The following is a 57671-nucleotide window of genomic DNA, read 5'->3' as shown; positions in this document are numbered from 1 at the left end:
ATTATGGATTAAGTTAAGATCTTTGTAGGAGAATATACTTTTGTAAGATAGTAATAACGCTATCCGATAGAAATAGTGACGCTATATGGTGACGATACCGTTAATATCCTAAGCATATACCGTCACTATTTCTTCTATATTAATCAGGAATCTTAGGCTTATTTATAACTATAACGTACGCTAGCAAAGATTGCTGTTTGAGCGGTTTTATTATGGAATTATTTTATCTGACTTCTCTATAAATATATTATAAAGCAATAGCGCAAGTTACATTGAGTAACCTGCGCTATTGCTTTATAATATTTCAACTATTTCTTATTTTGATTTTGTTCCAAAGTTTGTAGAAACAACTTCAAGCTTGAGCACATACTCTGGATATACAGGGTTACCTTTGGCATCTTGTATAGTTCCTTTCTTGCCTCCTTTTAAACGTGCATAGCCAGGTTTTAAATCATGTTGTATACTAATAACATTGCTGGAACCATAGTAGCTATTACTTGAAGAAGAATCTGTGGTCACAAGTACTGGGATAAGTACGAATTTGTTCCATTCGCTTAAGTCTTCCCAATCTTTAATATTATTGACGGTTTCATCTTTACTATTTCCATCTAAATCGGTTATTTTGATTGTTATAGACCCCTTTTCATGTATTTCTTTCTCTGCTTTTTCCCTATCTGCTAAACAATCATTAATCATTTGAGTGATATTGTTGAATGTGTATTGAGTAAAGCTAGTTGTGGTGGGTCTAAATAGAGATGAAGTTATTTCATCACTAAGCTGGTTTTTTTCAAAGAAACTGTCTTTGTACTTTTTACGTATTAATAAAACATTGCTAGGAGTCGACATACCAAACTTTTTGTCACTGGTTTCATTATAGATAGGTATTCCTAGTTTAACAGCATTTAGTATATCACTTTGACGCTTTTCTGCTGTTTGGTTAAGAAGTGAATCTGCTATTTGGCTAATAGGAAGAGTTATTTGAGTGAAAATCCCTGCTGGACTCTTTAAATAAGTCCACGTATCCTCATTAATGCATTTTTGAATGGCATCCTTATCATTGTCTAACTGATTAGCTTGAATTACTTCACGAGTAGTGGCAAAGGTACGATATCCATAATAAGTAGAGTCTTTAGACTCTCCTTCTTTTACTACTTTCTTTTCCAGTTTAACACCTGTAAGTGTATCAACTGCATAGCATTTATATACTACGTTCATTTGAGCTTGGTCTATGTAAAGCACAGTACCATCGCCGTAATCACTCTTTACATAAATTCCCTTAAAAATCTTTCTAAACTCCTTATTGTCAAAATTGACACCTAACTCGTTGGCTCTTTTAATAATTTCTTTTCCAATTTCTTTAGCAGCTTTATCTCTGAAAGAAACGTGTACGCTGGGAACATATGTACTAAGTTTACGAATGGAGTCTTTTACTGAAAGATCAACAGCTGTATAAGCTTTCGTTCCTAATAGACTGTTATCAGTATTTGCATCGTAATAATCCTCTGGAGTAATATCTGTATAATAGGCGTTCTTTGTATCTAAATTTTCATTTAATGCATAGACACTTAAACGGCAAGCTGTTAATGAGTCTCCAAAGTAACTGCTATACCACAAATAAAGCTCAATAGTATGAATGTTGCCTATGAGTTTTCTTTTTGGATCATTTATATTATCTGTATTGTATATTCCAATAGCGTCGTCTCCAAGCCCAGCTTCGTCTACCATTATATTGGTAGCTTTCTTTTTATCGTTAAGAGCAGTACCATTGTATACTCCAGGGAATGTCATTCCTGACGGACAGTTGAGTTCTGCTAAGAAACCTGCCTGATAAGTTCCGAATGTTTCATCAGTGAACTTACCTACATACCCCACATTAGTCATTGCATATATCTTACCGGCATGAACGGATTCTGTAGTCACATCAAAGGTAGATAGCTTTCCATTGATATTCTGGTCGCTTCCCGGAAACATTCCCAATCCCAGTCCGGCAGTGTTATCATCACAACCCCAAAAAGTGATTGCCAGTAAAGCTATTAAGGCGTATTTTGCTTTCATGATCGTCGTATCTTGATTTTTTTTATTCTTCTTCGTTTGCAGTAGCATCCCATACCTGATCGTAGAACTCGTTGCAGGCATCTGCATAGTTTTCCGGGTTCTGGTAGTCAAGTACCAATTTGCCAGATTGGCGGGCATATTCAATAATAGACTCGTCTACTTTTTCGCTGTTTTGTATGACTCCATCCGAATAATCAACGGCGAGTTTGCATAGAGCAGCATAGTCTACCGGCTCTTTCAAATCACCTAAATCTTTTTTGGAAATACCTTTCAGCATCAATTTGGCTGCGAAATCATCGCTAAGTGTATTTTTGAAGTCATCTTCATAAACAGAGAATACCACTTTGGCATCGCGGAAAGAAGGTTCGTCTTTATAGGCTTTCTTTATATAAAGAGGAGCTAAAGCTGTCATCCAGCCATGACAGTGAATGACATCAGGACACCAGCGAAGTTTTTTCACTGTTTCCAATACGCCGCGTGCGTAGAAAACGGCACGGCTATCGTTATCATCATATTCTACACCATTTTCGTCCGCTGTCTGCATACGATTCTGGAAATAATCATCGTTATCGATGAAATATACCTGCATGCGTGCGGATTGGATAGATGCAACTTTTATAATCAAGGGGTGGTCAGTATCGTCGATGATCAGGTTCATACCGGAGAGGCGGATCACTTCGTGCAGCTGGTTTCTGCGCTCATTGATATTTCCCCATTTAGGCATAAAGGTTCTGATTTCACGGCCTTTTTCTTGTATCGCCTGTGGAAGGTTTCTACCTATATTGGCCATTTCGGATTCTGAAACGTAAGGTGTAATCTCTTGAGTAATAAATAAAACTTTATTCGCCTTTGTCATAATAACAATAGTTCACTATAATATTCTGCAAAGATACGAAAAAAAAGACACATTAAATAAGATATTCTTTCTTTATGTGGCAAATATTAGTTTATTTTGCAGAGTTTTTGCAAACGAGTAAAACATAAACCAATTGACGAAAATGAAAGTAGTGCACACTATCAAGGACTTACAGGCAGAATTGACTGTCTTGAGAGCCCAAGGTAAAAAGGTGGGACTGGTTCCTACAATGGGTGCTTTACATGCGGGACATGCATCTCTGGTAAAGCGCAGCGTAAGTGAGAATGGTGTAACTGTTGTGAGTGTTTTTGTGAATCCCACACAGTTTAACGATAAAAACGACTTAGAGAAGTATCCGCGTACATTAGATGCAGATTGCCGTTTGTTGGAAGAATGCGGAGCAGATTTCGCTTTTGCTCCTTCGGTAAGCGAAATGTATCCGGAACCGGATACCCGTCAATTTAGCTATGCACCATTAGATACGGTGATGGAAGGTGCTTTCCGTCCGGGGCATTTTAACGGTGTTTGCCAGATTGTCAGCAAACTGTTTAATGCCGTACAGCCGGACTGCGCATATTTCGGGGAGAAAGATTTTCAGCAGTTAGCAATTATTCGTGAGATGGTTCGACAATTGAAATATAACCTTGAAATTGTAGGTTGTTCAATTGTGCGTGAGGAAGATGGACTGGCATTGAGTAGCCGGAATAAACGTTTATCGGCAGAAGAACGTGAAAATGCTTTAAATATTTCCCGGACCTTATTTAAAAGTCGTAACTTTGCAGCCACTCACACGGTGAGCGAGACGCAAAAGATGGTAGAAGATGCAATCGAAGCTGCTCCGGGCTTGCGCATGGAGTATTTTGAGATTGTAGATGGAAACACATTGCAGAAAATTAGTAATTGGGAAGATACTTCCTATGCAGTTGGATGTATCACAGTATTCTGTGGAGAAGTCCGGCTGATTGATAATATTAAATATAAAGAATAACTAAAAAGACGAAACCTTATGATGATTGAAGTGTTGAAGTCGAAAATTCATTGTGCACGTGTCACAGAGGCCAATCTGAACTACATGGGTAGTATCACGATTGATGAAGACCTGTTGGATGCTGCAAACATGATTGCGGGAGAGAAAGTGTATATCGCTGATAATAACAATGGTGAACGCTTTGAAACCTACATTATCAAAGGTGAACGCGGTTCGGGTAAAATTTGCCTGAATGGTGCTGCTGCCCGCAAGGTGCAACCGGATGATATTGTTATAATCATGTCCTATGCATTGATGGATTTTGAGGAAGCCAAGTCGTTTAAACCGGCTGTAATCTTCCCCGATCCTGCGACGAACAAAGTGGTAAAGTAGAAAGTATCTTTGATATTTGAAATAAGAAAAGCCCCGTTTACATTTTGTAGACGGGGCTTTTCTTATTTTATTTTTATGCCGGGGGACGAGTGATGTTCCGCCCACGTGTGAGTTGGTTTTAGCCCACCTGTTAATAAGCGGCAATTAGTTACCGGCGTTTGCCTTCAATTGTTCATTCATGGCGGCAGCGGCTTTACGGCCATCGCCCATTGCCAGAATAACAGTAGCTCCACCGCGAACGATATCGCCTCCTGCATAAATCATAGGGATGGAAGATTCCATGTTGTCATCCACAGTGATGGTTCCTTTTCGTCCTAGTTCCAGTCCTTTGATGGAGCTTGGAACAATAGGGTTAGGGGATACTCCGACGCTGACAATTGCCAGGTCGATATCAATTGTTTCTGTTGCTCCCGGGATGGCTACAGGACTACGACGTCCGGAAGCATCCGGCTCGCCTAATTCCATCTTTTGCAAAATAACCTGTTTTACGCAACCTTGTTCATCAGCAATATATTCGATCGGATTATGTAGTGTAAGGAATTCAACTCCTTCTTCTTTAGCATGTTTTACTTCCTCGATACGTGCAGGCATTTCCTCTTTCGAACGGCGATAGATAATGATAGCGCGCTCTGCACCAAGACGTTTGGCAGTACGAACAGAGTCCATCGCTGTATTACCACCACCGATTACTGCTACGTTTTTACCGAAAGCTACCGGAGTGTCCGAATCTTCACTGGCAGCGTCCATCAGATTAACGCGAGTGAGGTATTCGTTGGACGACATGATATTGATGGAATTCTCTCCCGGGATATTCATAAAGTTAGGCAGCCCGGCGCCGGAAGCCACAAATATTCCTTTGAAACCTTCAGCTTTCAAGTCCTCTACGCCGATTGTTTTTCCTACGATACAGTCTTTGATGAAGTTAACACCCATCTTGCTAAGGTTCTCGATTTCTACGTCTACAATCTTGTTTGGCAAACGGAATTCGGGAATACCATATTTCAACACACCACCAATCTCATGCAATGCTTCGAATACAGTTACATCATATCCATATTTAGCCATATCTCCGGCAAATGCCAATCCTGCAGGTCCCGAACCGATCACAGCTATTTTGATGCCGTTCTTCTCTGCAATGACAGGTACGGAGATTTGCCCGCTTTCACGTTCGTAATCAGCTGCGAAACGTTCCAGATAACCGATAGCGACGGGCTTTTCATTCATTTTTAAATGAATACATTTTGATTCGCACTGTTTTTCCTGTGGACACACACGACCGCAAACAGCCGGAAGCGCACTTGTTTCTTTCAATGTTTTAGCAGCTTCAAGAAACTCTCCACGTTCGATATTCTTAATGAAGCGAGGAATATCAATACCTACCGGACAGCCTTCCATACATCCCGGATTAGCACAGTCGAGACAACGTTTAGCTTCTGTAACAGCCTGTTCTGCTGTTAATCCTTGATTTACTTCCTCTTTACGGCTGTGTGAACGATATTCAGCGTCAAGCTCGTTCATTTCTACACGGGGAATGGCTGTACGTTCTTTCGGTTTCATTGATTTGCGTAATTCCTGTCTCCAGGCTGCATTACGGCTTTTCTCGTCGATTTCTTTGGTTGCTTCACATTCCGGTTGCAGTTTATGCATTTCTTCGCGCTCGATATTTTTGAACGCGCCCATACGTTTCAGCATTTCATCAAAATTCACTTGGTGACCGTCGAATTCAGGACCGTCTACACAAACGAATTTAGTCTTTCCTCCTACAGTGATACGGCAAGCACCACACATACCAGTTCCATCCACCATGATGGTGTTCAATGAAACATCAGTCGGAATTTCATATTTCTTAGTCAGCAAGCAAACGAACTTCATCATGATGGCAGGACCGATAGCGAAGCATTTGTCCACTTTCTCGCGTTTGATAACTTCTTCTACGCCTTCTGTCACCAGACCTTTACGACCGTAAGAGCCGTCATCTGTCATGATAATTACTTCGTCAGAGCTTTCACGCATTTCTTTTTCTAAAATAATCAGGTCTTTGTTGCGTCCGGCCAGTACAGTGATAACACGGTTGCCGGCTGCTTTCAAAGCCTGTACGATAGGAAGCATCGGAGCTACGCCTACACCACCACCAGCGCAGACTACTGTTCCGAATTTCTCTATATGGGTAGCTTGTCCGAGCGGGCCTACTACGTCAGTGATGTAATCGCCTTCATTCAGTTCACAGAGACGGGTAGAAGAAAGCCCGACTTCCTGCACTACCAGAGTAATGGTACCTTTTTTGAGGTCAGAACCTGCGATAGTCAATGGCATACGTTCTCCTTTTTCACCTACACGCACGATGACAAAGTGTCCGGCCTTACGGGATTTAGCAATTAAAGGAGCTTCAATTTCAAATTTGAATACTTTTTCAGAAAAGCGTTCCTTGCTAATGATTTTGTTCATTATCTAATTAATTTGTTGTTTTTATTACGTAACTGCTATCAGAATGATATAAATTTTGGCAAAGATACAGCTAATTTACGAAATATAAAAGAAAAGCCACTCTTTTGATGAGTGGCTCTCTGTATATGGGTACTTTTATTAGTCTGTCATGCCAAGTCTTAGTCTATCATGTCAAAGCCGCAATACGGAACCAATGCTTTCGGAATTCTGATACCTTCCGGAGTCTGGTTGTTTTCGAGTAGGGCAGCAACGATACGTGGCAGTGCTAATGCTGAACCGTTCAGTGTGTGGCAGAGTTCGGTTTTCTTTTCTGCATTACGGTAACGGCATTTCAGGCGGTTGGCCTGGTAAGTGTCGAAATTGGATACGGAACTTACTTCCAACCAACGCTTCTGTGCTTCAGAATATACTTCGAAGTCGAAACAAAGAGCAGCAGTGAAACTCATATCTCCACCGCAAAGACGGAGAATGCGATAGGGGAGTTCCAGTTTTTGCAACAGTCCTTCTACATGGTCCAGCATTTCCTGATGAGATTGTTTAGAATGCTCTGGTTTGTCGATACGAACCAATTCTACTTTGGAGAACTCGTGCAGACGATTCAGGCCACGTACATCTTTACCATAAGAACCTGCTTCGCGACGGAAACATTGTGTATACGCACAATTCATTATAGGCAATTGTTTCTCTTCCAGAATCACATCACGGTAGATATTAGTTACGGGAACTTCCGCTGTCGGGATCAGGTATAAATCATCTACTTCACAATGATACATCTGTCCTTCTTTGTCCGGAAGCTGTCCGGTACCATAGCCGGAAGCGGCGTTGACTACTGTCGGCGGCATGATTTCGGTATATCCGGATTTGCGTGCTTCATCCAGGAAGAAGTTGATAAGGGCGCGTTGAAGTTGTGCTCCTTTACCTTTGTATACAGGGAAACCCGCACCTGTGATTTTTACACCCAGGTCGAAGTCTATTAAATCATATTTCTTTGCCAGTTCCCAGTGGGGGAGTGCATCTTTAGGAAGTTCGGTTTCCATACCTCCCATTTTTTCTACGACGTTATCTTCGGCACCTACGCCTTCCGGTACGCTGTCATAAGGAATGTTGGGGATGGTATAAAGTACATTCTGCATATCCGTTGCAGCCTGTGTCATGGCAGCATCCAGCTCTTTGTTGCCTTCTTTTAGTTCGGCAACGCGGGCACGTGCAGTTTCTGCTTCCTCTTTTTTGCCTTCTTTCATCAGTTGACCGATGGTGCGCGAAAGTGAGTTAACCTCTGCCAGGTTTTTATCTAATTCATTTTGTGTGCTACGTCTCTTGTTGTTAAGAGCGATCACCTGATCGATCGTTTCCTTTGCATTCTTGAAATGCTTCTTTTCCAGTCCGCGGAGTACCGCCTCTGTGTTTTCTGTAATTTGTTTAATGGTAAGCATATCTATACTTTTTATGAAAAACCTTTTTTTAAGTCTACAAAGATAGATAAAAAAATAAACGATATTACACTTCTGTTATATTTTGGCAATAATAAGGATGGAAAAAATGAAAAATATCCATGAGGTGAATATTTGAATGTTAAAAAGGCGTATACTTGTCAGGCGATAAAGTATGTTTTGATATAAAAAGAAAGGAGATACAATCTTGTGGATTGCATCTCCTTGTCTTAACTATTTTCAGTCCGGATAATTATGCTTCTGTTGCAGGAACGATAGAAACATATCTTCTATCTTCTTTACCTACTTTGAAATTAACTGTTCCGTCTACTAAAGCGAAAAGAGTGTGGTCTTTACCCATTCCGATGTTTTCACCCGGGTGGAATTCAGTACCTCTTTGACGAACGATGATGTTACCTGCTTTGCAAGCTTCGCCACCAAATATCTTAACGCCTAATCTCTTGCTCTGTGATTCGCGGCCGTTCTTAGAACTACCGACACCTTTCTTATGTGCCATTTCTTCTTACTTTTTAATTGATTAAGCTACTACTTCTGTAATTGTTAATTCAGTGAACTGTTGACGGTGACCGTTCAGTTTTCTGTGTCCTTTTCTTCTTTTCTTGTGGAAAACAAGAACTTTGTCGCCTTTAACCAAGTTTGAAACAACCTGGCAAACAACTTTAGCGCCTTCTACGGTAGGAGCACCTACTGTAACGTTTCCGTCTTTGTCTACCAAAAGAACTTTTTCAAATTCTACTGTTGAACCGTTTTCTGCACCTTCGATGTGGTGAACGAACAACTTTTGACCAGCTTCTGCTTTAAACTGCTGACCGTTAATTTCTACAATTGCGTACATCTTATATATAATGTATAAGTTAGCTCCGGCGGGTGGTCTTTAATCACTTAAAGAGCTCTTTATCGAACCCGTTGCGGAATAATCGGGCACAAAAGTACTATTTTTATTCGTTCCAGACAAATATTTCTTTTATTTTTTGCAGGAGATAAAATGATTACAGCAAATAAATGAGCATTTTAACCCTCATTGCAGCTATTGGACCAACTCTCCCAAATTCTGCATAATGATTTTGTGTGGATAAATGCGAAGTTCCTCGGCTGTTGTCATTCCATTCAATACGCCGGCAAAATCTACTCCTGCATTTCGGGCCGTTTCAGCATCTACCGTGCTATCTCCGATATACAAAGTTTCTTCGGGTGTACTTCCCAAATGTTCCAAAGCAAATAGTACCCCTTCCGGTGAAGGTTTCGGTGCTTTTACATCTTCTCCTCCCACAACTATATCGAGAAAATCTTTTGGCAGATATTCTTCCAGATAACTCAATATTCGGAAGCGATACTTGGTAGAGATAATTCCGACGCGGGCACCCCGTTTCTTCAATTCTTTCAGTGTAGATAATGTATCAGGAAAAAGACGGGTATTTACATTCATGTGTACATCAGCTTCCAGTCTGTATTCCTGCCGGAAAGATTCTAACTGTTCCGGGTCGGTAATTCCGGTAAGGATACTGAATGATTCTTCCAGTGTTTTGCCGATCGTGCGCTTGATAGCTTCATCGGTAACGGTTAAATACTGGTGCCGGGTGAGCACAATTCTGAAACATTTAACGATACCACGCGACGAATCGGCTAATGTATAGTCGAAATCGAATAAATAGGTTTTGTAGTTCATTGGGGAAAACTTTTCCGCAAAAGTACTAAATACTTTTCTTATTTCACAGGTTCTACTGTGTATCCTTGGCTTTTTAGTAACTTTAATAATCCTTTTTCTCCAGGAAGGTGCAGGGCGCCTACCGCAACAAAAGTCGGAGCGGCTTTCATGATAGCCGGTAATTTTTCAGCCCATATTTTATTACGGTTGTAAATAAGGGCATCTTCTTCGCTGGGAAGTGCGTCGCATTGATTGCCTTTGCGCTCTTCGCTGATTTTGAACATAGTGTTCAAATCCTGTTTCATGTAAGCGTTCGTGAGCTTTTTCAGGTTTTCTACTTCTGCTTCTATATTATTAAGAGTGCACATGAGTAGCTGTGCTTGTCGTTGTAGTGAACTACCGTTGAAAAGCAGGTTGAATTGGAATTCGGCAGTTTCCAGACCGTCCACCTTTTTTCCGTTTTGGGCGGCTTGGCTTTGAAAGAACGTGTCGAGTTGCTCTTGCGGGTTGAACTTTCCTACATGTTTTACGTAAGCCATTACCACTACATTATTCAACAGGAAGGCAGGTTTTAGTTTTGGAGCCATATTTAAGTCTACCATCAGGTTTTCTTTGCAGAATTTGTTAGCAGTCTCAAAGTCTTCCGGAGAAAGGAGGGAGGTCAGAGTGGTATCACTTTCAATCATCATTGCTTTTTGCATCTTTCCCATGGTGGCGGGCGACTGCATTTCCGACATTTTCAGTTCTCCATATACCTGTTGCGTTTCATTCATCGCTTTTTGAAGTCCGGCAATGCTGTCCATGATGCTGAATGGTGCCAGGTGATGAGTACCTATGATGTAGGACGGTTGAGTTAGTCCGTTACCGGACACTTTCCATAAAAGTTGTGCATTGGCACTGAATGCCACACAGATAAATATAACTGCTCCGATGAATGATTTCATAATTTTATATCATTAGAAGTTGATAATTAACGTATTCTGCCTCCGCTTATCCAGTGTTTGGTATAATAACTCTCGTTCAAGTTGCTGACGATCACTCCTTTACTGGTACTGGAATGAATGAACTTTCCGTTTTTTAGATAAATACCCACATGAGCTACTTTCTTTTTTGAACGGCTACTGGTAAAGAATACCAAGTCTCCTTCCCGAAGGTTTCGCTTAGCGACCTTATTACTTTCTTTTTTCAAGTCCTCTGTATTGCGTGGCACTTGGGTGCGGTATACCTTTCGATACACTTGATAAACCAGCCCCGAACAATCTGTTCCTCGTTTAGAATCACCCCCACCACGATAAGGAACCCCTATCCAGTCGGCTGCTTCGAGATAGAGCTTATGATTATCTTCCAGATTGACATCTACACCTAATAAAATAGAAGCTCGTGCCAATGCTTGATAGTCCAGCCGGGGAGCGGAAGTGCGACAGGAACTAAATATAGCAGCCAGCCCAACTAATAGATAGATAAATTTTAATTTTGCCTTCATCAACTGTATCTCAATCATAAATCATAAATCATAAATCACAACTCATAACTCATAAATCTCCCTCACTCTTCTGCTACATTAAAATAATCCTCCAGTTCTTTTTCTGCGGAGTTATCTTCGTTGATAATATCCCGGATGATGACCCCGTGTTCCAGTAAAGCGATCCGTGGACATACATCTACGGTATGATTGAGGTTGTGACTGGATATGATAACCGTAGCCTGATGCTCCTCGTTGTATTTCTTAAGCAGATGTTTGATGATTGACTGCGAACTTGGATCAAGGAAATTGAACGGTTCATCCAAGATTAATAATTGCGGATAATGAAGCATGGCGGAGATAATTCCGATCTTTTGCTTGTTACCGGCAGAGTAGTTGCGAATTAATTTTTTGTGTCCGATCACTTCTCCGCTCATAAAGCGTTCGAAAGGGATAAGACGTTCGTCTACTTCTTCTTTCTTGAGCCCATACATTTTCCCGATGAAATAGAAATATTCTTCCGGAGTGAGATAATCGATCAGGAAGCCATCGTCGATGAAAGCACCGGTAATGCTTTTCCAGTCTTCACTCTGGCTGACATCAATATCATTTATAATCACTTTTCCATCGTCTGCTTTCAGCAGATCCAACATCAATCGGAAAAGAGTGGTTTTACCGGCACCGTTGTTACCCACCAATCCGAGCATATCGCCTTGATTGATTTCGTAATGTTCTATGTCTACGGCAACCTTTTCACCGAAATTCTTTTTAAGTTTATCAATGGTAATCATGATCTTCAATGTTTATATAGTTAATGATTCATGAACGTTTATTGGCGGCTGTCTCTGAAGCCTTCCATATTTTCGTACCGCCGTTTCATGAAGCGATGATATACATTTTTTATCCATAAAGGAGAGGTCAGGGTAAATCCGAGACCAATCACTAACAGGATTGTGTAAGTGATTGTTTCTCCCAAAAGTGCATTTAACAGGCTGTATAAGATAAGCGGTACGCCGAAAGCACCGAAATTGACCAACATCTGTATGGCGCTATTGTTTTGTCGGCTTGTCACTTTTTCGTTCAGAGGTACTGTCTGTTTGTTGTAAACAGCCAGTTGGAAGAAGCAGAAATAGATAAAGCCAATGGTATAGAAAAACCAGGCAAAAGCACCCAGTAAGGTAAGTTTGTTCATGATGATAGCGGGGATCATCAGTATGAAAGGTATAATCTCACCAATACTATATGTGTAATATTTAGCTTTCAGCAAACTCATAATCGATTCTTTGCGAGACATCAGACCATCAATGTAGTTGCCCTCGAATGACATTATCTGTGAAAGGATAATCATTCCGAATACGGCAAAGTTGTACACACAAATAAAAGAGGTCATGAAATTACCGTCATAGACACTGGAAAAGCTAAGTGCAACGGAGAAAGCTACAATTACGATAGAGATATTGCGTAGTGCACCTTTGCAGCGGCGGTTGCGTAGGAGCATTTTTAGTTCCAGCCGCATATATTCGCCCACTTCTCCGTAGCGTTCGAAGAATTTATATTCGGAGACGTGTTTTATTTGGGTATCATCCACTTTGGCTAGCTCTGCATAAATAAGCCCGGACATGATTTTGCGGTTAATCAGCCATAAAAGCACAATTACAAGTATGGTGCCGAGAAAATAGAAAATGTTTCCCTGTATATATCCGTCTCCCAGATCCATGAAGAAATAGAAGAGGGGACTATCTTCGGGAATAAAAAGAAGGCAGCCTATTCCACCGTAGAAAGCGATAGGTAATAGAATCCACCAAATACGTTCGTTGATAAGAGTGCGGCAAAGCAAGTACCAGTAATTGTTGGCAATAATTAATAGCAGGATACCAATAAGATAGGTGATAACACCGGAGATACCGAAAAACTTGGTAATAGTGATGAAGGAAAAAGGGACAAACAGAAACAACCAGAACAGGTTGAACAGACTTAGTCCCGAGCGGATCAGTAAAAAGTCGATGACACGAATTCGTTTAACCGGCAACAGGAGGTAAGGTTTTACCTCCTGTGTCGGTGTTTTTTGTAACGGAACACGCAACAGGAAGTCCAGTGCCAGGATAAAGATCAGAACCACTGCGTTCATTACATGATATGGTTCCCGATTGGGAACCATATCTGAAAAACCGAACGCGAATGTCGTACCGAAAAATATCAGGTAACCGGCCCAAAATGCGCCCATGACATAACCGAGTATTTTAGCAACTTTGTTCTTTTCATACATCGGATGCCGTTTGGCGGCGAGCCTTCCATGTTTACGTAATTCGTTGAATATCATCATTCAGTAGATATACTAGAGAAATATTTATTTGTTTTCTTCCGGTACAGTCATAATGACTTGAATTTCGTTGTTCTGTTTCAGCAACTTGGCAAGGAAGTCTTGTACTTCTTTAGCAGTGATGCTGTTGACCAACTTTTCATAGTCTTTTGTATTATCGACACCGGTGTAGAAGTATTCGTCCATGTTATTGAGCCAGTAGCCATTTTCTTTTTGGGCGTCTTTATACTTCTTCAGCATATATTCTTTGATCTTCTGCATGTGTTCGGCAGACGGACCTTCTTTGGCCATTTTGTGGAGTTGTTCCACAACGATAGCAGAAAGGTGGTCTTTCTTGGCAGGATCAGTCTGGAATACGATTTGAAGAACCAATTCTTCTTTCGGATATTTACCCAGGCTGCCGTTACAGCTTACGCCGTATGTACCACCTTCTTTTTCACGGATTTCTGCTGTGTAAACCAAATCCAAAGCCTGATCTAAGAAGCTAAGCAGGACATTGTTGCGCAAGTCGTATTTGCAACTACCGCTATAAAGGAACATGATGGTAGCCATCGGAGTTTCCTGTGCTTTTGCGAATACATTCTTGATCTGTCCTTTGCGGATATCCATGTGGTTGTCCTTGAAAGTCTCTTTACGGTTGATAGATGGCAGGCTACCCAGATATTTGGCGATCAACGGTTTCATCGTTGCCAAGTCTACATTTCCCACCAGGTAGAAAGTAAAGTCGCTTGCGTCTTTGTAGCGGTCTTTGTACATTTCGAGAATACGGTCGTAGTTGATCTGGTCTACCATATATTCTTTCATTCGGATAGCACGTGGATGATGACCATATAATACACTTGTAATAGTGTCACTGAAAGCAGTCATCGGGTTGGCATCCGCATTTTGAAGTTCGGCTTTCAAACGATTCTTGTAAGATTCGAATGCTTCATTGTCCTTGCGTGGAGAAGTGAAAGTCAGATAAGTGAGTTGCATCATTGTCTCAAAATCTTTCGGTGCACAGCTACCGGAAACCGTTTCTGTTGTATTACCGATACCGGCAGCCACGTTTGCACGTTTACCGGCAAGAGCTTTACCCAAGTCAACCTTGCTGAAATTACCGATACCACCCACCAAGGCTACTCCGTTTAATTGAGCAATATTGATGATCTCTTCGTTCGGGAATATGCTCGTACCACCGAAACTTACCCCTTTCATAACAATTTGGTCAGCTTTGAAATCGGTAGGCTTCACATACACAGTTACACCGTTGGAAAGTACTAACTTAGTTGTACCATAAATGTCTCCGGCTTTTTCAGAAACAATTTTGCCACCTTTCAGTTCTTCCGAGATCAGCGGTTCGTTAGAGACTTTGTCTTCATAAGGCTTCAAGTCGAATGACTTCATTTGTTTCAGCAGAGCGGCAATCTCTTCTTTAGTAGGATATTTTACTCCTTCTTTTTCCGGACCGGCCAGCAGAACTACCTGGTTATTATCAGTAATCAGTTGTTGCATGATCTGGTTAACAGCTTCTACCGGAATATTCGGAGCCAATTTGTTCAAAAGCGTATATTCAACTTCGATTCCCGGAATCGGTTCTTTATCAAGGAAGTTGTTAACGTATTCGTTGACATAAGAGCCGCTTTTGGTTTTTTCACGTTCGTTGTAAGCTGATTCTACGGCTTGCAGATAGTTGGCGCGTGCGCGGTCATATTCTGTTGCTGTAAATCCGAAGCGGCGTGCGCGTTCTGCTTCTTCCAGGATAGTCTTCGTAGCTAAATCGATTCCGTCGATTTTGCTGCTTGCGCTGATACTGAATGCTTCTTTAGTTTTGGCAAGGAAATATTCTCCATATTCTGCACCGGCACTTGTGAAAGGAGGATTAGCAGTCTGGCGAAGTTCGTTCAAACGGTTGTTCAGCATATTCATAGCCATGCTGACCATATAGCTCGTTGCGTAATAAGCGATGGTATTTTTCAAAGAATCCGGAGTCGCATCTTGTTTGAAGAAGATGTTGACAGAAGGATTTTTCACTTCTTTGTCAGTACCGATATAGATAAGTGGTTCCTGATTGTCTGCTACCGGATAGTAGATACGTTCGGCCGGATTTACCGGAGCTTTTACGTCTGCGAATACTTTTTTAAGTTTGGCTTCAATTTCATCTACGTTGATGTCACCTACAATAACGATACCTTGCAGGTCCGGACGATACCATTTGGCGTAATAATCGCGGATATCCTGATACGGGAAGTTGTTGATAACGTCAATGCTTCCGATAGGCATACAGTCTGAATATTTAGAATCCGGATACATCGTAGGCTGTGCATTGGTCATGATACGGAGCATACCGCTGTTACGGCTTCTCCATTCTTCGCGGATTACGCCACGTTCTTTGTCTATTTCCTTGTCAGCAAGGTCGATGGCACTCGACCAGTCGTGAAGGATAAGCAAGCAAGAGTCTACTACATTAATGTTTTCAGTCGGTACGTTGCTGATATTATATACCGTCTGATCGACGCTGGTATATGCATTCAGGTTTGTACCGAATTTGATACCTTTCGTTTCGCACCAAGGTATAATGCCAAGACCTGTCTCATCACCCGGGAAGTTTTTGGTTCCATTGAAAGCCATGTGCTCCAGGAAGTGAGCCAAACCACGTTGTTGCGGTTCTTCAAGGATGGAACCTACTTTCTGTGCGATGTAGAATTCTACTCGTTTTTCAGGAAGTGCATTGTGTCGAATGTAATAGGTAAGCCCGTTGTCCAGTTTACCGATGCGGACGTTTTTGTCCACAGGCAGTTCTTGCATGGGTTGTGCAAGTACGAGCTGGAAATTGCAGCATATAAAAAGGACTGCAATAAATAATCCACGTAATAAATGTTTCATGTTCTATTTAGTTTAAATAAATATTTCTTTGTTATTTGTCGTCGTGTTTGGTTGTAAATCACAAATAGACAGGGAAAAGAGTTATTTTATAGCTTCCCGTATCCTGACTAACTTCGTTAACAGCCCTTCCAGGAGGTCTAACTTTAGCATATTGGCACCGTCACTTTTTGCTACCGCAGGATTCTCATGTGTCTCAATGAATATCCCGTCAGCACCCACAGCGATACCTGCTTTAGCTACAGTCTCTATCAGTTGCGGCATTCCACCGGTTACTCCACTGGTCTGGTTGGGCTGCTGTAGGGAATGGGTAACATCCAGAATAACCGGATAACCGAATGATTGCATTTCAGGGATGCCGCGATAGTCTACAACAAGGTCCTGATAACCGAAAGTCGTTCCGCGTTCGGTAAGCATCACATTTTTATTTCCTGCTTCCACCACTTTATCGGCAGCAAACTGCATTGCCAGCGGAGAAAGGAACTGTCCTTTTTTGATGTTAATTGTTTTTCCGGTTTTCGCTGCTGCAACCAACAAATCGGTCTGGCGGCAAAGGAAAGCCGGGATTTGAAGTACATCTACATATTCGGCTGCCATAGCTGCTTCATCTGCACTGTGAATATCTGTCACAGTCGGAACTCCGAAAGTTTCATGTACCTTTCTTAATACTTTGAGTGCTTTTTCGTCACCGATACCTGTAAACGAATCCAGGCGTGAGCGGTTAGCCTTGCGGTAAGAGCCTTTGAATACGTATGGAATTTGTAGAGCTTCGGTGATTTTTACTACTCGTTCGGCAATGCGCATTGCCATCTCTTCACCTTCTATAACGCATGGACCTGCCAACAGAAAGAAGTTACCGGCAGGATTGTTCTTAAGTTCTATCATTTTTAATATAATTATAAGTTTATGTTTCTGGCACGGATTACGCGGACTATACAGCTTTTGCAGATGTAGATTTACTAAAAATCGTGTAATCCGCGTAATCCGCGTAATCCGTGCCTGAATTTATCAATTTGGAATAATAAGTGTTGTTTTTTCCGAAAGCACCCCTACTTCCAGCGGGAAATGTCTGGGCAACAACCGCCCGTCCAAATCCACAGCGGCATTTTGTGCCCGGAGTACTTTCACTTTCTTCGTCCGGTAGCTTTTCACTACCTTATGATTCAGGATTCTTCCCTGAATCAGCATCCATAGGCCGGAGATAATTTGCAGGAATTCCGGTCGGTAGATAACGGAGACATCCAGCCATCCGTTATAAGGAACGGCGCTAGGCGTCTGTCCCCATCCCCAGGCACTGCCTATGCATACGGTCATGATGCGTCCGCGGATATGCTCGTCGTTGATGCGGAGGTGCATCCTATAGAGTTTCCGTTCAAATATAAGAGAAAACAGGGCGGCCACGTAGGACAGGAATTTCACCCCCCAGAAGCGTTTGGTCTGATCGGTGATTTTAACGATTCGTGCCCCCAGTCCGATGTTAACAGCATTGAGGAAGTAGCGGCGTTGGTGTTCTTTTCCATCGTAGAAATTGCAGTACCCCACATCTATTTTCTTCAGCCGGTGATTAATGATACAGTCGACAGCCGGTTTATATTCGGTACTAAGCCCCCAATATTTGGCGAAGTCGTTTCCGATACCATTGGGAATCATGCCGAGAGCGATGTTTTCTTTATCTTCGGCATCGGATAGCATAATGCCGTTGATGGCATCATTTAATGCCCCATCACCGCCCACAATGACAATCGTGCGATAACCATTGTTGGCCAAAATCTTGGCAAGACGTTCCACCGAACCGAAACCCTCGGATTGTACATAGTCATAGTCCACGCCTTTACTGTCCATGTACTCCTTAATTTCTTTCCAGCGCTTTTTTACCTTTCGGGTACCAGCTTTCGGGTTGTAAATCACTCCCCATTTCTTTGGTTCTACACTCATATTCGTATATCTATCCTATTGTGTATTAAAAATCACACTATATAACTGACAAAGATACTAAATCCCTTCCAGTTTCTCTTTTACAAAAGCTATCTTTTCTTTCATCGGCAGTTCCGCATTCATCCAATGGATGGTAAATCCTCTTCTTTCCATGCCGCGAAACCAGGTCATTTGCCGTTTGGCAAACTGATGGATTGCAATTTCCAGACCGTTGAACATCTCTTCATAGGTTAGTTTTCCAATAACATACAATGTCAGGTATTTATATTCCAACCCATAATAGATTAAATCATCCGGCGCAATTCCTTGCTCGATCAATTGTCGCACTTCATCTACCATTCCTTCGTCCAACCGTTGTTTTAATCGGCGGGTGATCTTTTCACGACGCAGTTCCCGGTCAATATCCACTCCGATAATGAGGCTGTTCAATTCAGGAAACTCCCGTTCGGGAACCGGATGGGCAGCATAATATTCTTCAATCTCTATCGCACGGATAGCACGTTTCACGGTATCTACGTCGGTAGAATTGTGTAATGTTTTGTACCGGCCTAATATTTCCGTCAACTCTTCGAGCGAATGATTTGCCAAACGAATACGTAATTCAGGGTTTTCCGGCACGGGCATCAGCTTATATCCTTTCAATACGGATTCCAGATACATGCCTGTCCCTCCACATAAAACGGGGAGACAGCCTTTTTGTTTGATTGATTCGTAAGAAATCAGGAAATCGCGTTGATATTCGAATACATTATATTTATATCCGGGATCTGCAATATCGATTAAGTGGTAGGGGATTGTACGTCCGTTTACTGTATAGTCTGCCAAGTCTTTTCCCGTACCGAGATCCATCCCTCTGTATATCTGACGAGAGTCGGCACTGATAATTTCTGTATTGAGTTCATAGGCCAAGGCCGCGGCAAAGGGAGTTTTACCCGAGGCTGTAGGTCCGAGTATGGCGATTAAATCATAGTCCGGCATAGCTTCATTCTTTTATATCTGCAAAATTACGAAATAATTTTAACCTGTTTGATATTCAATCACTTTTTTATCAAGATAAGGAGAGGGAGAAGGATTCTTTATGTTTTCGTTCTTGTACAAAATGAATTCCCACCTCCACGCCTGAAAAAGAATTTTTCATTTCATTTCTCATATTCTCATTGTTTTTGATAAACGAAAGATAATCAGATAGATATTTTATGAGAAATACTTTTTAAAACGGCATTTCTCATAAGTTTACCCGTATTTTGGCTCAAAATCGACCTTATTCTCATAGTGTTTCAGGGTATTTCTCATAGTCAAAAGCCATTCGTCCTTCCTTTTTTCTTTCGACTTACCTTATTTTTATCAGGAAATGAAGCTACTATTTAGATAAAATAGTGGCTTTTTGCTTGAAGATGCTCATTAGTTCCGATTGTCCCATATATTGTGGGAAAGTATTCCCATATATTGAAGGAAAACTTTCCCACAAAATAAGGGAATCCTTTCCCAAGCTGTTGGGAATCTTTTCCCACAATATATGGGACTAAGGCACTGTATATGGAAACAAGCAAAAGGAATACATCGTTCTATTTATTCAATGCCGGCTTCCGGCACATTACACTATGAGAAATACCTTGAAACACTATGAGAATAAGGTCTATTTAGAGCTAAAATACGGATAAACTTATGAGAAATACCGTTTTAAAAAGTATTTCTCATAAGATATTAATCTGATTATCTTTCGTTTATCTAAAAACAATGAGAATATGAGAAATGAAAATGAAAAATCGTTTGCAGGGAGCACGGAATAGATTGTATTTAGTTCATTTTTTGTACCAATAATGAGTCTATTCATATCTCAAATTCAGTTTCATTTATTTTTTGTTGATCGTTTGTATCGTCCGGCATATCTTTCCGTTTTTATCCACGCCTTCTATGATGATATCTTCCGGTGCAGTGCTGTCCGGAGTATAATATTCTATAGTTGCTTTTCCGTCTGCATTCAGTTGTAAGGATGGATTCCAGTAGATAGTGCTTCGTAAATCCGAACGTTGGTCATTCTTTTTCTCGGGAGTGTCATAAGTCGGTTGATAGAACTCTACTGAATCGCTATATCCCAATGGAGTACATGTAATAATGCCCTGTGCCGGTCTTGCCGGGAGATCCTTGCCGTCTTTCAGGGTAATGACAATAGCGCCTGCCGAACCGCGGGAACCTAAAATTGCTGCATCAGCACCACGAAGAAGGCTCAAACTGGACATGTCGCTGGTTTGAATCATGGTCAGTATGTCGTTGTCGTCTTCATAGACAACATCATCAATGACGATAACGGGCTGTTCAGGATTATTACGGATATGTATTTCGTTTCCGTTTGTCACACTGACCCCCGGAAGCCTGCTGACTGCATCGAAGGCCGTCTGTGCGCCGAATCCTTCAAGTCTGTCTCCTTCGATAGTGTAGGTGTTGATGCCTCCTGTATAAATACTTTCCGAGCTGGCTTTCTTGCGGCTTCCTGTAACGACTACTTCTTTTAGGTTGTATACTCTCATTCCACCCTCCATGTAATACTGGTCGCGGGTATTTAGCAAATAATCTTCCATAAAGGAGGTTGATGTTCCATCATGAAAAGGAGATTTAGGAGAAGCTACCGGATATTGGGGAGCATCGATCACGATGTCTACTCCGGCGAATCCTCTTTTGGTACGTGCCTGAACGAGGAAAGTTGTGCTGTCTCTGAATGATGTATTGACGATGAATTCTCCTTTATCATCTGTGGTAGTAGTGGCAACGATGTTCTGTTTGGGAGCTAAAATACAAATAGGTCCTTTTTTGACGTTGCCGCCGAAGAAACCTTTGATACGTCCGCTGATGGTTTGTCCTTTTTCCATATAGTTGGTGAGGTTCAATGAAGGCGAAGTCAGTACATTCCGGATATGATGCCTGCGCCATCCGTGCGTCATCATCAAGAAGTCTATCGTGCGAAGCGTACGCAGGTCTTGCTGAAGAACATAATACCCCGGATTTTCTACATATCCTTTCAAATCTGAAGTTAGTAGAAGGTTCGATAAGATATTATCTGCAAGTGAGTCCGGCTGGATACTTCTTCTGTCTGTAATGCTGACGGAGAAACTACCTTCTACCGGAGTTCCGTTATCATCCTTTGCTGAAATTTGCAAGGAAACCTTTTCTCTTTTTCTGTATGTAGGCTTATCCGCAAGGATTTGCCATTGATGTGGATTCCGGTCGGGCACGAAAACTAAACGTTCGCTAAGTGCGTTTCCCTGTTGGTCGATTAACATAAAATGGGTGATACCTGCGTTGAATAAACTGTCATTCATTCTTCCAAAAGTCCTGTCGGCACTGACCGGTTGCAAGATTGCCAGCTTTCCACGAGTGTGTGCAATCAAGAATAACTTTTGAGGCCACTGGGTAGCTTCTGTTTTTTGGATTTCGTAGCGTATTTCTTTTTTGTAATGCGTCATGGAAAGAGCGATTCCTTTTTCTTCTGCGGCCGGAAGATCGAATCGCTTGGTAATGCCGTCACTAGACTTGGCAATCACATAATAGGAATTCCCTGCAATCGGGTTCAAGGTGAAAACTCCCATACCATCATGCTCCGAACGAAAAGCAGTTAATGTGTCTCCTTTTGCATCGAACAGAAATCCTTCTATTTCTGTGGAGAAACCATCTGATCCTTGAGCTTTGAAAGCTATGTTTTGATGAGTAACGGTCAAGAGAACTCCACCTTCCGGGAAGAACTTAACGTCAAAGTCTTTTGTAAACGAAGGCAGATAGAACGTTCTCTTATAAATATATTGAGGATCGTCAAATTCTACTTCAATCTGGCGTGTGGCAATAGGCTTCAGATCCGGCAGAGAAATAGAAATCAAACCGCTTTCGTCCGTCTTTCTTTTACCTTTATCTTTTATCTTTCCGTTTTCAATGGTGCGATAGCGGATGGTTGTATTTCCGAAAGCCTCTTGTGTGTTGCTGGTAAATCTGACCCTGGCTGTATAATGTGATTCGTCTTCTTGTTGATACTCAATGTTTGAAACAATCGTGTTATCAATCGAATTACCAATTTTCAGATTACGTGAATAAAAGAATTCCGGTTCCTGATTAAGCATCCAGTTGCTATATCCCCGCAAATAATAGTCACCTGCAGGGAGAGTGGGAGGGAGGGCGAAAGCATTATGGAAACCTAACGAATCTCTGCGAATCTTCTTGCGTTCCACGATAGAGTCGGAACGATTGACAAGCTCCGTAATGATGAAGTTACTTTGCGTATTGTCTTGATGAGTGACAGAATTTACGAGATACCCCTTGAACCAGATTTTTTCTCCTGCTCCATAGAAAGGCTTATCCAAATGCAGATACAGTTTTTCTTGCGGAACTTTCTCCAGCAGATTGAAATACGCAAGAATTGTATCTTGTGTGTTTTGTCCGGATAATGAGGTAAAACAGAATAACATTCCGAAAAAGAAAGCCATTGAACCTCTATTCATTGAAAATGTAGTTTTGCTTTTCATACGATATATCTTTGAATACATTTATGATTTATGCATCCAGATAGAAAGTACTTTCCTCTTTACTGCCAGTATGTTAATCACCGATACGACAATGAATAACACAACGCCCATGCTGATAGCTGCCCATAATGACCCGGTTTCCAGTTGTGGAAACAATAATCGGATGCTGTCTATGTAATAACTGCGTAGCCAGGAGACTAATCCGATGGATAATACAAGTACGATAACATTCAGTCCTACCGTGAGTAACTGATAAGGCAAGGCTACTTTGTTGGGACTGTACCCGATTAATAACAAACTCTCCAGCTTAGTTGTATTTTTTTGCAAGAGCAAGAAAATGCTCAACATCAGGATATAGAATGAAAGAATACTAATAAATAAACCTACCCCCAATACAATGCCTACGATAAGACGGAGGAAATAAGTCGTTTTTCCGGCATCCAGTTTGCCGTCTTCCGTTTCATATCCTTTCTTTTGAAAATAGCTGGCGATAGCGGAATCCGCCGGATTGCTCACTTCGATAATCAACCGCGCCGGTTGTGCTTCTGCATTCGGTGCGAAATTCTCATTCGCCCATTTCATAAAAGACTGGGGAACAAGAATCGTATTCAGACGATTGGAGAAGCCGACAATGTTTCCTTTGTACTGTTCCACCCGTCCGTTTCCACGCATCATAATATCCATTTGAATCAGCCCCATCAATCCTTCCGAGAGCTTGGGAAGACTACGGCTCTGTGCAAAACCGAAGTTATAAAGGTTCAGGTAGTTACGGGGAATGATAATGGGTATGGTATGCGTGCTTTCGTCGAAGTGCCATTTGTCGAGTTTGATGTCGACAAACTCATCAGGAACAGACTCAAAAAACATATCCGTTGAAAGATGAATACCAGCTTCCTGCATGCCCAATCCTGCCGATACTTTGAATTGAGAAGGAGTGAAAGCCCCTATTGTTTTGGTAAACGGTTGTTTCTTCAAATCCGCAATATCTTCGGCAGAGAACGTATTACTCTTTCCTGCAAAAGAACCGAGTGTACTGATTTTCTTTGTAGCTATGATGAAATCCTTTTTCATAAAGCTGTCTCCCTCGGTGAATACCGGAATGACATCTTTATAAAACTGCACACTAAGCAATACAATCATCATGCCGAATAGATTGGCTAAAAAGAAACCGGCCAGTTGACCGATACTGATATGTTGGCGGAGGAGCTTCCAGACAAGGGTTGGCATTTTATTTATAATTTTACGATTTACGATTTGAAATGTTGCAGTGGAGGGAGACGGCTGATTTTCTCACTTACTATTTCCCACTCATTTTTTTGTTATTTATTACTCGTTACAGTTGAAGTATATGGTTGTAAGGCAACTCGATATGCTTACCGATGGAGGTTGCGATTACACCGGCTCCTTGTGTCTTTGCCTCGGCAATGATAAGTTCACCCATGATGCGGCTGTTATCATCATCCAGATGGCTGATCGGTTCATCCAGAAATAAAAAGTCGAACGGCTGGCAGAGTGCCCGGATAAAGGCAACACGTTGCTGCTGTCCGAAAGATAGTTTACCGGCTTTCACATTTATTTTATCTGCGATACCCAGTTGCTCGAAGAATGATAAGATTTCTTTTTTCTTTTTGCATCCGGTAAGGTTATTCTTCAATTGCACATTTTCAAGAGCGGTCAGTTCGGTGAAGATGCGTAAATCTTGAAAAAGCATACTTAGTGAATGCTTTCTTAGGTCGACCCATTGCTTCACGGAGTATGCTTTGATATTGATTTCATCGAAATTAATAATCCCCTGGTAGTCGTTGCGATAACCATAGATATAGCTGCACAACGAAGATTTGCCGGTGCCGGAAGCTGCTTCAATCAGATACATTTCTTCTTTCCGGAAGATCAGATCCTGGTGCCATACATCCGAAGTCACCGAATTACGGTCAGCAAACACTTGGGGAAGTGTTTGCTGCAGGTGAATACTATTCATACCGTTTGTTTACAAATTAATTACATGCCGGCAAATTGCTTGGCAAAGTCTACGATTTGTTTGAGAGCGTTGACGTCTTTGTCTTTCAGGCAAAGGTCGATCTCGCTGATTTCTCCTTCTGAACTCATTGACAGATAAGAAACCTTATTGGCTAACTCAATATATGTTTTAACTTCCTGTCCTCCGAAACCTGCTACCATTTTAACAACAGGCAAGTCCAGTATTGCTTCAGCGTTGATTGCTACAAAGATGTTTTTACCCTTCATATCCGATGCGTAAGGAGCATCTTTTATCGATTTGTCGGCAGCTTTGCCCACGTTCTTGTAGAGTAACTCATCATTGGTAGCATACATTTGTTTATCCTTGATACCGAAGAATATATTCATGCCTTTTGTTTTGTAGACATATTCGTCCTTGCCAAGCTGAATGATATCTTCCCCTCTTTTCAGTCCCAATGATTGCTTGTTCTTATAAATTGTTTCGAGGGCATTACCATTCTTAACATCCGCATACATCATGAAAGTAGGAGCACTGTTCATCGTTACGTTGATTAATCCCGCAGAAATATCACCATTGAACGAGCCGAACAACTCTTTTACTTCGTCTGCTTTAGCAATAGATACTGTATTGCGGAATTCCTTATTCTCGCTCAACAAGTTGTAAAGCCCTTCTCCTTTCACACCTACATTGAAAAACATCAGTGTGGAAGACGGGAAGTATTTAACGAAAGTGTTGTTTGCTTTTCCAAATGACTCCATTTGTTTTTTTATAAGCGCTTTCACGGCTTCGTTTTCAGTGTAGTTTTCTGTTTTGAGGGCAATCTTGCCTTTCTCAAAATTCAGTCCTCCTACAAGAGTGATGTCCTCTGCTTTCACCTCCGTTGGTAACCCCATGCTTATCTGGTTGCGATAGGTTGCAGGGATAGCTTCCATAGAAGCAAGGAAGTTGATATCGCTTTTCTGCTTTTCCATTTTTTGGAAAGCTCCTGATTTTACGATACTGTTATCGGCCGTCTGTTTCAACAGATTAGTGATGGCTTCTTTGGCTTTTTTAGTTTGAGTGGTTCCGCTTACATTGACTATCAATACAGTAGAATTGTTGAAAGCGAGCAGGCCGCCATTCATTGTTGTAAAACTGTAGCCGTCAGCTTCGCTTATCGGCTGGCAGATTTGTTCTTTAGCCATCACGTCGAGTGAAGCATGAAGATTGTCCTCATTGTTCACTTTACCTACAACAGTAGGGTAAGGGAAAGAAGAGGATGAGAATACATAGAATGGAGATTCGACATCGATTCCCGATTCACCCGGATTCTTCATGACCTTTTCCAGTTGTTGGAAGGTAGCGGCATTCATTCCGCTTTTCAGTGCTTCCAGTACTTTTTGTTTCGCAGCTTCATTCTCTTTATCATCCAATCCCGCTTTACTTGCAAGGGATTTGAGGTTGATAGAGGCAACTACCGAGGCGTCAGCCGGTATCACATTGGTATACTCCGATGTTTTGGAACATGCTGCCAGAAAAACAATCAGTACTGCCAGTACCGAGAGTCGTGAAATCGTTTTCTTTGCCATACTTATGTTATTTAAAAGTTGTATAATCATTGATTCAGAATTATTGATTTTGTAGATTCAGCGTATGGCAGGCCACCAGTGCCGCTGTTTCCGTACGGAGTCGTGATTTGCCCAAACTGATCGGAACAAATCCCTGTTCGATGGCTTTCTTCACTTCTTCTTCACTGAAATCCCCTTCAGGACCTATCAGGACAAGGGCGTCTTCTCCGGGTTTCAGGACATTCTTTAATAAAGGTTTTTCACCTTCATAACAGTGGGCGATAAACTTCTGTCCTTTGAACTCTTGTCTGATGAACGGATCGAACTCAATCATCTCATTCAATTTAGGCAACCGTGCCTTGAGAGATTGTTTGATTGCTGATACAAGAATTTTTTCAATCCGTTCGGTCTTGATGACTTTACGTTCCGAGAAACGGCAGTTGAGGAAAGTCAGTTCGTCAAATCCGATTTCGGTAGCTTTCTCTGCAAACCATTCGTTACGGTCCATGTTCTTCGTCGGTGCCATGGCAATGTGTAAATGGCACGGCCATAAAGGTTCCTGAAAAATCGTTTCTTTGATCGTTACAAAACAACGTTTGTTGGTTGCAACAGTAATTTCAGCTTTGTAGAAGTTCCCCTTACCGTCCGTAAGAGTGATTTCATCTCCGATACCTAATCGCAGAACGCGGGTACAATGTTGTGCTTCCTCTTCGGGAAGTTCGTTGCTTTTCTGTATATCGGGAGTATAAAAAACGTGCATAATGTTACTTACTGGTTTTTATTTCTTGAGTTGATTTGGTCACGTATCCGGGCGGCTAATTCATAATTCTCATCTTTGATAGCCTGCTCCAGTGCTTCCTCAAGCGTTCTGGAAGTAGCATCCGGCAAATCATGTTCTTCTTCAGTCTCTTCGTCGTTGTCCGTTTCTTCAGAACGGGTTCTTTTTTCCGACGACATGTGAAGGCATTCCTGTTCAAGAATAGATTCATAAATAAGAATTGGACAGTCGGCACGCACTGCCAAGGCAATTGCGTCTGAAGTCCGTGCGTCAATACGTATAATCTCTTCGTCTTTCTTAAGGTAAATATAGGAGTAAAAAATACCATCCTTTGCTTTGTAAATTAACACACGTATCAGACTGGCTCCCAGTATGGTGAGGCTTGTTGTAAACAGATCGTGTGTCAATGGACGGGGTGTCTTTACTCCCTTCAGATATAAAGCGGTAGCCTGGGCTTCCGCGGGACCGATGATGATAGGCAGTTGCCGTTCACCGTCCACTTCGCCTAATAGCATAGCAAATGCGCCTACTTGCGCCTGGCTGTTCGTGATATTTATAACTTGTAATTCTACCTTTTTGTCCATCGTTCTCTTTTACTTAATTTGTTTTACTCTCCTGCTGGTGTTTGTACTTGAATACCAAGGCAAACAGGATGCCGATCACCAGCGCGTATGCTGCGAATATCAGCCAGATATCCATCCATTCGCGACTCACCAGTCTGCCGTCAGCATACACAGAGAATGCATCTACTACCGCACCGCTGGCATATCCGCCAATGATGGCTCCCAGTCCGTTGGTCATCATAAAGAACAACCCCTGTGCACTGGCACGGATGGAGGAATTGGCTTCTTGTTCAACAAACAATGAACCGGAAATGTTGAAGAAATCAAAGGCCATACCATAAACGGTCATGGAAAGGATCAGCATCCATAGTCCCGATCCCGGATCTCCAAAACCGAACAGCCCAAACCGGAACACCCAGGCAAACATACTGATTAGCATGACTTGCTTGATTCCGAAATGACGCAGGAAGAAAGGTATGGCAAGAATAAACAGTGTTTCCGACATCTGCGAGATGGACAGCAGGATTACCGAATGTTTCACTCCGAATGATTCTGCATATTCGGGGATGCTGGCAAAGCTACTTAAGAAAAGATCACCATAAGTATTTGTAATCTGCAATGCTGCACCTAAAAGCATGGAGAAAAGGAAGAAAATAGCCATCTTCTTTTTCTTGAATAACACCAGCGCATCCAGACCGAAAGCGGAGAGCCATGATTTGTTTTCTGATTTAGCCGGTCGGCAAGCGGGAAGGGTGAAAGAATAAAGCCCGAGCAGTAACGCGGAAGCACCGCCTACATAAAGCTGTGCACTTGAATTCTTAAACCCGGTAAGGTCGACCGCCCACATGGCACAGATAAAACCGATCGTTCCCCATACACGGATGGGAGGGAAGTCTTTAATCAAGTCACATTTATATTGTTCCAGTGCATTGTACGATACAGTGTTAGCGAGGGATAGCGTGGGCATGTATACCAACAAGTTGAGTAACATGGCCCAATACATCTGGTCGTATCCTGTTGCGGTAGAAGCGTAGAAGAGGCATCCGGCTCCTGCGATATGGCAAAGCCCGTATAAACGTTCTGCATTAAACCATTTATCGGCAATAATACCAATAATACCCGGCATTACCAAAGAGGCAATCCCCATAGTGGCGAAAATGGCTCCGATCTGCCCTCCTTCGAAATGGAGTTCTCTTCCCATATAACCACCTAATGATATTAACCAGGACCCCCATACAAAGAATTGCAGGAAGTTCATAATAATCAAACGAACTTTTATACTCATGACTTTTTTAATTTGTGTTTCTCTTCACGTTCATAAACCTTGCAAATATAATATTTTCATTGAATAGGTAGACTAGTAATTTGATAAAAAGGGGATAAAAATGGCATAAATGCGAAGAAAAGAAGAGATTTGGTCGTGAAAAAACAAATGAAGGGGGTATAAAAAAAAGAAGGCTATCTATCCCAGACAGCCAATCTTTGTTAACCTTAAATCTAATACCATGAAAAACACAGTGCAAAGATAGACGGTTTATGTTATACAACATAATGTTTTCTCGAAAATCTTCTGTTTGTTAACTCTAATTAACTTTGAATCTTCCATTTTTCTGTTATTGCCTTTCTGTTTCACCACAGATTACACGGATTAACACAGATTTTTATCAATCAATCATCATATCCGGATTCTCTGTTTTCACCTTAGAAAAGGAAAAGGACTCCGTGAAACCCTGTACCACCCTGTGGAACTCCTGCATGACTTTGTGATAAAAATCTGTGTTAATCCGTGTAATCCGTGGTGAATCCGGTTATTCTACATAAAGTACCAGGCCTTTCAGGTATTCTCCTTCAGGATGGTAGATGTTTACCGGATGGTCGGCAGGTTGAGTCAGTTGATGCAGGATGCGTACACTACGTCCTGACATGGCTGCTGCGGTAAACACGGCAGTACGGAAATTGTCCTTGCTTACTACTTGCGAACAAGAGAAAGTAAACAGGATGCCGCCCGGTTTGATTTTCTCGAATGCTTTGGCATTCAGTTTGCGATAACCTTGTAAAGCATTCCGCAGGGCGTCTTTGTGTTTGGCAAATGCGGGCGGGTCGAGAATGATTAAATCATACTGGTCGCCCATGCGGTCGAGATATTTGAAAGCGTCCTCGGCAAAAGCCTCGTGGCGGGAATCACCGGGGAAGTTCAGTTCTACATTTTTATTAGTCAGATCAATTGCTTTGGCAGAGCTGTCGACAGAGTGGACGAGCTTTGCACCTCCGCGCATGGCATAGAATGAGAATCCGCCGGTATAGCAGAACATATTCAGTACCGAACGGTCTTTGGCATAACGTTCCAGTAAAGAACGATTTTCGCGCTGGTCTACAAAGAATCCGGTCTTTTGACCTTTCAGCCAGTCTACATGGAACTGCAAACCATATTCTTGCGCGATATTATCACTGCTTCCTCCTTTCAGGAAACCGTTTTCGGGGAAAAGATCTGCTTTAAAAGGAAGAGTTGTTTCTGATTTATAATAGATATTCTCGATCTTGTCGCCCATTACTTCGGATAAAGCTTCGGCAATTGTCATGCGGTCTACGTGCATTCCTGCAGAGTGTGCCTGCATGACTGCAGTTTTGGCATAAACGTCAATAACCAGTCCGGGGAGATTGTCTCCTTCACCATGGACGAGCCGGTAAGTGTTGTTGGTCGGATTGGTAGCGATGCCGATACTGCGACGCATATCGTATGCTATTTCCAGTTTGCGTTTCCAAAAATCGTGATCGATAGGTTCCTGATGGAAAGACAGTACGCGCACAGCAATACTTCCGATCTGGAAATGTCCTTCGGCAATAAATTCTTTTTTGGAGGTGTATACTTCTACAACTTCACCTTCATCGGGCTCTCCGTCAAAACGGGCGATAGCACCGGAAAAAATCCAGGGGTGGAATCTCTTAAGAGAATCTTCTTTACCGGGTTTGAGATATACTTTATGCATAATATAGCCTTTCCCTAACCCTCTCCCAGGGAGAGGAGGATTGAGATAGTTTTGTTATTGGTTATTAATTACTTATTTTATTATTTATCACTTATCATTTATCGTCTATGACTGCTGGTTGCTTATAGGGCCGATAGTGACTTCTTCCCTTTCCTTGGGAGCAGGTGGGAGAGCAGCTATTTCCCAATCTCCTGTCTGTTTCAGCTCTTGCAACAGATTATAGATGTTGAGGCAAGCCCATGCATCCGTGGCGGCATATTGTTTCTGCCCGTCGCTCAATACATCAGCTTCCCAGTTGGACAAGCGCTGTGATTTGGATATTTTTTCTTTGAATAAGATGGCATAAATCTTTTGCAGACTTTTGTCCTGTATACCGAATTGGCGCACATAGTCCTGCAACTCGATACAGCTTTGTTGAGTGAAAGGTGCGCGTTTGTGCAGCATCATAAAGTCATCTTTCAGTGAAAGGCCCACTTTGATTACAGCCGGGTTCTCTAATAAGTCAACCAATGGCTGGGTCAATCCCGTCATGTTGAGCCGGAATAGGAAACAACATTCTTCAGAAGAAATCTGGAGGAGTGCTACTTTGTGCGATTGTCCTTTGGTAAAGGAAGGACGCGTTTCACTGTCAATGCCTATCACAGATCTGGATTGGAGGTAAGCTACTGCTCTTTCCGTTTCAGCTTCCGACTGGATAACGTAAATACGTCCCGGAAAAACAGTTTTCGGGAGTTCTTTTAGTTCATCTTTATCTATGGTTCTTCTTACAATCATTTCTATTTTTATTCATCATCGTGGCAATGGCAACCGTCTTCGTGACAGTGGCAATCATCGTCGTGGCAATGACAGCCTTCTTCTTCACAACAATCGTTGTCGTCGCTTGGTTCGTAAAATCCTTCTTCATTACCATTCTCTTCCTCCTCTTCTTCCAGCTGGTTGTATTTCACGTCATGAAGGGCGCGTAGCGTGTTTACCAGTTTCTGTCCCCATAGTGTACCGAAGTTTTCCTGACAGATAGCCAATGAATCATTCATTGTTTCGTTCAGTCCCAGTTGGAAGACAAATATGAAATCTTTAATATCCTGATAAATGTCAGCCAGATCTTCCGATATTGATTTTTTGATAGGTTGGTCGCTATAAACCATATCTTGCACGAATACGTCCAGATAATCATCCTTGTCACCCATCAATCCTGAAAGATTAATACGCAGAATTTCGTAAATCTCTTCTGTGACATACGTTTCGGGTGCCTCGTCCCCAATCGTCTCACATTTGGGTAGCATAGATGCTTTGAGATAGAGCAGGGGAAGTATTTTTAATGATGTATCAACGAAAGTACTACGCTTCATGCGTTCGGCACGTTCGAGAAATGCACAAAATTCGGCGGCTACTGTAACGAACTCAATTACGTTCTTATCAAATATCGTTTGGCTTTCTTTTTCCATGATCTATATTGATTTGAAACGCAAAGGTAAGAAAAAGGATTGAATGAGCGTAGTGCTCGTTATTTTTTTATTATTTTTGCGGCTTAGAATCTCATTCCAGTTTTATAAAAATAGAATAAAAGACTCATGGCAAAGAAGAAATTAGATAAGGAGGCAGAAAGCACTCCCTCTTCCCCCAGTAAAATTGTGGCTGTATGTAAGAATGAAACTGTTCATTTTGTGATTGGATTGATGCTGGTCATCTTTTCCGTTTACCTGTTGTTGGCTTTTTCTTCCTTCTTCTTTACGGGGGCTGCCGATCAAAGTATTATCGATAGCGGTAGTTCGGCGGATTTGGCGGCTGTTAATAATCAGGTGAAGAATTATGCCGGTTCACGTGGAGCGCAGTTGGCAAGCTATCTGATAAACGACTGTTTCGGCATTTCCTCTTTCTTTATACTTGTTTTTCTGGCAGTGGCAGGATTGAAGTTGATGCGTGTACGTGTGGTCCGCTTGTGGAAGTGGTTTATTGGTTGCACGCTTTTATTAGTCTGGTTCTCCATATTCTTCGGATTTGCTTTTATGGATCATTATCAGGATTCTTTCATTTATCTGGGCGGCATGCACGGATATAATGTCAGTCGTTGGTTAATCTCACAAGTAGGAGTACCTGGTGTATGGATGATCCTGTTGATAACTGCTATCTGTTTCTTTATATATATAAGTGCGCGTACTGTTATTTGGTTGCGTAAACTTTTTGCGTTGAGCTTCCTAAAACGCGAAAAGAAAGAGAAGGAAGAAGTCACTCCGGAAGGAGAAGGCGATCAGGAATTCACGACTTCTCAACCGCAGGAAGTGGAGTTCAATTTGAAACGGACGTATAAACAGACACCTCCTCCGGCATCAGTGATGGATATACAGGCTGAAGAACCCGAAGATGAATTCCATGTCAACCAGCCGGAGCCGGAAGAGTCTCCTTTGTCTGATGAAAGTGAAGGAGTGACGATGGTGTTTGAACCGACTGTTCCTAATCCTGTTCCCGCTGTGCAGGACGAACCTTTGGAAGAGGCGGAACCCGGGTTTGAAGTAGAACCTGCGACTTCTGAAGAAGAATATGAGGGACCGGAACTTGAACCTTATAATCCTACTAAGGATTTGGAAAACTACCGCTTCCCGACTATCGACCTGATGAAGCATTTCGAAAATGATGATCCGACGATTGACATGGACGAACAAAATGCAAACAAAGATCGTATCATCAATACATTGCGCAGTTTCGGAATCGAAATCAGTACGATTAAAGCAACGGTAGGACCTACGGTAACTCTATACGAAATCACTCCGGAGCAAGGAGTACGTATTTCTAAAATCCGTGGTTTGGAAGATGATATTGCATTAAGCCTTTCTGCTGACGGTATCCGTATCATCGCTCCGATACCGGGTAAAGGAACAATCGGTATTGAAGTGCCGAATAAGAATCCGAAGATCGTTTCCGGACAAAGTGTGATCGGAAGTAAGAAATTCCAGGAATCCAAATATGATCTGCCTATTGTATTGGGTAAGACCATCACGAATGAAGTTTTTATGTTCGACCTTTGCAAGATGCCGCACGTATTGGTGGCGGGTGCAACCGGTCAGGGTAAGTCAGTAGGTTTGAATGCTATTATTACTTCCTTATTATATAAGAAGCATCCGGCAGAATTGAAATTTGTACTGGTCGACCCGAAGAAAGTAGAATTCAGCATCTATTCGGTGATTGAAAATCATTTCCTGGCCAAACTTCCTGATGGAGGCGAACCGATTATTACAGACGTAACGAAGGTTGTGCAAACCCTGAACTCTGTTTGTGTAGAGATGGATACCCGTTATGACCTGCTGAAAATGGCGCATGTACGTAATGTAAGAGAATATAACGAGAAGTTTATCAACCGTCGTTTGAATCCGGAAAAGGGGCATAAGTTTATGCCGTATATCGTAGTGGTTATTGACGAGTTCGGAGATTTGATTATGACTGCCGGTAAGGAAGTGGAACTTCCGATTGCCCGTATTGCGCAGTTGGCACGTGCTGTCGGTATTCACATGATTATTGCTACACAGCGTCCGACTACCAATATCATTACGGGTACGATTAAAGCCAACTTCCCGGCGCGTATCGCTTTCCGTGTATCTGCCATGATGGACTCTCGTACTATTCTTGACCGTCCGGGTGCTAACCGTCTGATTGGTAAGGGGGATATGCTCTTCTTGCAGGGAGCTGATCCGGTACGTGTACAGTGTGCCTTTATCGATACGCCGGAAGTAGAAGAGATTACAAAATTCATTGCCCGTCAGCAAGGTTATCCTACTCCGTTCTTCTTGCCCGAATATGTGAGTGAAGATAGTAATAGTGAAGTAGGGGATATTGATATGGGACGTCTCGATCCGTTGTTTGAAGATGCAGCCCGGTTGGTTGTTATTCATCAGCAAGGTTCCACTTCATTGATTCAGCGTAAATTTGCGATTGGCTATAATCGTGCCGGCCGTATAATGGATCAATTGGAGAAAGCCGGAATTGTTGGGCCTACGCAAGGTAGTAAGGCGCGTGACGTATTGTGTATTGACGATAATGATCTTGAAATGCGATTGAACAATTTACAGTAACAGTTCGTTTATTAATCAAATGAGAAAGTACATTTTTAGTGTTTTAATAGCTTTACTGTCTTTGCCTGTGATTGCTCAACAACAGCAGTCCCAGGCTAAAGTCATTCTTGACAAAACGGCAGAGGCGTTTCGCAAAGCTGGTGGCGTGAAGGCTGATTTTACTGTAAAGGCTGTGGCAAACGGCTTGGTAGAAGGTGCTGAAAACGGAACAATTCAGTTGAAAGGAGAGAAATTCGTACTGAAAACATCTGATATCATCACTTGGTTTGACGGAAAAACGCAATGGAGTTATGTGACAAAGAATGATGAAGTGAATGTCAGTAATCCGACGCAGGAAGAGTTGCAGCAGATAAATCCGTATACCTTTCTGTATATGTATCAGAAAGGATTCTCTTATAAGTTGGGGGCGACTAAGACGTTTCGTGGAAAAGCCGTTTGGGAAGTCGTTCTGACTGCCAGGGATAAGAAACAGGAGTTGGAACGTATCACTCTTTTTGTGACGAAGGACACTTATGAACCTCTATATATTTTGCTTCAGCAGCGTGGTCAGCAGACACGTAATGAGATAACCGTTACAAGTTATCAGACGGGGCAGAATTATACGGATCGTGTTTTTATTTTTGATAAAAAACAATATCCCAATGCAGAGGTGATAGATTTGAGATAACATGTTTTTATAACAAAACAATAAAGATAAATTAAAATGGCAGAAATAGAAAAAGTGAAATGCCTGATTATAGGTTCAGGACCTGCCGGATATACGGCAGCGATTTACGCTGGACGTGCAAATTTATGTCCGGTACTATATGAAGGATTGCAGCCGGGCGGTCAGTTGACTACTACGACAGATGTAGAAAACTTTCCCGGTTATCCGGAAGGTATCAGTGGTCCGCAGTTGATGGAGGATTTGCGTGCACAGGCAAGTCGTTTCGGAACAGATATTCGTTTTGGTATCGCTACGGCAGCAGATTTAAGCAAAGCTCCTTATAAAATAACAATTGACGGTGATAAAGTGATTGAAACGGAATCATTGATTATTGCTACCGGGGCAACTGCTAAATATCTGGGGCTGGAGGATGAAAAGAAATATGCCGGAATGGGTGTAAGCGCTTGTGCTACTTGTGACGGATTTTTCTATCGTAAGAAAGTGGTTGCTGTAGTTGGTGGAGGTGATACTGCTTGTGAAGAAGCGGTTTATCTTGCCGGTCTTGCATCCAAGGTATATCTGATCGTTCGTAAACCTTTCCTGCGTGCATCGAAGATTATGCAGGAACGTGTCATGAACCATGAGAAGATTGAAGTTCTTTTTGAACACAATGCAGTTGGTTTGTTTGGTGATAATGGCGTAGAGGGTGTAAACCTGGTGAAACGTTGGGGTGAACCGGATGAAGAACGTTATAGTTTACCTATCGACGGTTTCTTCCTGGCTATCGGACATCAACCGAATACTGAAATATTTAAAGAGTATATCGATACGGACGAAGTAGGTTATATTATTACAGACGGTGATAGTCCTCGTACGAAAGTGCCCGGAGTTTTTGCAGCAGGAGATGTGGCCGATCCGCATTATCGTCAGGCTATTACAGCCGCGGGAAGTGGATGTAAGGCTGCCTTGGAGGCAGAACGTTACCTTTCTTCCAAAGGGCTTGTGTGATAAATATATCTTCGGTGTAAACGAATGAATGATAATTATACCTTTTAGGGTGTGATTGATTATAAATAAAACGGTGAACATTAGTATTAAACTAGCGTTCACCGTTCTGTTATTCAGGTCCGGAATAAATGATGCGGATTCCACGTCCTGTTGAGTCAGCACCGTGAAATCCGCATAAAATATAGTTAGCTTTGTTTAATAAGCTTCTATTTCATCAATCCATAATTCGGCAGGAATAACTTCCGGGCCATTGTTCTTTTCAAAGTTAACTCCATTGCGCAGTGTGCCGCCATTCTTAATCTTAACTTTCAGGAAGGTAGCCTGTGTTGGCTCAAATTCAATGGAATCAGTGAATGCAATTCGTCCTGTTTCCGGATAATCGTGTTTCAAGGCTTTTTCAGCTACCGGAGTGTATTGTTTGCCATCTGCTGATACTTCTACGGCAACTCCTCCTGCAGGAAGAATTCTCATAGCCGGATTGAATAAAGAACCGAAAATTATTTTGCTGATTTGTGTCGGCTTATCCAAATTAACGATAAATTCCAAGTCTTTACCTTCAACAATACCAAAGCTGCACCACGGAGTATAAGAAGCATTATTTCCTCGTTTACCGTTGGTCAGTCCGAAGGTTGTCTTGTCAGCTCCTAATACATCGTTTTCATCAAATATATCGCCTGTCCATCCCATCTTATAATTAACAGTATAGGGTTTTCCTGTCAATAAATTACCGTATAATGGCTTGTGAGCTACTTTACCCAACATTTTTCCATCTTTGAAAGCAGCGGCTTTCAGGTCGATATTACCTTCCAGAACGAAAGGCTTTTCGTACAGAGTGGATGCTTTGTTTGGTTCACTGCCATCCGTAGTATACCGTATTTCTGCATTTGGATAGAAACTTTCCAGCAATACCATTAAAGGAGCGTTTTCATCCGCGTGCGTATTTACGTTTACGTCAAAGAAGTTGAGACAAGGTTTGGTGTTCATTACTTCCAAGCGTTCAAATTCAGTGACCATTCGTTCGCAGAAATTCTTCCAGTCTTTGTTTGCGTTTTGTGTCCATGCCGTTTCGGCGATAGCCATTGCACGCGGGAAAGCTTGATAGTCTGTACGTTCGGAAGTCTGCATATATTCTCTCCATATATTACCTTGTATTCCGATGATATGCTTCTTGGCAAGTTCGTCTGCATCATCCGGGACAGGGTTGTAGCTATATGTTTTTTTCAGTGTGTTGTATCCGCCGATAGTAGTCGGGGCAATTTCAGGTTCTTCCTGGTAGTAGTCCAGATATACATAAGGGTTCGGAGTCATGATTGCATTATGTCCGGCTTTGGCAGCGTTCATTCCTCCTTCTACACCACGCCATGACATAACAGTCGCATTTGGAGCCAGACCACCTTCGAGGATTTCATCCCAACCAATGATGTTTCTGCCTTTACTATTCAGATACTTTTCCATGCGGGTAACGAAATAGCTCTGCAACTTATCCTCTTTACTATGCTTTATTCCGTCTGTCTTGCTGGGAGCCGTATCATCCTTCAGTCCTAACTGGCGGATTAGCTGCTGGCAGAAAGCACTGTTCTTCCATGCTGTCTTGGGACATTCGTCGCCACCGATGTGAATGTATTCGCTAGGGAATAATTCAATTACTTCATCCATCACTCCTTCAAAGAATTTGAAAGTTGTTTCACTCGGACAGAACACCTGTTCGAATACACCCCATGTAGGAGATACTTTATAAGTCTGTGTAGAATCACATGACAGTTCCGGATAGGCAGCCAGTGCAGCCAACGCATGTCCCGGCATTTCTATTTCGGGAACAACGTTGATATATTTACTTGCAGCATAAGCTACTACATCTTTGATTTGTTCCTGTGTGTAATACCCTCCGTGTTCTTTTCCGTCGAATACTTGCGGATAATTTACATAGTAATAGTCTACCAATGTCTTTTCACGTTTAGAACCGATTTCTGTCAATTTAGGATATTTCTTGATTTCGATTCTCCATCCCTGATCGTCTGTCAAATGCCAATGGAAAACATTCATCTTGTTCATTGCCAGCAAGTCGATAAACTTGTAAATATAGTCAATCGGTACATAATGGCGGCAAACATCCAGCATCAGTCCGCGGTGAACAAAACGGGGCGAATCTTCTATTTCTACAGCAGGAACCGACCAGTTTGCTTTCTTATCCAACTGGTTTCCGTAAACCGCCGGAGGGAGTAACTGATAAAGTGTCTGTACGCCGTAGAAGAACCCGTTCGGTTGAGAAGCGGTAAGCGTGATGAGACTGGGAGTAACGGATAATTTATATCCTTCCTTCGGCATACCTTCTTGTACAACAAAGCAGATTGCTGATTTTCCATCTGCACTTTCTGCCTCTTTCAACGAGATTCCTGCTGTCAGTTTTAGTTGTCCGGCCAGGCTGTCGGCAATGCTTTTTACTTCCGGAGCATCCGAAGGTACTACGAGGCAGACTTTGCTGTTTAGTTCAAAACGTCCTTCCTGTGGGAGAATTTGATTGGGTTTGGGAACGATGTTGTACTCGTTCACCACTTCTTTTGTCTTTTGGCAACCGGGGGCAATCATAAGCAAAGACAAAAGAAGAAGAGAAATACTTTTCTTCATGGTCAAAATGTGTGTTAAGTTATAAATAGATTTGACAGGGCAAATGTACTTGTTTTAATGATAAGTTCCAATGATATGGAAATAAAAAAGCCGGAATGATGTCCGGCTTTTAGCTAAAGTTTCAGATTAATGTAGTTATATAATAAAGAGAGAGTTTTTATTTCAGTAGTTGCTCTTCGATGATTTGCACATACTTTTCCGGCGTAGCACCAACCTCGATTATCGGTTTGCCGCCTACCGGGATGAAGAATAACGTAGGTAATGCTTGTACACTGAAGTGGCTGCATAAATCTTTTTCTTTATCAGCATTTACCTTATAGAATATAACTTTTCCTTTATATTTTTCGGCCAGCTTTTCCATTTCCGGAAGTAAACGCATGCAAGGTCCGCACCAAGTTGCCCAGAAATCAATCACAACCGGTTTGTCGCCATTATAAACGAAATCATTTCCTTTTCGATAGTCGAAAATGTGTTCGAGGAAGAACTGGCGGGTAATTGGATTCAATTTACCATCTTCAACTTTGGTTTCCGTCACTTTAGCTTCCGCTTCCGGTATAGGAACCATGTCAAACGGCTGAAAATAAATTTTCTGATGAATATAGTCGATGGATATAATTCCGTAGTCCAGTATCTTTTTGCCTAATACGGAACGTTTCAAGAATGGGTTTTTCACTGCTATGGCATCTTCAATCTTTGTTTTTACAAACATCGTTTCAGGTAGGATGAGGCTTTCCTCATCTTGACTTATTTCTTTATATCCATTGGAGACTTTTTGGTTACTCCCTTTGGTATATTGTGCGCTCCATGTATTGAAATCTGCTTCAGTAAGATTCACTAATCCTTCACTCCATGTATCCAGAACAAAAGATATCGGCTTTCCCTGAATGTTTATCGGGCATACTACTCCTAATCCTGTTATCAGGTTAAAATTTTCCCGATAGTTAAGTTTCATATAAGAAGGACGGTAGGGTTGTGTAATCGTAATTTTCTTCCGTTGCATGTCAATGGTTAATACAGAAGTGCGGAAAACAGCACCACTTAATACACCCATAACCCCTAGCTTGCGTAGATAGGGTTCGTCTTCTAATGTGAAAGCCGGAAGATCGTTTGCAAATGTATTTTTACCAATAGCTACTGTTCCCATTTCATATACCTTTCCAACAGGCACCTGTTTAAATACAAAATCTTGGTAAGAACTAAAAGTTCCTCTCTTTTCTGTATTGATGTGTAACTTTTTGAGAGCTTCAGGAAGTAGAGCGTTATGTCCCGATAAATCAAGGACAAAGTCAGCCACTTCACCATTTATAGTGGCTTCCACGATAATTTTTCCATCAATAGTTTTGAATGGAATGACCTCTGTCATACTGTTTTGTGTTTGTGCACTGATGCCTCCTGTGATACAAAATGCAAGCAAACAGAGATACATTTTAGTTATTATTCGTTTCATATATTCTTTCTGTTTAAAGTTTATTTCTCTTTCCTGATTTCAATTCTTTTCTCTTGATTATCTTTTTTGATGATAATATAGCCGGTATCACCAGGTATAGCATTCATAATTTCTTCTACGGCCATCTGGCTCATGGGGCAATCTTTAAGAGAAGTTCCGTTGATATTAATCACTTCGTCGCCGAAAGCAACTGTATCTTTCATGCTATCCCATATAGTTGTAATTTCGAATCTTTCGTTACGCGGTAATATGCTTACGTTCCAAAGAGCGGGAGCACCACCCATGTCGATTTTCCCTTCTTCAAATGGGAGGAAGTAAAAACGTCTCCGCATATAATCAATAATTACTTTACCATATTGCAGTAGATCCACCCCGATGATAGTTCCATTCATGACAGTTGTTGTACTACCTACGTTTGTGAATTCTTTTCCCATGATATTGATGGAAGGTACAGATACTTTTTTAATATCCACCGGCTTGCCCAACCCTGTTATTCCGGCAGCTACGATACCATATCCATGATTGGTAACTTGCGAGATGTCAGCCAGCCTGTTGTAATCTTCCGTAGAATAAAGTAGAAAGCCTCCGGCACCTGTGTCGAACAGAACTTTTAAATCATTATTTCCTAAACGAACGTTGACGATGGAATGATGTTCAGTTTCATCCAACAAAGGAATTCCGTCTGTAACCTTTAACTTTTCGGGACGATAAGGATAGTTGATTACCATTATTTTAGAACGGGAATCGAATGTTACTACCGACTGTGCAAAGGCATCTCCTCCAAGAATTCCGACAACTCCCAGGTCTGTGAAGAATGGATTCTTAGGTAGTACCATCGTTTTCAACTGTTTGATTTTGTAGTTCTTTCCGATGGAAACATTTTGTACGTGGGCTTCCTGATAGTTGGAGCCTTGTGCATTCACATCGGAAATGCGCATATATCCTGCGGCAGTAGCTTTCATTTCAGTTGCGGCGTCATACATAGTCCCGGTTCTTCCTCCTGTATCGACGATGTATTTTACATTTACACCATTAACAGTAACGGGTATAATGATTTTCTCCTGAATGAATTCATAAGGAATGGTATCGCAAACCTTATTCTGGATTTGCGCTACCATTTCTTGTCCGCAGTTTAGAAATAATAGCAGCCATAAGCCGGTCAGTATTCCTATTCTTTTCATGTCATTCTTTTTTGTAGATAATATTTTTTATTCCGGAAGCAGTCTCAATCGTTAGCTTCGTCTGTTTTTTCTCTTTCAATTCCGGTATTCCGTTCAGAATACTTTCGCAGAAGTCATATTTCTTAGCAGGTTTGCCATTAATCTTAATCACTTTGTCTCCTACTTCTATCTTACCTTTCGTGCTACTCCAGACGGTAGATACAAATAAGTCTCCGTCTTTGACCGTCAAATCGAAGTTGTTGCATTGATTGTTGATTTCATTATCCGGTTGGAAAGCTTCAAAATAGAATCTTCCACGTGGATAGTCGATAGTCACTTTCCCGTATTGTAATAACTTTACACCTAGTAATGTATAAGGGTGTTTGTCTGTATGGGTCGTTAAGTTGCGGAATTTGGTGGCTCCTACTGATAATAAGGGAATATGTACTCTATATGAAGATGCTTTATCTGCTTGTCCGGCTACTCCGATACTTCCTTCCCCATATCCTTCAGAAACGACTTCCATAGATGCCTCCGGTTTAATTCTCTCAAAATCACTTTCAATAAGAGATAACAGACTGGGACTGCCTGTATCAAATAATACAGTGATGTTGCTGACCGGAGCGATCTGTACATTGACAATTGGCATTCCCCCTTCTTTCGTGAAATTCAGCATTTTTCGTAAAGATACTGTAGAAGGCTTTTCGGCAGATGTGACTATGATATTTTTAGTCTGCGAATCAATGCTTACAATAGTACTTGCAAATAAATCGCTTCCGATGATACCATCTACTCCAAAACATTCCCAGCCTTTTACTTCATTGATGATTAGCGACGGGGCATTTTTAAAGTTAATAACATCATCGGGAGTCGTCAGATTTTCTATTCGCGTAGTTTTGTAATAGCTTTCCACGTTATTCACATCTGTCACCTTCATAGAGTCTGTTGCTGTTATTTGTAGTGCTTGACAGGCTTTAGTGGTAAGTGCGGTGCGCCCTCCGGTATCAAAGATAAAAGGGCGTGCATTGCCGTTCACTTTCATTTCGATAACCATTTTTTCGCCTACCATCCGATAAGGTATGGTTGCTTTATATTGTTGGGCGAATAAAGGGACCGCCATGCAAAAGGCAATGACGGTTCCTATTAGACGAGTATATTTCATAGACTAATCTTTATTTGCTGACTTTTTCTGCTTCCAAGATTGCTTGGTAAGCATTAACGATACCTCCGGAAATACATAGGTCATCAAAAAGGAATAAATCTTGTGAAGGGCTATCGTTCACGCGGATTCCTTTTTCTACTTCTACACCTTTGCGTGAAGTGACGCTTTTTAATAATATGTCACGGATTTGAGAACCGGTCAGTTTTGGGAAATAAGACTTCACAAGAGCAGCTACGCCAGCTACAGTAGCCGAAGCCATTCCTTCTCCAGTTCCTTTTTGATAAGTGTCACCCATATAAGATGAATAAATGTCTGTTCCCGGAGCATAAATATCGAGAGCAGTTGCACCGTAATTGGTGTTCAATACCGGATTTCCATTCTTGTCTGAAGAAGCAACTACCATAAAATTAGTAAGTTCTCCCTCTTTATTCATCTTACGGTTGGGAAAGAATTCGTCTTTATCCATATCCATTGATAGATCCCAAACCGGAACTATAACTAATGCCCCTTTCTTCTCTGCCTCTTTCAACGCCTCTGACACCCATTGTTTCTGCTCTTTCGGATATATGGAGTTTTGTTCCGGTAATACGATTACATCTGCACCGTGGTTTACTGCATAGCGGATGGCCAATGCCATATCTTTCAGGTATGGTTCTCCTTCTCCCGGGTGGATGCGTAAGGTCATGATTTCTGCATTGTCTGCAATACCGTTACTTCCGATACCGTTGTCACGTTTAGCTGCGATAACGCCGGCCTTCATTACGCCTGTTGCCGCATCAGATGTCAACAGTACATTATTACCATAATGCGTATCGTTAATATCCAGAGGATTGTCACCTACAATTTCTTTTCGATTATCACTTCCGTATCTCTTTAAAGCCTCTTCATAAGACGCTTTACCTGTTTCTACACTTTTCTTTCCCATATTCTGATAAACAGGTTCCCATTTATCCGTATTATAGATGCTGAAATAGTAGGCAGTAAATACAAAAGCGACTTCAGAAAGACTGTCTCTTTCAGCTTTGGGATCATAACAACTTTGGAAGTCCTCAACAGTCAGCTCTTTTCCGGGAAAACGTTTTTTCATGTCCTTATCGAACTTTTCAACATATTCTTCTATAACATAAGATAGTTGAAGACCGCCGTAAGCTCCACCGATTCTTGATTCCGGCATGACTTTATAGCGATAGTAATTATATTCTTCTATGTTTTCCGGTGCGGGGACTTCTTGGCGTTTTCCATTGACTATTTTATAATACTTCTTTCCGTCAAAGATATAATCAGCGTATTTATCTTTGAGACGGAAGAATTCACGTTCTCCTTCGCGTGTCAAAGCTTCCATTACTTGGCCGTCTTTACCACCGATGAAGTTCCAGCCATTGATGTCGTCAACAAGCCCGTTTTTATCATCATCTTTTTGGTTTGACTTTTCTTTTGGGTTGATCCAGATTGCGTGTTTTAGGTCTTCGTGTTCTACGTCCATTCCGGTTCCGATCAGTGCAACAACCGGTCTTTTCTTTGCTTTCTTTTTGTTGGCTTTCAGGTAATCATAAGCTTTGTTTACTTCAGCTCCGTATACACTGTCCTGGTCGAAAGAACAGTTAAACCAGTCCAGTTCGGATTGTTTTTTTTGTGTTTCTGCCTTTGGTTTGATTAACTGGGCTGATACAGTAACGCTGATAAAACAGCATACGATTGGAAATATAAGTTTCTTCATTGTCAAAAGAGTTATAATTTATATAGTTTGTTTATTGTCTTATTTTTAAAATGGCCTCGCGTACTTGTTCACCCCGGACGTTGCGTGCAGCAAGTTTGCCTTCTTTGTCAATGACTACAAGGAAAGGGATGGAGTAGAAGCCGTAATCAGTCTGGATAGCACTTGGAGTCTTGCTGTTTTTAGGGAATCCTGTCTTATCCCATAGCATCACCCACGGCAATTTTTCTTCATCCAGCATTTTTCTCCATTTTGCTTCGCTGTCATCCAGCGAGACACTGATGAATTCCAGATCGTCAGCCTTCAATTCATTGTATATGGTTAGCATACTACGCATCTCTTTACGACAAGGACCACACCAGGAGGCACAGAAGTCAAGTACGACAATTTTCCCACGGAAGTCTTTCAGACTTACGTTTTTTCCGTTGGCATCTGTGAAAGTAAAGTCGGGACATTCTGCACCAATGATTTGGTGGGAGAGGATTTCTACCCTGTTTACCAGCCATTTGGCAGATAAAGACTTTCTGTCTTGTTCCGGTATCATGTCCAATAGCATCTTGTTGGATTGGTAATCATTTACATCTGCCAGATAGGCTAATGCAGATGCCATGGAGGGAGTTAGTTTTCCTTTGACGGAAGTAGAAATCGTTGCTATATCCGGGTCTTTTTCTGCTGGCATATAGTTTTGTAAAGTCAGAAACGGATCGATGCCAGTGAATGAAAGCGAACTTTGTTCAGGGTTCTTTTCGTCGAAGTAGCCATTGATTGTTACCGGGTTATTTTCCAGATAAATATTCTGTTCGGTTTCTCCTAAATAGAGTTTGTAGACATCAGGAATGATGTTTATTTCATCGGTACTGAATGTGTTATTAGTACCGATGATGCAGCTTAATACAACGCCTTCATTCATATCTTTTATTTGTAAAGTCGTTGGCTTTAATACTTTTATTCTTCCTGATATTCTTAGCCCGTTATTTCCCCATATGGTGGTACCGCATAAGAGTAATATGGTTAATAATAGATTTTTTACTTTTGTCATTATTATGAGTTTATAGTTCATTATCAGAGTTGTTATTCTTCATCTGGAGTCTCCGGTATTGGAGGTAAAGGTAAATCCCAGTCTTCCGGTCCGTTGGCTATTGCTTCCAGATCGATCTGATATTTATCTTTTAAATATTTCTGTACGAAAGCAAACTTTTCGGTGAGAAAAGGATATTTATCAGCCGGATATACCTCTGCTAGTCGTGCTTGGTTATAGTACATGGAAAGATGCATATATCCTATAAAAGTCTCTTCATTGGTTGGAGGATAAGAGTTGTTGGCTGGTTCGCTGATACTATTGAATACATACGTGTTTACACTTCCCGGATATCCTCTGGTAAGATAATAGTTTGGGTCATCTTCCATTCCCAAGCCTGCTATCAGATTAGTGACATGGTCGAATCCCACTTCAAATTCTTCAGGTATAATGATGTTTCCGGCTTTTACTGCTTTTTCCAATACGGGAGCCAATATCATTTTCCGGCGTCTGTCAAGGAGTGCTCTGTCTGTGGGGATTAAATAAGGATCGCTGGGATTGTCTTCTCCAAACATACAAGTGCACCAATAATCCAGCCCATCGTAATTTTCGTGTATGGGTACAATCCAGCTTGCTAGGATTACGCCTCCAACTTCTAATACGCTTTTGCTATAGACATTGTATCCCAAATACCAATACATAGGCAGAACTTTAGATGTGATCGGCGGATTCAAGTATGCAAAGATATGCTTTTTCATAAATTCGACATAGTAATTGGTCATTTCGTCGTTTACACAGCCTTGGCCTTCGTAGCCACTACCATATGATATGCCTGTCCAGCTGCGATTAAAATCAGCCCTTTGCAGATCTTTATAAATAAGATATACATTATAGTCTTCGTATATTTGGGCGATGTCATCGTCCCAACTATTATTTCCTTGAGGTACTTTAAAGCGTAATTCAATGCCTCCTTCTGTAGGAGTCAGTGTGTCTTCTTCATAACATGAGGTGAATAATGCCATACAAGCAAGTAATCCCCATAATATATATATTTTTTTCATATTCATTTCTTTTGTTTAATTCATAAGATATATACTATTAACTTTCGCGTTTTGGAGCTAAAGGATTCTGCTCCAGTTTTTTATTTTTAATTAAGACGGCGTCTGGTATAGGCATGGTATAGGAAGGATCATTCTGTTTTAATGTATATACCTGTTCTCCCCATCTATGAATAATTTGTGGCATTCCGTAGCGTCGGAGATCAAACCATCGTTGCCCTTCAAAACAAAGTTCTTTTCTTCTTTCATTTTTGATGAAAGTTTTGAGCGCATCACCTGTTAATCCGGTAGGCTCAACAAATTTGTCGGGTTCATAACGTTTAGCCAGTAAGGTTTTTAAAGCAGATAGTGCTGTACTCTCGTCATTATTATGGGCAGCTGCTTCTGCTAGATTTAAATAAGCCTCACCTAGTCTGAAGGATAAAGCAAAGTTTTCCGAACCACTAGGTTCACCTGTAGCTGAAAGTTTGTATTTGCCGAAAGTAGTATAAGAGTCTTCATAGAAAACTTTATCATCTTTATTGAACTCTTTTGCTATATACTTTTCTTTTCTTAAATCTCCATCTTCAAAGCTTTCAATCAAGTTATCAGAAGCGATAAAAGCTTCTCGGTAATAGGTGGTGGTATTACCGAAGTAACCTTCTTCCTCATACTCTACCGACTCATCATTGAATACAGTTAAGTCTGAAACGCTTCCATATAACCAAATAACCTCAGATGATTTTAAAGATGTAAAATTGTAATAAGGCTCTGCCACTGTTGGAGAAGGGAGGTTATTTAAGTCTACTAAAGCGAAGGACCAGTCTTTTATTACTTTGTTGGCGTATATGGCTGCATCTTTCCAGTTTTCCATATAGAGAAAGACGCGGGACTTCAGCAATTGTATCATTGGAAGGCTAACCAGATAATTCGGTTCATATTGTTTATCTTTGCTTAAAGTAAGGAATAAACGTTCAGCTTCATTCAGATCGTCCACAATTTGGTTGTATACTTCCTCAACGGTGTTTCGTGTCATTAATAGTTGGTCTTCAGGTAGCAGGTTGCTGTCTAGTTTGAGTGGAACTCCTAAAGCCTGTTTGTTATAGTTGTATGGTGCTCCAAAATGATTGACTAACATAAAATAATAGAAAGCTCTTAATCCGAGGGATTGGGCTATTACATAATTTTTTTCAGCCTCCGTACCATTTACGTCACCGATATAATCAAGAGCTGCATTTGCGCCTAAGATATAGTTATAGTATCCTTCCCAGATATTCTGAAGAGGATAACCATTTCTTTCCATAATGAAAAACATATCCGGTTGCCATGTATAAACAGCTTGTTTGGCTTCTATATTTTTTAGAGAGTTGATGCTAAATTCATAATCAGTTTTGTGGAACTGAATGTCATCGTCTAAGAAGCTAAGAAAGGGTAGTAGGAAATTGCTTTTATCCTGTTTGGGATAAGCAGAACCGATTAACATTTCTTGCAAAGCATTTGCATCTTTGGGAACGTACTCACTTTGAGATTTAGGCTCTAGAAAATCTGAGCAAGAGGATAGTGATAGTAAGACTATTCCTGTTAGTATATATATAATTCTTTTCATTGTCTATCTTTTTATTTTTTTAGAAACCAATGTTAATACCTAATGAATAATTCCGTGGAAGTACACTGTTGCTAACTTCCGGGTCGAAACCGTTGAAACGTTTGCTGGCGATAACAAAGATGTTATCCATGTTAAAGTTGAGTGATAGATTTTTCATATATATTTTTTCGCACCACTCACGTTTCATTTGCCAGGATAGGCCGATGTTACGGCAGCGTAAGAAAGAACCACTGACCACCATAGCGTCAGATTGTTCCCATAATGGAATGCTATAAACATTCTCATTGTTGGGCAATTCTATATAAGCCATTCCTGCTTTGGGTAAAGAAGGAATGATTGTATGGGCTTCGTCTCCCGGTTCTTTCCAACGGTTCAGTAAATCGCGGTTTATATTTGTATATGGATCCGGCATATAATAAGAACTAGCGAATTGGTTGTATGGTGATGGCAGACGCTTCTTGTTGCCGAGTAAAAGTGAAAAACTGGTGTTTAAAGTTAATGATTTATAGCGGAAACTTAAGCTCAATCCACCGGTGAAATAAGGCTCTTTCTGACCAGAATATACCAGATAAGTAGTCGGATCTATTTGTCTGCTACGTTCTTCTTCCGGAATATCCAAAAGATTGAATAAAGCTTCACCGGTTTTTCCGTCTAATCCTGCAAAAGAGTATGACCAGAAACTGCTGAGCGGATATCCTTCTTTTAATACAATATCTGAACGTCCACTTAAGAAGGAAGCTGCATTGACATCAATGTCTGTATGTCCGCCTTCATTCCAGTTCTTGGAAGCATTCAAGCTGATACTTAATGCATAGTCCCGTTTCTGTATCGGGGTAAAAGTTAATGTGTATTCGATACCTCTGTTGTGGATAATACCACCGTTGCGTTTCATGGATGTTATTCCGTATTCATAAGGTAATTCCAGTTCAACAATCGCATTGGAGCGTCGTGTATAATATTCCAGATTCATATAAAACATACTGAATAATTCCAGATCTACACCGAAATTCCATGATTTGGTACGTTCCCATGATAGATTCGGATTTGGAATTTGGGAGATGGTAGACTGATATCTGTTGTATAGATTTGCCACTTTCCCCTGATTTAAAATCAAATCCGGACTAATGCGCGTTACTGCATTTCCTTGAATACCATAGGTGCCGCGGAAGTTTAAGGTTGTTATCCATTTTACATATTTCTTCATGAAGTCCTCTTCTGAAGCTCTCCAGGAGAAACCGAATGAATAGGTAGGATCAATACGGTGATTAGCATCCTGACCGAAACGGTTGGATGCATCATTACGTATATTTGCATTAACAACATATCGGTTTTTGAGTGAATATGCCAATGTGGCGAATACGGAAAGATAATTGTCTGTAGTATTGACTTTTCTCCATCCACCATCATATATCTTTTTTAAAAGCCCCCATCCTTCGTCTTTAGAACCTGTAATAGGTGTAAAAGCTTGTGGAGTGGTTGGTAATGTTATGACTTCTCCTCTATCTGGGGCATATCCCCATACCGTATTGCTGACACCTTTATTAGTGGAAGAACGTAATTCCATACCTACTAAAGCATTAATTCGGTTCTCATTATTAAAGGCTTTACTGAATTGCAGCTTATTTTGGATGTTGTAAGAGTACTGCTGTGCGTTATTTGTGAATAATTCGCCTCCGAATGGGAGTAAGGCTGCTCCAAACTCTTTACTGTTTGGTGAGACAGAGTTGAAATCATAACCACGATATGTTTCAGCAATATAAAACGTTTGTTCAGTTTCCCAAGCTTCGTTTGTGCTGTTATTATTTGAATATCCACCAGTAAATTGGTAAGTTAACCAGTCTAAAATATTCCATTTCAAGTCCAGTGAAGCTGACATGAAACTTGATTTTGATTTAGAACCACTATTATTCCGTTCATTTACGAAATTGTATGATAATGATTTGACTCCGCTATTGTATGGGTATGAGGCTTTCATTTGATAGTAAGCATCAGGGTCTATAGAACGATTGGTAGTGGTAGCATACCCCATAGGATTGACTCCTCCGGCAAAACCGTTATTCGTACTTACGCTACCGTTGATCGTTGCATTAATCGTTAGTTTTTGTACCGGGCGTATGGTGATGGCAACGCGTCCGGTCATACGTTCACTGTCGTTTCCTATTTCCTGCCCTTCGCTATTGGAATATCCCATAGAAGCTGCATAACTGTATTTATTTGTTCCGCCGGAAACACTTATATTATGGTTATGGCTAAAAGAACGGCGGGTTAGTAGTTTGAACCAATCTGTATTTTGTGTTTCCAGAACATTGCGTTGTGCCAGAAATTCTTCAGAAGATATATCGTGCGATAGATACATATTCAATAATCCCTCATAAGTATATATTTGTTTGATTGGTTCTGCGCCATAAGGTGTTCCCCAGTTAAACGCTTCTTGTGAGAATAGTACTCTTTCTTTGGAGTTCATGTAATTAAACTGTCCATAGTTGGGACGCGTACCCATTACAAAGTTAGATGTGTAATTGACGCTTAGACGATCAGTTGTATTCTTTTTGGTTGTGATTTCAATAACACCATTCGATGCTTTTGAACCGTAAATAGCGGTCGCAGAAGCATCTTTTAAAATACTAATGCTTTCGATATCAGCAGGATTCAACCAAGAAATTTGATTACCGATAATGTTTTTCAAGTCCTCTGTCATGAGAGAAGATGCATTCAATTCCAGGGGGTCTTCCTGAATGATGCCGTCAACTACCCAAAGTGGGTCTTGATTACCCAGTAAGGTACTGGTACCACGGATTTGAATTTTCGGTGCAGTACCTACACGACTACTTGTATTGGTGACAATCATACCTGCTACACGTCCTTGCAACATTTGGTCAATAGTGGTATACGAAGGCATTAAAATATCTTTTGCTTTTACTGTGGTAATAGAACCTACTAGGTCACGGCGTTGAATATTCTGATAACCGGTTACAACTACTTCGTCGATTTCAGTACTGGAACTGTTTAGAGTGACATTAATCGTTTTCTTTCCTGTATATCTTACAGTCTTTTTCTCCATTCCGATGAATGAATAAGTTAATATTAACCCTTCTTGCGCAGGAATATTGAAAGTGTAATGTCCGTCTAGTCCGGCGATAGCTCCATGCTTTGAACCTCGGACAGTGACCGTAGCTCCGGGAAGTGCTTCACCGCTTGCATCACGTATCCATCCACTAATTGTGATTTTATTAGTCTTTCTTTTCTTAATAACGATAGCAGTACCTGATACTTCATAAGTCAGGTTAGTTCCTTCCAGACATTCATCCAGAATCTCGGTGATCGTTTTGTTTTTTGCCCTTACGCTGATATCGGTTATGTTAGCGATATCTTCTGTTGCGTACATAAAGATGAATTTTGTACGGTTTTGCAAATACCAAAGCGTAGATTCCAGGCTTTCGCCTCTCAGATCAACGGAGATTCGCTGATTGTCTTGTGCTTGAATCATAAGTGAAGAAAGGGAGAATATCCATAAAAGGCAGAACTTAACGAATTTTCTGCTTACATAAGATACTCCCTTTGAGGAGGGTTGTGTTCGTTTTTTCATAATGCGTTAGTTATAATATGTATTAATAGTTATTGTTTATAAGAAATGTGCAGTATACCTTCTCTTTGTTTTATGTCTACCATATTTAATTCCATTATCATGTCGATAATTGGATTCATGTTTGCATAGCGGTTGAGATAAGCTCCGATTTGTACCTGTCTGGCTGCATCGTCTTCAAAAGTGTATGTGAATCCGTACCATTTGGAAAGATATGACATTACATTCTCAAGAGGAACGTTCATAAATATGAATGATCCGGACTCCCAGGAAGTGTATAATTCTGTATTTACGTTAGATACGGTACTTTCCCGACTATTTTTGTCATATACGAAATGTTGGTTTGGAATCAATTCATAATCTTCGTTTTCACTGCTAATCTCTATAGCTCCACTAATTAGTGTAGTACTTTCCACTTCTTCATCCGCATAAGCCCTTACATTGAAAGAAGTTCCTGTCACCCGAATAGAAGTGTGCGGTGTTTGCACGATAAAAGGATGTGCTTTATCTGGAGCAACATCAAAATAGGCTTCACCTTCAACCTGTACGATGCGTTCCTTATCGCTGAAACAAATCGGATAAGTCAGTTGTGATTCTGCGTTCAGATGTACTTTTGTTCCATCCGAAAGGACAATGTGACATTCCATACCATGCAGTGTACGAAGCGTATTTTTGATTTCTTTCACTTTGGGCTTGTTGGCAGGAGTTTGATAATTTATCCCTTTGGAGTCAATGATGAACACTTCAGTTGCACCCTCCGGAAGGACATTCTCAAAAAGGTTGAAGGTGTTGCCATTACTTAAAGTCAGTTCTCCGCCATGGGTTCCTGGAGTGATTTCACCGATTGGTTCTCCGGCTACCCAATTATAAATAAGGTATGAAATCGGTATTAACAATAGCAAAAGAAGAGCCGCATATTTCAGACTCCTTTTCCATGAAAGAAAACCGGATGTTTTTTCTCCTCCTAGTAGCGGATAGATTCTGTCCCATGCCTTTTGTGAAGAGAAGCTTTTTATTAACCGGCTGTTTTCTTCATACGTTTCCTTATTTAATATCCGGTTGGCTATTTTTTGATGCTCCGGATTTTCATCCAACCACGCATGATAGTTTTTTTCCTCTTCGGGAGTAGACGAATGAGTAAATAAGGAAGCTAAGATTTTTGCAATTTTAAATTTTTCTTTGAATGAATTCATCGTTTTTTCGATTTGTTATATAAGTAAAACAATCCAATCGAAAAAACGGGGTAATCAAAAAGTTACTTTATTTGCATAAAAATAGTAATAAGGTGTAATTTATGCCTTTGAGGCTTTCGCGAAGTTTGCGATAGGCGAATTTCTTTAACGTATGGACAGTGCCTTCTGAAATTTGCAATTTGTCAGCAATCTCATGGTTTTTTAACCCTTTCATAGAGTATAAGATGATGTTTCGCATTTGGGTAGGCAATTCTTCTACCGCTTTGCGAACCATGTGGAATGTTTCCTGTTCGATAATAGCAGCTTCAAAGCCACTATCGAATTCTTCCTGTCCGGAAAAATTAGGAATATCTAATTGCTCATGTTTTAGGTGATTCAGGCATTTATTTCGGGTGACGGTATAAAGGAAGCTTTTTACTTTCAAAATGTCATCGAAATCTTCTTTCCGTTCCCAATAAGCTAACAATACATCTTGCGCAATGTCTTTGCAAACTTCTTTGTCTTCAATATAGTGGGATGCGAACACGCAAAGAATAGGATAGTAGTCATCAAATAGCTTTTTGAAAGCCTGTTTGTTACCACGTCTGATGTCTGCAATTATATTTTCTATATGTATGTTCACTATTTAGGGTGGAGCGACTGGTGCAGGAATTTTCTTATCCAATCTTACTTATTTTCTTCAGCTTTTCTTCTTCGATGATTTTGATCTTTCTTCCGTCGATTGTAATCAGTCGTTCCGTAGCGAACTGTGATAACGTGCGGATAGCATTCGAAGTAGTCATATTAGAGAGATTAGCTAAATCTTCGCGTGAAAGATAAATGCTCAAAGTAGATCCGTCTTCTTCCAAACCGTAGCTTTCTTTCAGGAAGATGAGAGATTCGGCCAGGCGTCCGCGGATATGTTTTTGTGTCAGATTAACGGTGCGTTCGTCTGATATACCGAGGTCAATAGAAAGCTGGCGGATAAAAAACATGGCCAGGTCATTGTTTTGAGAAATTAGAGTTGTAATGGCACTCATAGGAATCAGGCAGACAACGGAAGGTTCGAAAGCTGCTGCGGCAGTCACAAAATCTTGTTTGGCAAAATAAGCACGATAAGCAAAGTATTCGCGTGTTTTAATCATGCGAATAATCTGACTTCTACCCCCTACACCATCTTTGAAGATTTTGACTTTTCCACTGATAAGGCACATCAGATGAGACGGTGTTTCTCCTTCACAGTAGATGGTTTCATTCTTTTTGTAGGTTTGTATCGTATAATTGTTCATCAGAAACTCCTTTTGCTCGTTATTTAAAGGAGCTAACATGTCGGATAACGGTTCCGAAATATCTATGTCTGACATATTCATTTTTACCATGAGTGCTACAAAACTGTGTTATACAGCACAAAAGTAAAAAGAAAAAATGAGAAAATGAACGAATCTATAAAAAGATTGCACAAAAGTGGGAGCTTTCGTGCAATCTTGTAGACATTTTATTTGGTAAACAACAGTTCTCTGTATTTAGGTAACGGCCATATTTCGTCGTCTACTTCCATCTCCAGGTGGTCGATGTGGTCGCGGATCTGGTCGAGATACGGGCGTACTTTTTCTTCATATTCAAATGCTCTTTCCTTGTAGTTTTCCATGTGGTTGGCTACTTTTCGTGCTTCGGTCATTTCGCGAACCAGTACTTTGATGGAAGTGACCCGGTGTGAAATTTCACGGATCAGCTCTTTGCGGTCGGCACTCAACACTTCGTATTCTTCAGCTGGGAATATTTCTTTCAGTCCGCGAAGATTTTCGAGCAATCGGTTCTGATAGGCAACGGCAGTCGGTACAATGTGGTTAATGGCGAGGTCGCCCAATACACGGCCTTCGATTTGCACCTTCATGGTATATTTCTCCAGTTCCACTTCCAGACGGCTGTTCAATTCGGTTTCGTTGAAGATACGTTCGCCAATCAGCACTGATTTGGATTGGTTGTCAATATAGTGCATCAGGGCTTCCGGTACGTGGCAGATGTTAGTCAGTCCGCGGCGTGCGGCTTCCTGTTTCCACTCTTCAGAATAACCGTCGCCCTCAAAACGAATCGGTTCGGAGGCGATAATCGTTTCTTTCAGTATGCGGAAGATGGCTTCATCTTTGCCTACTCCTTCTTCCATCAGTTTTTCTACTGATGCGCGGAATTCGTTCAACTGATTTGCCATGGCGGCATTGATTGCAATCATGGAGGCGGCACAGTTGGAAGACGAACCTGCGGCACGGAATTCGAACCGGTTTCCGGTGAATGCGAAAGGAGAGGTGCGGTTACGGTCGGTAGTATCCAGTAGGATTTCGGGGATACGTCCGATACCTAATTTAAGAGTGGTTTTTTCTTCCGGTGTCATTTTCTCGTTTCCTACCTGGCGGACAATTTCGTCGAGAGTGGACGATAGTTGTGAACCCAGGAAGCAGGAGAGAATGGCGGGAGGAGCTTCGTTGGCTCCCAAACGGTAGCTGTTGCTAGCGCTCATGATGGAGGCACGCAGTAAATCTTGGTTTTTATAAACCATCATTAAGGCGTTTACCAGGAAAGTGAGGAATAGCATGTTTCCTTTCGGATTCTTTCCGGGGGCGAACAGGTTGATGCCGGTGTCTGTGCAGAGCGACCAGTTGTTGTGCTTGCCCGAACCGTTTACTCCGCTATATGGCTTCTCGTGCAGGAGTACATTGAAATGATGTTTCCTTGCAATACGTTTCATCAAATCCATGACAAGCTGGTTGTGGTCGTTGGCAAGGTTGCAGTTTTCGAAGATAGGGGCCAACTCAAATTGGTTGGGAGCTACTTCGTTATGACGGGTTTTGGCGGGAATACCCAGTTTGTGGCACTCAATTTCGAGTTCTTTCATAAATGCCGTGACACGTGGAGGAATGGAGCCGAAATAGTGGTCTTCCAACTGTTGGTCTTTGGCAGAAGAGTGTCCCATCAGTGTCCGTCCTGTCAGGCAGAGGTCGGGGCGTGCATTATATAAGGAAGAGTCAACTAGAAAATATTCCTGTTCCCATCCTAAATTGGTATATACGCGGGTGATGTTCTTGTCAAATAGTTGGCAGACTTCCGTTGCTGCTTTATCTACAGCGGCAAGTGCTTTCAATAATGGAGTTTTGTAATCCAGTGCTTCACCTGTATAAGAAATGAAGATAGTGGGGATACAAAGAGTGGTGTCTACCACGAATGCCGGTGAAGAAACATCCCAGGCGGTATATCCTCGTGCTTCGAAAGTGTTGCGGATACCGCCGTTAGGGAAAGAAGAGGCATCCGGCTCTTGCTGGATCAGTAGTTTTCCGGAGAAGCGTTCGATTACTCCGCCGTCTTCGCCGAATTCGATAAAACCGTCATGTTTCTCGGCTGTTCCGTCTGTCAGAGGCTGGAACCAGTGTGTGTAGTGAGTGACGTTGAGTGACTTGGCCCAACTTTTCATGCCGTTAGCAATCAAATCTGCTATTTCGCGGCTGATAGGCGTACCTTTTTCGATAGCGTCGGTTACAGCTTTGTAGGCTTCTTTGGGAAGATACTCTTGCATCTTCTTGCGGTCGAACACGTGGCTACCATAATAATCAGAGAGTTTGTTGGAAGGAGCAGTTACTTCCAGAGGCTTCCGGTTGGAAAGCTCTTGTAAGGCAAAAAAACGCATTTTTGACATAAATGGTCTACTTTTTATCGGTTGATGGCGCAAAATTATATGTTTTTTCTGAAAGTACCCCTATTTTAAAGGGGGTATTTTTAGAAATGAATGTATTTTTCTAAAAGATACCCCCTCTGTTGATTCTCCAACTTCTGTTCTTATTGCTTCTGTTGATCCATTTCTTTAGCCATCTGTTTAACCAAACTTTCCACTTGGATATAATGGTTGTGATAGTTTTTGAATAACTGTTTGAACACTGGACTGTCCATAGCCATTTGGGTGAGAAATTGTAGGTGTTTACCCGTAGAGGTGTTCATTTGCATACGTTTTTCTTTGCTCAAGTTATCTTGTAGGGAGTAAACACCGCATGAAATTTGGATTTCTGCGATGCCTTCATCCCAAGGATGGGTGTTGAGGTGAGTCAATGCTGCTAAGATTTTTTTCAGGTCTTTCAGCAGAATGTTTAATAGTTCGAATTCGGTGCGGTTTATGGAGCAGGAATCCGGGTTCAGGAGGAAAGCGAATTTAAGGTAGAAATCCTTTAATTCTTCTTTAGGAATAACAAATGAATCTTTGGAAGCCTTTATCATGCCTCCCACCGCTGGTTGAACGGTAACTTGTTTTGTTTCCATAATATAATTATGAATAAGGTGGTAGGCGAAGATTTTCTATGAAATAAGAGCGGTTCCGCCTTTCCCGTTGCATTTCACCAGAAGGCAGTAGATGCATTAACATTCTACACGGCTCAGTTGTAATTCTTGGGGGATTAAGTTTAGTCAATTCCCTTCATGCATATACCTTTGCTAGCCTAAAAAGGAAGAAGCTCATATCCACTACTCCTCTAAATGATGCCCTAAATGCTTTGATTTTAGCATTAAATGCTTCCGCTGCTGCATTTGTACTCCTGTTCACAAAGAAGTTCAAAATCCTTTCATAATGGTTCTCAATAGAGTTTGCTACTGTTGTGAATGTATCGTATCCATATTCTTCAATCTTATTATACCATAGTG

General features: G+C 41.3%; 45 protein-coding genes. 5 read left to right on the top strand and 40 right to left on the bottom strand.

The genetic code is table 11. The features are described 5' to 3' along the window. Window positions 1-315: 315 nt before the first annotated feature. Together BSAG_RS05085 and BSAG_RS05090 are read right to left on the bottom strand one after the other, a co-directional pair. Window positions 316-2055: a DUF4270 domain-containing protein gene (locus tag BSAG_RS05085; RefSeq protein ID WP_004316706.1), complete on the bottom strand. Its 1740-nt coding sequence runs from the start codon at window positions 2053-2055 to the stop codon at window positions 316-318. Window positions 2056-2077: 22 nt separating this feature from the next. Continuing rightward, complete coding sequence (locus BSAG_RS05090; protein ID WP_004316705.1) at window positions 2078-2911, bottom strand: glycogen/starch synthase; 834 nt, start codon at window positions 2909-2911, stop codon at window positions 2078-2080. Window positions 2912-3053: 142 nt separating this feature from the next. Here BSAG_RS05090 and panC point away from each other — a divergent pair, with 142 nt between their 5' ends. Both panC and panD read left to right on the top strand, forming a co-directional pair. Continuing rightward, window positions 3054-3899, top strand: coding sequence for a pantoate--beta-alanine ligase (gene panC / locus BSAG_RS05095; protein WP_004316703.1), 846 nt, complete (start codon window positions 3054-3056; stop codon window positions 3897-3899). Between the two features lie 18 nt (window positions 3900-3917). Further along, window positions 3918-4271, top strand: a complete 354-nt coding sequence (panD, locus tag BSAG_RS05100; protein WP_004316702.1) for an aspartate 1-decarboxylase — start codon at window positions 3918-3920, stop codon at window positions 4269-4271. Between the two features lie 144 nt (window positions 4272-4415). Here the strand turns inward: panD and BSAG_RS05105 are convergent, their stop codons facing one another. From BSAG_RS05105 to BSAG_RS05215, 23 genes are all read right to left on the bottom strand, one after another. After that, a complete protein-coding gene (locus tag BSAG_RS05105) occupies window positions 4416-6716 on the bottom strand; it encodes a bifunctional dihydroorotate dehydrogenase B NAD binding subunit/NADPH-dependent glutamate synthase (RefSeq protein WP_004316700.1) in 2301 nt (766 codons plus the stop codon). 158 nt (window positions 6717-6874) lie between these two features. After that, complete coding sequence (gene serS / locus BSAG_RS05110) at window positions 6875-8149, bottom strand: serine--tRNA ligase (RefSeq protein ID WP_004316699.1); 1275 nt, start codon at window positions 8147-8149, stop codon at window positions 6875-6877. Window positions 8150-8399: 250 nt separating this feature from the next. Further along, window positions 8400-8663, bottom strand: coding sequence for a 50S ribosomal protein L27 (rpmA, locus tag BSAG_RS05115; RefSeq protein WP_004316697.1), 264 nt, complete (start codon window positions 8661-8663; stop codon window positions 8400-8402). A 21-nt stretch (window positions 8664-8684) separates the two neighbouring features. After that, window positions 8685-9002 carry a 50S ribosomal protein L21 gene (gene rplU / locus BSAG_RS05120; protein WP_004316691.1) on the bottom strand — a complete coding sequence of 106 codons (318 nt, stop codon included), beginning with the start codon at window positions 9000-9002 and terminating at the stop codon, window positions 8685-8687. A 192-nt stretch (window positions 9003-9194) separates the two neighbouring features. Beyond that, a complete protein-coding gene (locus BSAG_RS05125) occupies window positions 9195-9833 on the bottom strand; it encodes an HAD-IA family hydrolase (RefSeq protein ID WP_004316690.1) in 639 nt (212 codons plus the stop codon). A 38-nt stretch (window positions 9834-9871) separates the two neighbouring features. Beyond that, the gene (locus BSAG_RS05130) at window positions 9872-10756 is read right to left on the bottom strand and encodes a TraB/GumN family protein (protein WP_004316688.1); all 885 of its coding nucleotides are present in this window, start codon (window positions 10754-10756) and stop codon (window positions 9872-9874) included. Between the two features lie 26 nt (window positions 10757-10782). After that, window positions 10783-11313, bottom strand: a complete 531-nt coding sequence (locus tag BSAG_RS05135) for a C40 family peptidase (RefSeq protein ID WP_004316687.1) — start codon at window positions 11311-11313, stop codon at window positions 10783-10785. A gap of 44 nt (window positions 11314-11357) precedes the next feature. Next, on the bottom strand, window positions 11358-12065 hold the full coding sequence (locus tag BSAG_RS05140) for an ABC transporter ATP-binding protein (RefSeq protein ID WP_004316686.1): 708 nt from the start codon (window positions 12063-12065) through the stop codon (window positions 11358-11360). 38 nt (window positions 12066-12103) lie between these two features. Further along, window positions 12104-13597, bottom strand: a complete 1494-nt coding sequence (locus BSAG_RS05145; RefSeq protein ID WP_004316684.1) for a DUF5687 family protein — start codon at window positions 13595-13597, stop codon at window positions 12104-12106. A 24-nt stretch (window positions 13598-13621) separates the two neighbouring features. Next, window positions 13622-16459 carry a M16 family metallopeptidase gene (locus BSAG_RS05150; protein WP_004316683.1) on the bottom strand — a complete coding sequence of 946 codons (2838 nt, stop codon included), beginning with the start codon at window positions 16457-16459 and terminating at the stop codon, window positions 13622-13624. Window positions 16460-16540: 81 nt separating this feature from the next. Continuing rightward, window positions 16541-17341 carry a 3-deoxy-8-phosphooctulonate synthase gene (gene kdsA / locus BSAG_RS05155; RefSeq protein ID WP_004316678.1) on the bottom strand — a complete coding sequence of 267 codons (801 nt, stop codon included), beginning with the start codon at window positions 17339-17341 and terminating at the stop codon, window positions 16541-16543. A gap of 123 nt (window positions 17342-17464) precedes the next feature. After that, a complete protein-coding gene (locus tag BSAG_RS05160; protein WP_004316677.1) occupies window positions 17465-18391 on the bottom strand; it encodes a diacylglycerol/lipid kinase family protein in 927 nt (308 codons plus the stop codon). 57 nt (window positions 18392-18448) lie between these two features. Further along, the gene (gene miaA, locus BSAG_RS05165) at window positions 18449-19369 is read right to left on the bottom strand and encodes a tRNA (adenosine(37)-N6)-dimethylallyltransferase MiaA (RefSeq protein WP_004316676.1); all 921 of its coding nucleotides are present in this window, start codon (window positions 19367-19369) and stop codon (window positions 18449-18451) included. Between the two features lie 875 nt (window positions 19370-20244). Further along, window positions 20245-22899 carry a TonB-dependent receptor plug domain-containing protein gene (locus BSAG_RS05170; RefSeq protein WP_008771142.1) on the bottom strand — a complete coding sequence of 885 codons (2655 nt, stop codon included), beginning with the start codon at window positions 22897-22899 and terminating at the stop codon, window positions 20245-20247. A gap of 21 nt (window positions 22900-22920) precedes the next feature. Continuing rightward, window positions 22921-24126 carry a hypothetical protein gene (locus BSAG_RS05175; protein WP_004313013.1) on the bottom strand — a complete coding sequence of 402 codons (1206 nt, stop codon included), beginning with the start codon at window positions 24124-24126 and terminating at the stop codon, window positions 22921-22923. Window positions 24127-24232: 106 nt separating this feature from the next. Further along, window positions 24233-24877, bottom strand: coding sequence for an ATP-binding cassette domain-containing protein (locus tag BSAG_RS05180; protein ID WP_004313014.1), 645 nt, complete (start codon window positions 24875-24877; stop codon window positions 24233-24235). A 20-nt stretch (window positions 24878-24897) separates the two neighbouring features. Continuing rightward, entirely contained in the window at window positions 24898-26445 is a 1548-nt protein-coding gene (locus BSAG_RS05185) for a DUF4836 family protein (protein WP_008017856.1), read from the bottom strand. A 40-nt stretch (window positions 26446-26485) separates the two neighbouring features. After that, the gene (locus BSAG_RS05190) at window positions 26486-27184 is read right to left on the bottom strand and encodes a 16S rRNA (uracil(1498)-N(3))-methyltransferase (RefSeq protein ID WP_004315426.1); all 699 of its coding nucleotides are present in this window, start codon (window positions 27182-27184) and stop codon (window positions 26486-26488) included. Between the two features lie 8 nt (window positions 27185-27192). Next, the gene (locus BSAG_RS05195) at window positions 27193-27786 is read right to left on the bottom strand and encodes a bifunctional nuclease family protein (protein WP_004315428.1); all 594 of its coding nucleotides are present in this window, start codon (window positions 27784-27786) and stop codon (window positions 27193-27195) included. 13 nt (window positions 27787-27799) lie between these two features. Next, the gene (locus BSAG_RS05200; RefSeq protein WP_004315430.1) at window positions 27800-29050 is read right to left on the bottom strand and encodes a nucleoside permease; all 1251 of its coding nucleotides are present in this window, start codon (window positions 29048-29050) and stop codon (window positions 27800-27802) included. A gap of 523 nt (window positions 29051-29573) precedes the next feature. After that, window positions 29574-30752 carry a class I SAM-dependent rRNA methyltransferase gene (locus BSAG_RS05205; protein WP_004315432.1) on the bottom strand — a complete coding sequence of 393 codons (1179 nt, stop codon included), beginning with the start codon at window positions 30750-30752 and terminating at the stop codon, window positions 29574-29576. A gap of 105 nt (window positions 30753-30857) precedes the next feature. Beyond that, the gene (locus tag BSAG_RS05210) at window positions 30858-31526 is read right to left on the bottom strand and encodes a 3'-5' exonuclease (RefSeq protein WP_004315434.1); all 669 of its coding nucleotides are present in this window, start codon (window positions 31524-31526) and stop codon (window positions 30858-30860) included. Between the two features lie 8 nt (window positions 31527-31534). Further along, window positions 31535-32197: a DUF5063 domain-containing protein gene (locus tag BSAG_RS05215; RefSeq protein WP_004315438.1), complete on the bottom strand. Its 663-nt coding sequence runs from the start codon at window positions 32195-32197 to the stop codon at window positions 31535-31537. A gap of 126 nt (window positions 32198-32323) precedes the next feature. Here BSAG_RS05215 and BSAG_RS05220 point away from each other — a divergent pair, with 126 nt between their 5' ends. Genes BSAG_RS05220 through trxB form a run of 3 tightly spaced genes read left to right on the top strand, consistent with a single transcriptional unit; the run spans window position 32324 to window position 36470 of the window. After that, entirely contained in the window at window positions 32324-34816 is a 2493-nt protein-coding gene (locus BSAG_RS05220; protein ID WP_004315440.1) for a DNA translocase FtsK, read from the top strand. Between the two features lie 19 nt (window positions 34817-34835). Continuing rightward, on the top strand, window positions 34836-35483 hold the full coding sequence (locus BSAG_RS05225) for a LolA-like putative outer membrane lipoprotein chaperone (protein WP_004315442.1): 648 nt from the start codon (window positions 34836-34838) through the stop codon (window positions 35481-35483). A gap of 36 nt (window positions 35484-35519) precedes the next feature. Next, entirely contained in the window at window positions 35520-36470 is a 951-nt protein-coding gene (gene trxB / locus BSAG_RS05230; protein WP_004315443.1) for a thioredoxin-disulfide reductase, read from the top strand. 195 nt (window positions 36471-36665) lie between these two features. Here trxB and BSAG_RS05235 read toward each other — a convergent pair whose 3' ends face one another. The 15 genes from BSAG_RS05235 to BSAG_RS24565 all read right to left on the bottom strand — a co-directional run. Next, complete coding sequence (locus BSAG_RS05235; protein ID WP_004315445.1) at window positions 36666-39095, bottom strand: glycoside hydrolase family 20 protein; 2430 nt, start codon at window positions 39093-39095, stop codon at window positions 36666-36668. A gap of 157 nt (window positions 39096-39252) precedes the next feature. Next, window positions 39253-40542, bottom strand: a complete 1290-nt coding sequence (locus BSAG_RS05240) for a thioredoxin domain-containing protein (protein WP_008645677.1) — start codon at window positions 40540-40542, stop codon at window positions 39253-39255. 20 nt (window positions 40543-40562) lie between these two features. Then, window positions 40563-41723 (bottom strand): aspartyl protease family protein, encoded by a 1161-nt coding sequence (locus BSAG_RS05245; RefSeq protein ID WP_004315449.1) that lies wholly within the window; start codon window positions 41721-41723, stop codon window positions 40563-40565. Window position 41724: 1 nt separating this feature from the next. Beyond that, entirely contained in the window at window positions 41725-42864 is a 1140-nt protein-coding gene (locus BSAG_RS05250) for an aspartyl protease family protein (RefSeq protein WP_004315450.1), read from the bottom strand. A 10-nt stretch (window positions 42865-42874) separates the two neighbouring features. Then, on the bottom strand, window positions 42875-44581 hold the full coding sequence (locus BSAG_RS05255; protein WP_004315451.1) for a S8 family serine peptidase: 1707 nt from the start codon (window positions 44579-44581) through the stop codon (window positions 42875-42877). A 31-nt stretch (window positions 44582-44612) separates the two neighbouring features. Further along, the gene (locus BSAG_RS05260) at window positions 44613-45638 is read right to left on the bottom strand and encodes a TlpA family protein disulfide reductase (RefSeq protein WP_008771145.1); all 1026 of its coding nucleotides are present in this window, start codon (window positions 45636-45638) and stop codon (window positions 44613-44615) included. A gap of 11 nt (window positions 45639-45649) precedes the next feature. After that, window positions 45650-46663, bottom strand: a complete 1014-nt coding sequence (locus tag BSAG_RS05265; protein ID WP_004315453.1) for a hypothetical protein — start codon at window positions 46661-46663, stop codon at window positions 45650-45652. A 31-nt stretch (window positions 46664-46694) separates the two neighbouring features. Then, window positions 46695-48239, bottom strand: a complete 1545-nt coding sequence (locus tag BSAG_RS05270; RefSeq protein ID WP_004315454.1) for a RagB/SusD family nutrient uptake outer membrane protein — start codon at window positions 48237-48239, stop codon at window positions 46695-46697. 19 nt (window positions 48240-48258) lie between these two features. Further along, window positions 48259-51825 carry a SusC/RagA family TonB-linked outer membrane protein gene (locus tag BSAG_RS05275; protein ID WP_008997696.1) on the bottom strand — a complete coding sequence of 1189 codons (3567 nt, stop codon included), beginning with the start codon at window positions 51823-51825 and terminating at the stop codon, window positions 48259-48261. A gap of 29 nt (window positions 51826-51854) precedes the next feature. Next, window positions 51855-53015 (bottom strand): FecR family protein, encoded by a 1161-nt coding sequence (locus BSAG_RS05280; RefSeq protein WP_008771146.1) that lies wholly within the window; start codon window positions 53013-53015, stop codon window positions 51855-51857. 67 nt (window positions 53016-53082) lie between these two features. Continuing rightward, window positions 53083-53637: an RNA polymerase sigma factor gene (locus BSAG_RS05285; RefSeq protein ID WP_004315457.1), complete on the bottom strand. Its 555-nt coding sequence runs from the start codon at window positions 53635-53637 to the stop codon at window positions 53083-53085. 34 nt (window positions 53638-53671) lie between these two features. Beyond that, entirely contained in the window at window positions 53672-54373 is a 702-nt protein-coding gene (locus BSAG_RS05290) for a Crp/Fnr family transcriptional regulator (RefSeq protein ID WP_004315458.1), read from the bottom strand. A 116-nt stretch (window positions 54374-54489) separates the two neighbouring features. Then, a complete protein-coding gene (locus tag BSAG_RS05295; RefSeq protein ID WP_004315459.1) occupies window positions 54490-56679 on the bottom strand; it encodes a glutamine synthetase III in 2190 nt (729 codons plus the stop codon). A 140-nt stretch (window positions 56680-56819) separates the two neighbouring features. Further along, window positions 56820-57293 (bottom strand): hypothetical protein, encoded by a 474-nt coding sequence (locus BSAG_RS05300; protein ID WP_008771147.1) that lies wholly within the window; start codon window positions 57291-57293, stop codon window positions 56820-56822. 154 nt (window positions 57294-57447) lie between these two features. Then, the coding region (locus tag BSAG_RS24565) for a transposase (RefSeq protein WP_008997694.1) at window positions 57448-57671 on the bottom strand (224 nt) is incomplete at its 5' end.

This window comes from Bacteroides sp. D1, assembly GCF_000157095.2.
Lineage (GTDB): Bacteria > Bacteroidota > Bacteroidia > Bacteroidales > Bacteroidaceae > Bacteroides > Bacteroides xylanisolvens.
Note: the sequence above shows the minus strand (reverse complement) of the source record. Positions and strands in the feature narration are given on the sequence as shown.

Bases quoted from the DNA above. Each gene is read 5' to 3' on its own strand.
- BSAG_RS05085 (WP_004316706.1), bottom strand. From the start codon at position 2,055: ATGAAAGCAAAATACGCCTTAATAGCTTTACTGGCAATCACTTTTTGG.
- BSAG_RS05090 (WP_004316705.1), bottom strand. From the start codon at position 2,911: ATGACAAAGGCGAATAAAGTTTTATTTATTACTCAAGAGATTACACCT.
- panC (WP_004316703.1), top strand. From the start codon at position 3,054: ATGAAAGTAGTGCACACTATCAAGGACTTACAGGCAGAATTGACTGTC.
- panD (WP_004316702.1), top strand. From the start codon at position 3,918: ATGATGATTGAAGTGTTGAAGTCGAAAATTCATTGTGCACGTGTCACA.
- BSAG_RS05105 (WP_004316700.1), bottom strand. From the start codon at position 6,716: ATGAACAAAATCATTAGCAAGGAACGCTTTTCTGAAAAAGTATTCAAA.
- serS (WP_004316699.1), bottom strand. From the start codon at position 8,149: ATGCTTACCATTAAACAAATTACAGAAAACACAGAGGCGGTACTCCGC.
- rpmA (WP_004316697.1), bottom strand. From the start codon at position 8,663: ATGGCACATAAGAAAGGTGTCGGTAGTTCTAAGAACGGCCGCGAATCA.
- rplU (WP_004316691.1), bottom strand. From the start codon at position 9,002: ATGTACGCAATTGTAGAAATTAACGGTCAGCAGTTTAAAGCAGAAGCT.
- BSAG_RS05125 (WP_004316690.1), bottom strand. From the start codon at position 9,833: ATGAACTACAAAACCTATTTATTCGATTTCGACTATACATTAGCCGAT.
- BSAG_RS05130 (WP_004316688.1), bottom strand. From the start codon at position 10,756: ATGAAATCATTCATCGGAGCAGTTATATTTATCTGTGTGGCATTCAGT.
- BSAG_RS05135 (WP_004316687.1), bottom strand. From the start codon at position 11,313: ATGATTGAGATACAGTTGATGAAGGCAAAATTAAAATTTATCTATCTA.
- BSAG_RS05140 (WP_004316686.1), bottom strand. From the start codon at position 12,065: ATGATTACCATTGATAAACTTAAAAAGAATTTCGGTGAAAAGGTTGCC.
- BSAG_RS05145 (WP_004316684.1), bottom strand. From the start codon at position 13,597: ATGATGATATTCAACGAATTACGTAAACATGGAAGGCTCGCCGCCAAA.
- BSAG_RS05150 (WP_004316683.1), bottom strand. From the start codon at position 16,459: ATGAAACATTTATTACGTGGATTATTTATTGCAGTCCTTTTTATATGC.
- kdsA (WP_004316678.1), bottom strand. From the start codon at position 17,341: ATGATAGAACTTAAGAACAATCCTGCCGGTAACTTCTTTCTGTTGGCA.
- BSAG_RS05160 (WP_004316677.1), bottom strand. From the start codon at position 18,391: ATGAGTGTAGAACCAAAGAAATGGGGAGTGATTTACAACCCGAAAGCT.
- miaA (WP_004316676.1), bottom strand. From the start codon at position 19,369: ATGCCGGACTATGATTTAATCGCCATACTCGGACCTACAGCCTCGGGT.
- BSAG_RS05170 (WP_008771142.1), bottom strand. From the start codon at position 22,899: ATGAAAAGCAAAACTACATTTTCAATGAATAGAGGTTCAATGGCTTTC.
- BSAG_RS05175 (WP_004313013.1), bottom strand. From the start codon at position 24,126: ATGCCAACCCTTGTCTGGAAGCTCCTCCGCCAACATATCAGTATCGGT.
- BSAG_RS05180 (WP_004313014.1), bottom strand. From the start codon at position 24,877: ATGAATAGTATTCACCTGCAGCAAACACTTCCCCAAGTGTTTGCTGAC.
- BSAG_RS05185 (WP_008017856.1), bottom strand. From the start codon at position 26,445: ATGGCAAAGAAAACGATTTCACGACTCTCGGTACTGGCAGTACTGATT.
- BSAG_RS05190 (WP_004315426.1), bottom strand. From the start codon at position 27,184: ATGCACGTTTTTTATACTCCCGATATACAGAAAAGCAACGAACTTCCC.
- BSAG_RS05195 (WP_004315428.1), bottom strand. From the start codon at position 27,786: ATGGACAAAAAGGTAGAATTACAAGTTATAAATATCACGAACAGCCAG.
- BSAG_RS05200 (WP_004315430.1), bottom strand. From the start codon at position 29,050: ATGAGTATAAAAGTTCGTTTGATTATTATGAACTTCCTGCAATTCTTT.
- BSAG_RS05205 (WP_004315432.1), bottom strand. From the start codon at position 30,752: ATGCATAAAGTATATCTCAAACCCGGTAAAGAAGATTCTCTTAAGAGA.
- BSAG_RS05210 (WP_004315434.1), bottom strand. From the start codon at position 31,526: ATGATTGTAAGAAGAACCATAGATAAAGATGAACTAAAAGAACTCCCG.
- BSAG_RS05215 (WP_004315438.1), bottom strand. From the start codon at position 32,197: ATGGAAAAAGAAAGCCAAACGATATTTGATAAGAACGTAATTGAGTTC.
- BSAG_RS05220 (WP_004315440.1), top strand. From the start codon at position 32,324: ATGGCAAAGAAGAAATTAGATAAGGAGGCAGAAAGCACTCCCTCTTCC.
- BSAG_RS05225 (WP_004315442.1), top strand. From the start codon at position 34,836: ATGAGAAAGTACATTTTTAGTGTTTTAATAGCTTTACTGTCTTTGCCT.
- trxB (WP_004315443.1), top strand. From the start codon at position 35,520: ATGGCAGAAATAGAAAAAGTGAAATGCCTGATTATAGGTTCAGGACCT.
- BSAG_RS05235 (WP_004315445.1), bottom strand. From the start codon at position 39,095: ATGAAGAAAAGTATTTCTCTTCTTCTTTTGTCTTTGCTTATGATTGCC.
- BSAG_RS05240 (WP_008645677.1), bottom strand. From the start codon at position 40,542: ATGAAACGAATAATAACTAAAATGTATCTCTGTTTGCTTGCATTTTGT.
- BSAG_RS05245 (WP_004315449.1), bottom strand. From the start codon at position 41,723: ATGAAAAGAATAGGAATACTGACCGGCTTATGGCTGCTATTATTTCTA.
- BSAG_RS05250 (WP_004315450.1), bottom strand. From the start codon at position 42,864: ATGAAATATACTCGTCTAATAGGAACCGTCATTGCCTTTTGCATGGCG.
- BSAG_RS05255 (WP_004315451.1), bottom strand. From the start codon at position 44,581: ATGAAGAAACTTATATTTCCAATCGTATGCTGTTTTATCAGCGTTACT.
- BSAG_RS05260 (WP_008771145.1), bottom strand. From the start codon at position 45,638: ATGAACTATAAACTCATAATAATGACAAAAGTAAAAAATCTATTATTA.
- BSAG_RS05265 (WP_004315453.1), bottom strand. From the start codon at position 46,663: ATGAATATGAAAAAAATATATATATTATGGGGATTACTTGCTTGTATG.
- BSAG_RS05270 (WP_004315454.1), bottom strand. From the start codon at position 48,239: ATGAAAAGAATTATATATATACTAACAGGAATAGTCTTACTATCACTA.
- BSAG_RS05275 (WP_008997696.1), bottom strand. From the start codon at position 51,825: ATGAAAAAACGAACACAACCCTCCTCAAAGGGAGTATCTTATGTAAGC.
- BSAG_RS05280 (WP_008771146.1), bottom strand. From the start codon at position 53,015: ATGAATTCATTCAAAGAAAAATTTAAAATTGCAAAAATCTTAGCTTCC.
- BSAG_RS05290 (WP_004315458.1), bottom strand. From the start codon at position 54,373: ATGGTAAAAATGAATATGTCAGACATAGATATTTCGGAACCGTTATCC.
- BSAG_RS05295 (WP_004315459.1), bottom strand. From the start codon at position 56,679: ATGTCAAAAATGCGTTTTTTTGCCTTACAAGAGCTTTCCAACCGGAAG.
- BSAG_RS05300 (WP_008771147.1), bottom strand. From the start codon at position 57,293: ATGGAAACAAAACAAGTTACCGTTCAACCAGCGGTGGGAGGCATGATA.